The organism is Neobacillus citreus (assembly GCF_018343545.2).
Lineage (GTDB): Bacteria > Bacillota > Bacilli > Bacillales > Cytobacillaceae > Neobacillus > Neobacillus citreus.
In genome coordinates this window covers 1-57,671 of record NZ_JAGYPE020000014.1, presented here as the reverse complement: position 1 = coordinate 57,671, position 57,671 = coordinate 1, and the positions used below count along the sequence as shown (strand labels likewise).

Sequence of the window (57,671 nt, the reverse complement as noted above, 5' to 3'; positions counted from 1 at the left end):
TTTTGGGCTAAACAATCTTCTGGCAATGGAGATAACATGTTCTTTGTTCTCGTTATCTTCAAGTGTACGTGTAAAAATAACTGGTTCAGCTGTTTCGGGCAGGATTCTATCAAAAAACTTCGGTTGAAACGCCTCCATTGGATGAAACCGATTGTAGCGGACATCGATTGCATCGACTGTAGCGACATGATTCAAGGAAATTGTAATGTTAGCTATGTCCGATCTTGAATAGGCAGCATTTTGCAACACCTTTTTGATATTAGCTGTCCCGCCACTTGAGTTTAATTCCTCTTCGGTCGTCATTTGGAGGAACCGATTCACCGCTTGGTTATTCAAAATTTTTAATATTTCAATCTCAAAATCACCCACATAATACTCAATATGGGTATTTACCTGCCTGATGATTTGCCAGCTGTATGAACGTGCTTCACTCTCAAGTACTTCCACTGATTTCTGGTAGGAAAAAAAGCCGATAAAACTAATCGGCACAATCACAAAAAGTGCAGAAAAAACAAACAGCTTACGAACCAGTGACTGATCTTTCAAGAGCAGTGCGTGCGCTAGCCGCTCCAACATATTTCTTCTAAAATGTTCCATAACTCACCTTATTTCTATGTTACATGAAAAAAGAAAGACTATGCAAAATGAATTCATTTTAAGCATAGTCTCTCCAGTTATTTTTTCCTTACATTTAAAATTATTTTCTAGCTGCGTCGATGGCATCAAGAACATCTTTATAGTCAGCACGATACTTATCGATTACAGGCTTAACTTTATTTTGCCAAGGCTTAACATCTTTAACCTCAACAATCTTCACACCAGACTCTTCAATTTTCTTCTGGGAATCTTTCTCCATTTTATCCCATTCTGCACGTTCTGTTTTCACTGATTCAGTAGCAGCTTCCTGGATAATCTTTTTATCTGCATCACTTAATTTATCCCAAACAGTTTTGCTGGCTAGTAGAATCTCAGGTACACGCTGGTGACCGTCAAGAATTAAATTCTTAGCTACCTGATAATGGTTAGCAGAAACATAGCTTGGTGTATTGTTTTCAGCTCCATCGATAACGCCTGTTTGAAGTGAGCTGAATACTTCTCCGTAAGGCATTGGAGTGGCACTGCCGCCTAGTGCTGCAATTAGGTCAATATTAATCTGGTTTTGTTGTACACGGATTTTTTGGCCTTTCAAGTCATCAACGCTCTTGATAGGTTTAGTAGAATAGAAGCTTCGTGCACCAGAATCATAGTAGGCAAGACCTTCCATTTTTGAAGCTTCTAAGCTCTTTAACATTTCCTTACCCTTGTCACTGTTTAAGAATTTCCATTCATGTTCGGAACTGTCAAAGATATATGGAAGACTGAATACACCTAGAGGTTTACTGAATTCAGCCAATGGTCCGGCACTTACACGTGTGAATTCAACCGCTCCCAATTGAACTTGTTCAATGACAGATTTCTCATCGCCAAGCGAGCCGTTCGGGAATACGCTAATTTTAATGCGGCCATCTGATTTTTTGTTCACAAGCTCAGCAAATTTCTTATCTCCTAATACAGTTGGATAGTTATCAGGATGTGTATCAGCCAAACGGAAAGAGTATGTTTTTCCTTCTGATTTTGCGCCTTTATCTCCATCAGTTTTTGCTTTATCTGCCGTTCCACCACATGCAGCAAGAATTAAACTTGCCCCAAGGACTGTACTTAGCGTTGCTGATAAACGTTTTGTAGACTTCTTCATTATAAATCCCCCTTCTAAATTTTAAAATTAATTAGATATATAGATAACTTTTGAAACCGATTTTAATGGCCTAACACATGTGGCAGCCATAGTGAGATGCTTGGAACATAGGTTAAAAGCATCAATGCTGCCAGCAGCACCAATCCAAACGGTGCCATTGCCTTGGCGGCTCTCATGATTGGGACTTCGCCTATGGCGGAGCCAATGAAAAGAACCGTTCCAACCGGAGGTGTTAGAAGTCCAATTCCCAAGTTCAACATTAGAATGATACCGAAATGAACCGGATCCATACCCATTGCCGTAACAACAGGAAGCAAGATTGGTGTCATAATCAGGATAAGCGGTGCCATGTCCATGCCGCATCCGAGGATGAGCAGCAATACGTTGATAATTAATAGGATAATAATCGGATTATCAGAGATACTTAACAATCCATCTGTTACCATATTAGGAATTTGTAAGAATGCTAGTACATAACCTAAAGCATTGGATGCTGCAATCAGGAACAATACCATGGAAACCGTCCTGAAGGTACGAATCAAGATATGCCACATCCGGCTGAACGGAATTTCCTTGAAGACAAAGAATGTTACAATGACCGCATATAAAACAGCGATAGCACCTGATTCTGAAGCTGTAAACCAGCCCGAGAATATTCCACCCAAGATGATCACAATCGGCATGATTGAAATAATTCCATCTTTAATGACTTTTGGTCTATCTTTTTTGTCAATGACAGTTGTTTGAGTGAAGCCTTGGCGAATAGCCAAAATGCGGCTTACAATCATAAGCGTTACACAAAGCAGGATTCCTGGTACTACACCCGCCATAAATAAGGTTGCAATGGACACACCGCCGGAAGCAAGAGAGTACAAAATTAAGTTATGGCTTGGCGGAACAACTACACCCTGAATCGCGGCAGCAGAGGTTAAGCCAGTTGCAAATTCTTTACTGTATCCTTTTTTCTTCATCATCGGAATCATTACTGAACCAATTGACGATACGTCAGCAGCAGCAGAACCCGAGATATTTCCGAACAATAGACAGGCAAGGACGTTTACCATTGCCAAACCGCCGCGGACCCGGCCAACTATTAGCATCGCGAAGTTAATTAAGCGAGCGGCTAAGCCACCTTCATTCATTAACTGGCCAGCCAGAATAAAGAACGGGATTGTTAATAATGCAAATGAGTTTACACCCTGAATCATCCGTTGTCCAATTACCTCGAGCGGCATGTTCAAGTAAATCATAGTGAGAACAGTTGAACCTGCCAATGTCAGCGCCACCGGAAAACGCAGCAGCAGCATGATAACAAAGCTTGAAAGCAGAATGATTATGGCAATTGTTGTTTGATCCATTGTTAGTGGCCACCACCCTCTACGTTATGTCTTCTAGTGTCAACACCAATTAATTGCAGGAAAGCGTAAATGATCATCATGAAACCGGTAATCGGCATGACCGCATATTCCCAAGCATTAGATAATTTTGTTGCTGGCAGAGTCGATTCACTCATTAAAACGGTAAAATCCCAGCCATATTTCAGCAAATAATAACCGAATGCCATCGTTGCAAACGATACCACTTTATCGATGACCTTAATCACCGCTGGAGGCAGTTTTGCGGTAAAGGATTCAATGGCTAAATGCAGTTTTTCACGAACGCCTATGGCAATTCCCATAAACGAAAACCAGCATAACAATAACAGAGTAACTTCCTCTGACCAAAACAATACGAAATTAAACAATTTTCGAGTAAAAACCTGCAGTGTTACGATGATAATCATGACGACCAGTGAGCCTATCGCCACTTTTTCAAAAAGACTATCAATGAACAGACAAAATCGTTTTAGCGCGTTCACTATCTAATCCCCCTCTTTTTTTGACTTTTTTAATTCTTCTTGATTTTGTAAGTGCTTTCTAAAATTATTGTAAATGTTTTCATTCCTATCGTTAACCCTGCTGATTTTAGATTTTTTTATACTTTTTTTAGGTCAGCTCAAAAATTCGACAAAAAATGGACTAATTTTTTAAAAAAGAAGAACAGGGGATTAGCCATATGAAGCATTTCAACAAGAATGAAGAAGGACACAATTGAAGGAATCTTCGAGGGAAATGTCCCTCATAAGACCGATGAAGGACAAATACAAAGGAATCCAAGAGAAAATGTCTCTCATAAAGGCTGCACACTTAGCAAGGTTGGAAAAAGTGTATGGCTAAAATGCAGGTTGATTTACCTCCCTGTTGATTGGAGCGGAGGGCACTCGACTCCTGCGGGAAATAGAGGTCACTGGAGACCCCACAGGCGCTACAGCGCCGAGGAGGCTCCAGGACCTCCCCGCGGAAAGCGAGTGCCCGGAGCGGAAATCAACAGGCCCATTAACAGGGACAATCAATTTAAATTTGGTAATTTAAGTTTTTAAATCTCCTTTGTACTACGCTTCTGCTTCATTCATTTCGCAAGCGTGAATTTCACAATTTATGATGGCTTCATCGAACGTTGTTGCGGTACCAGTGATTCTTGCAGAACCGTAAAATTTGCGTCCCAATTCGATCGCACTTAATTTTAAGTTCTCATTCTCCGGGTCCTTTTCCAATTCTGCCAATGCCTCATAATACTTGGATTTATTCTCCGAAATGGTTGATGATTTAAATAAAAAGATGGGTCCGAAAACGATAAAAGCGGCTAAGATAGGTGTAGCATAATAGAGTAAATGAACCATTTGAATCCCTCCGATATACTTTTTCCACATATTTGTCGTAATTTTGAGAAAAAAAAGGTAAAATTTGTTGAAACCTGCTGAATTTACCTGTAAAATTTTCCTAACAGGTCATTTGGATGGTGAAGTTAATGGAAGTAACAAAACATCTTTTCTTAAATCTATCCATTTTAATCATCTTTCTCTTTTTCAGTTTTATTTTTGTCGACAAAAGTAAAAAGATTACCCTTTCTAAGTCCTCGTATATCGTATTTTTTATTGTGATGCTGTGGATTTGCATCCAATTTTCCTATAATCCTATTTCTTCCGCTAGATTCGATTTAAGAATCATCCCACTCGTCATTGGCGGATTATATATAGGTATTGGTCCGATTTTGGTAGCGGCTGCCATTATTATGAGAAGCTTTTTTGGAATTAATTCTGGCTTATTCTTAACGACCCTGCTTTTTATTCCCTATGCCATTGTTGTTTGGCGGATTTTCCCATGGTTTTGGAAGCAAGGTCCTGGAAGACGCATTTTCATATCTATTTGCTTCGGAATGACTTTGAGTGCTTTGACAGTGATGGGCATGGTATTATCGGATACCCATGCTTATTGGCTCGATGTTTGGATCGCATATTTAATAATCCCCGCACTTGGAATTGGAATTATCTCCTATGCTATTGAATTCATTCAAAAAAATATTGAAATGAGACAGCAATTAGTAAAGGCGGAAAAGTTAAAAGCGGTGGAACAAATGGGTGCGGCCATTTCACATGAAATCAGGAATCCTTTGACGGCGGCAAGCGGATTTGTACAGCTTTTGGAGGATGACCATCTCCCGAGGCAAAAGAGAAAAGAATACTTATCCATCGTCAAGGAAGAACTAAATTCTGCAGAAAGAGTCATCCAAGATTATTTGACTTTTGCCAAGCCTTCCATCGAAACGTACGAGGAGCTTAATCTTAAAAGTGAACTCAAGCAAATCATCAATATTGTCCAGCCTTTAGCCAAACAAAATTCTGTCGAGATTATTACCGACTTTTCAGTTATTGGAATGATTAAAGGAGATCGGCAAAAATTTCGCCAATGCTTTGTGAATGTTTTAAAAAATGCCATTGAAGCAATGCCCAATGGAGGATATTTGAGTGTATCAACTGAATTTAATCAAACCTATGTAACGATCTGTGTCAATGATACAGGCATGGGCATGACAGACAAACAAATCGAACGGCTTGGAGAGCCGTTTTACTCGACAAAAGGGAAAAATGGCACAGGCCTTGGTATGATGGTTGTCTACAGTATTGTCCGGGCCATGGGTGGAACCATTTCGGTAGAAAGCAAAGAAGGCGTAGGGACAACCTTTTTATTCAAATTTCCCACTCTTACATCCATTTTTAAAAATCAAATATGATGAAAACCGACGGTACATTCGTGCCGTCGGTTTTTTTGTGTTTTCTTACTTACCGATAAACATCTGCGACCAATGCTTGCCTGTTTCTTCAAACCCTACACCAATATGAGTAAAGTTAGGGCTGAGAATGTTTTTGCGGTGGCCTTCACTGTTCATCCAGGCATTCACTACCTCTTGTGGGGTCCGCTGTCCTTGCGCAATATTTTCTCCTGCTGATTTATAAGTGACACCAAAGTCCCTCATCATGTCAAATGGTGAGCCATACGTTGGGCTTGTATGAGAGAAATAGTGGTTTTGCTGCATATCAAGGGCCTTCTTTTGAGCGACACTGCTTAACTGTGTATCCGCCTTTAAAGCTGGAAGCCCATTTTTGCTACGCTGGGCATTCGTTAAATCAATCACCTGCTGCGCATATTGACCGACTGTGCCAGTAGCCGGTGCAGTACTTTTGGCTGGTGCCTTAGGCTGCGGCGCCGGTGTCGTCTGCTTCGGTGCCGGTGCTGGTGCCGGTGCCGGTGCCGGTGCTGGTGCCGGTTGAGTCTGCTTTGGTGCTGGTGCTGGTGCTGGTGCCGGTGCCGGTTGAGTCTGCTTCGGTGCTGGTGCTGGCGTCGGCACGTTTATGTTTGGCATCTGAGACTGCAGGAATGGCTGTGCCTGCTCAATCACGCCCGATTGGAACCAATTGCCTTGACTAGGGTCAAGACGGACAAATTGATATTTGGCATCCTTGATTAAAACAGCTCTCGTGTGTGGATATTGATCGCTGTCCAAATTCGTGAAATAAGCCGAAACCATATCATCATTGGTTCGTCTTATTTTTCGATTATCATTAAACAGATTTGCATCGAAATCCGGGTCGTTGTTGTCATTATTTGTATAATCTTCCGTCAGTGGACCATTATGGTCAATCCCATCATCCCTGCCATTACGAACATCGAAAATGCCATTATTTCGGTTGTTCGTATCCAGAGCCACCCTGTTGCGATCGTTAATGTCATTTCTGTCATTGTTACAAGCGGCCAATCCCATTGTAAGCATGGCAGTTAAAGCTAAGCTAGCTGATTTTTTTATCAATTGTAATACCCCCTTTTGAAAAATTTTTCGCTTGCTTACTTATTTTCTAAATTTCTTAAGGAAAGTATTAATGGAAATTAACGTCTTAAAACACAAAAAAAGCCCGCGATTTCGCAAGCTTTTTGAGTAATGAAATGCTTTATTTATCCAGCATAGGAATTCTGTTTTTATATTTATTGATTAACTCACGATTATGTTCAGCCGCACCATCAGCATTGCCGCTTTTAAAGATAGGCGGAGTAAACTGATGTTCCACCATCATATTTACCGCCTCGACCATAATTCCATTGGCAATCGCTGTGCCCACAACAGTGGAACCCGACCCAAACGAGACTTCCAAATTTGGCAGCTCCATCATGGCATCCCCTAAAGGAATGTGGTTATCGATGACAAGGTCCGCAGCTTGAAATAGATACTGTCCGTCTTTATGTCGGGACGAAACAGTTTTTGGATAAGCAAGTGAAGTAATGGCAATGACAAAAGCCTTTTCTTTCTTGGCCCATTTTGCAACATCGATTGGGACCGGATTTCTTCCCGATGTAGAAACAACCATAACGACATCATTTGGCGCTATACTGATGTCCCCCATAAATGAATCGGCAAAATCATTTTGCTGTTCCAGTTGAGACGAACGTACCGCTCCTTTATGAAGCATAAGGTCTTCGATCAGGATAGGATTGATCGGAACCAATCCGCCAGCACGGTAAAAAAGCTCCTCCCCAATCATGTGAGAGTGGCCGCAGCCAAATACATGCACAATTCCATCATTTTCAATACACTTAGCAATCTCGTTTGCTGCCGCTTTTATGCTTTTTTCTTCCACCTCTTCAACGGTGGTCAATAGCTCTTTTAGTTTTTCAAAGTATTGATTGAACATAGCAAATTCTCCATCATTTTTATCTCTTCATCTGAATCATGAATTTGTACCGGTCTGCCCGATAAACTGATTTTACTAACTCAACAGGAGTCCCATCCTTTAAGTAAGTGTTTCGCTGTATGAGCATGACAGGTGCGCCTTTGCTGATTTTAAGCAATTTTGCTTCATTTTGATTCGCAATCGAAGACTCGATCATCTGGGAGGCGCTGTCGATTTTTAAATGTAACTGTCCTTCAATATAAGCATATAACGATTGATTGACAATTTGTTCTGTAAGTCCCTTAATAAGATTGGCTGAAATGTAGTTCGTTTCATACGCCATGGGAACACCATCTGCCAAACGAATCCTTTTGATTTCATATACTGGAGCAAACTCCGAAATGGAAAGCTGACTGGCAACTTGTTTCGATGCTGGAATAATTTCAAAATGAATTAACTGACTCCCCGGAATCATTCCTCGTGTCTTCATATCCTCGGTAAAACTGGTTAATCCTTGCAGGGGCTGCTCGATTTTCCGCTCCGCAACAAAGGTTCCCTTTCCTTGCAAGCGATATAAATAGCCTTCATTGACGAGCTGCGTAAAGGCCTGCCTCACCGTCATTCGGCTGATTTTATACTTTTCAGCGTATTCCCGTTCTGGAGGAAGGGCATCTCCCGGCAGTAGTTCCCCTTTTTCAATTAACTCTTTAATATGCTCTTCCAATTGATAATAAATAGGAATGGGGGAGTTCTTATTAATCATTTTGCCATTAACACCTTTCTCTCTTTACTCGGGACGTTTGGATGTCCTAATGCCTGCCTTTAACAAGGCAGCTTTAAACCCGCAACAGCCGCTTTATCTGCAATTATTGTAACATAAGGATGTTTTTTCAGAGCAGAGGCTGGAAAACTTTCTGTTAATTCCCCATTTAACAGCTTAAACATGGCATCATTCTTGGATTCTCCAGAAACTAAAAGTAAAATTTCCTTGCTTCTTAATATGGAAGCAATCCCCATAGTAATAGCTTTGGTTGGTACTTCCTCTATATTGTTAAAAAATCTGGCGTTAGCTTGAATGGTTGACGGCGCTAACTGAACAACATGCGTGTTGGAACGAAAGGAGGTTCCTGGTTCATTAAAGCCGATATGACCGTTTTGGCCAATTCCCAGCAGTTGCAAATCAATCCCGCCATGTTTTTCGATTAAATCGTCATAATAAAGACATTCAGCCTGCATATCTTTAACAATCCCTCGCGGAATAAAGGTTTTACTATCATGGATATTGATATGGTTGAACAATTGCTCATTCATGAAATAACGATAGCTGTTTTTATTGTCGCCGGAAAGCCCTATATATTCATCCAGATTAAACGTTGTAACGTGTTGGTAGGAAGTTCCGTTCTTCCGATGATCGGCAATTAAATTTTTGTACGTTCCAACAGGAGTACCGCCTGTAGCTAGACCAAGCTTTATTTTAGGATTATTTATAACTTTTTCGATGATATATTCTGCCGCTTTCAGACTCATTTCGTTATAATCTTTGACTTCAATAATTTTCATTTTGTTTCTGCCTCCTTTTTAAAAGCAACTGCTCCCCGGCAAAGAGTCATGAAGACTTCCATATTGTTATCAAGAATGACGATGTCCGCATCTTTTCCTGCCGCAATGCTGCCTTTCTTGTCATATATATTTAGCTGTTTTGCCGGATTCACGGAAGCCATTTGAACAGCCTCTTCAAGAGTACAGCCTGTAAATGATAGGACATTTTTTACTGCATGTCCCAATTTCAAAATACTGCCGGCCAGAGTGCCATCCGCAAGTGTAGCTTTGCCATCTTTCACGGTTACCTCTTGGCCGCCAAGGTCATAATGGCCATTTTTCAAGCATTTAGCCCGCATCGAGTCAGTAATTAAGATAATTCCTTCACTCTGTTTTTGTTTAAAGGCAAGTTTGACCATTTCCGGATGAACATGCACCCCATCAACAATCATCTCTGCCTTTAACTCTTCATGCAAAAAGGCAGCACCCACTATGCCGGGTTCACGATGATGAAGGCCTCTCATTTGATTGAATAAATGTGTTACATGATTGGCACCGGCTTTTACTGCTTCCCCTACCTCTTCAAAGGTGGCATCCGAATGTCCGATGGAAGCAATAATACCGTTTTCCCTTAAATAACGGACCATCTCTAAACCGCCTGGCCGCTCGGGAGCTAAGGTGACAAGTTTAATCATTCCATTGGATCGTTCTTGCCACTCTTTTAATAATGAGAGATTTGGATCTATGATGTATTGGGTAGGCTGTGCTCCTGCGCGGCTGGCATTGACAAACGGCCCTTCCAAATGGATCCCAAGAATTTCTGCCTGTCCTTTATCCGGTTGATTGGAAATATATTCACCAGCATTGATAACGGCTTTTTCAATTTGTTCTGGTTCCTGGGTCATGGTGGTGGCTAAAAAGCTTGTTGTTCCTTCACTAGGCAAAGACGACGCCATGTTGTCCAAGGCTTCTTTTGTTGCATCCATCGTATCGGCACCGTTCACTCCATGGATATGGACATCAATGAATCCCGGTACCGCCATATAATTAGAAGGAACCTCAATTATTTCAAAGTTTTCTTCATTGGAAAGATCCTCTAATCTCCCAACTTCGATGATGTGGTTATTTTCAATTTTTATATATCCTTTTTCAATAATGCGATCTTCTGTATAGATTTTTATATCTTTAATTAAGATAAGATTATCTATTGGGTTCATTTTCATTACTTCCTTTCAGATTCTCACTTAATATTAGCATTACTTTTTTCTAGTTGTCTATACCAATTTTTAATCAGAAAATACATCAGAACGTTTCCAACCTTTATAAACATTGATTTATCAATTATTTGAATAATTTTAAAAAATAACATTTTTAAATTGGTATAGACATCTATAATCAACCGGTGGTATATTTGTACACGAAAAGCGCTTTCAGCTAAGATTATCTTTTGATAAAAGGAGAGAAAACATCATGTTAGGCTTTTTACAACGAATTGGTAAAGCACTCATGCTCCCTATCGCCGTATTGCCGGCTGCGGGATTGCTGCTCCGTTTTGGGCAGCCGGATTTATTGGATATACCGTTTATTGCCAATGCGGGGAATGCTATTTTTGCTAACCTTGCTTTGATATTTGCGATTGGGGTCGCAATGGGATTTGCTAAAGATAATAACGGCGCCGCAGCATTGGCTGGTGCCATTGGGTATTTAGTTTTAACAGAAGGAACAAAAGCAATCGATAAAAACATCAATATGGGTGTCCTTGGAGGGATTCTCACAGGGATTATCGCGGGACTGCTTTACAATCGCTACCGTGATGTGAAGCTTCCTGAGTGGTTAGGATTCTTTAGCGGCAGACGTTTTGTTCCGATTATTACATCCGTAGCGATGGTCATTTTAGCGGGAATTGCTGGGTTTGTTTGGCCGCCGATCCAAGATGCGATTAATGGCGTTGGCAACTGGATTATTGGCTTAGGCGCTGTTGGTTCCGGTATTTTCGGATTCTTAAACCGCTTGCTTATTCCTTTAGGTTTGCACCATGTATTAAATAGCTTATTCTGGTTCCAGTTTGGCGAGTTTCAAGGCAAGGCCGGGGATATTGCCCGCTTCTTCGCAGGCGATCCAACAGCTGGAGGATACATGACCGGATTCTTCCCAATTATGATGTTTGGACTTCCGGCAGCAGCATTTGCCATTATTGCTGCGGCTAAACCGGAAAAGCGAAAAGCAACTTCAGGGATGTTTATCGGCCTGGCGTTAACGTCATTCTTAACTGGTATTACCGAACCAATAGAATTTTCTTTCATGTTTATCGCACCACTGCTATACGGAATTCACGCTGTCTTAACAGGGTTGTCCATGTGGATTACTTCCCTTTTAGGAATTAGGGATGGATTTACTTTTTCAGCAGGTGCGATCGACTATTTGTTAAATTTCAATATCGCTGAAAAACCTATCTTGTTATTAGTTGTCGGCCTTGTTTATGCTGTTATTTATTTCGCCATTTTCTATTTCTTAATTAAGGCACTTGATATTAAAACACCAGGACGTGAGGACGAAGCTGTGGAAGAAATTTCAGAAGCCCCAGCTGTCACAACTGCTCGCGGCGACAAATATGAAACAATGGCCTACCATTTCATCAATGATATCGGCGGCCGAGAAAACATTACAACGATTGATAACTGTACAACCCGCCTCCGCTTAAATGTGAAGGATATGGATAAAGTTAACGATTCTGCCTTGAAAGTGCATGGAGCTAAAGGGATCATGAAATTGAATAAAACGAACCTTCAGGTTGTTGTCGGCACTGAGGTTGAATTTGTGGCTGATGCCATGAAGAAAATGGATATGAATGTGGTAAATATCGATAAAAACGTTGGAGATAACACACCTGTAGTTTCAAACGGTCTCCAGCCGCTGACTGATAAAGACTTTGTGATGCCTATTGAAGGGGAAATCATCCCGCTATCCGAGGTTCCTGATCAGGTATTCTCGCAAAAAATGATGGGTGACGGCTTTGGCATTGTGCCTGCCAACGGGGTTGTTGTTTCACCTGTAGACGGGAAAATAATGAATGTGTTTCCAACGAAACATGCGATTGGCATCAAATCGAAGCAAGGTTATGAAATTTTAATCCATATCGGTTTGGATACCGTTAATTTAAAAGGTGAAGGATTTAACGTACTTGTTCACGAGGGCCAGCAAGTAGTAAATGGTCAAGAAATTCTGAAGTTTGATTTGGATTTTGTTAAGAAATCCGTACCATCTGTTGTAACACCAGTTATCTTCACAAATTTAACAAAATTAAATGTGAAGAAGCTTGGAAAAGCGGAACAAGGTAAGAACGGAATCTTATCAATTGAATAGAAATAAAAGGCTGTCGAAAAACTTTCGATGGCCTTTTATTTTTGGCTTTTCAATATATTGATTTCTCGATTCTTTTTAAAAAATTCGGATGATGGCGGCCCATCTTATCCCCTCATTCTTTTAAGCCCCTCATGAGGACATGAAGGACATAATCGAAGCAATCTTAGAGGGAAATGTCCTCGCATTACCATTTATTTGGATATACTTTCCGATTTGGTGTGGTTACTTTCCAAATGGGGAGAAATACTTGCCAGATATTCATGATTTTATTTACACTTTTTAGCCATATACTTACCGGAATACCTGATTTACTTTCCAAACTTATTTTTCAGGGGGAATTCACCCCAAAAAGCCAGGCGGCGAGCCTGGACAGGTAACATATGAGATCTAAAAAATACCTTTTTAAAATTTACTCGCTTGATTGGAGGATTTACTGGTCAAAAACTAGGATTTACTCGTCAACTTTTGACTTTTACTCGCCTGATTTCAAAATTTACTCGCCCAAATCAAGATTTTACTCGCCAAACCCTAACTCCTTTAGGTTAGACAAAATAAAAAATTGCCGAGAAAAATCTCGACAATCTGAGTCGCCAGGCCCAAACCTGTCGATTTCTATCAGCGATATGTCTTGCTATATAAAGTATATTTTTTAACTTTATCCATGCTAACTTCATATCCCATTCCAGGTGTAGTTGGAACGGTGATCGTTCCATTTTCAGCAATGACCTCCGGCTCAATGATATCTTCTGCCCAGTAAAGGGACGAACCGGCTGTATCCCCAGGAAGGGTAAATCCAGGCATGGCGGTCATGGCGATATTGTGGGCCCTGCCGACACCTGCCTCGAGCATACCGCCGCACCAAAGCTGGACATTGCGCTCCAGGCAGTAGTCATGGATTTTCTTAGCCTCCGTTAAACCGCCGACACGGCCGACCTTTACATTAATAATTTTACAGCTTCCCAATTTCAAAGCCTTCTTTGTATCCTCAAGCGAATGAATGCTTTCATCAAGGCAAATTGGCGTTTTTAAGTTAGCCTGCAATTCAGCATGGTCAATAATATCATTGTACGCCAAAGGCTGCTCAATCATCATAAGATTATAGTCATCCAGAGCTTTTAGTAAATTCATATCCGCTAATGTGTAAGCGGAATTCGCGTCCGCCATGAGCGGGATCTCCGGGAAAACTTTACGAACCTTATCAATTAATTCAACATCCCAGCCCGGCTTAATTTTTAACTTAAAGCGTTTATAGCCTTCCGCACGGCGCTGTTCAATGACATCCAATGTTGCCTCAATGGAATCCTTGATGCCGATACTCACGCCCACATCGATTGTTTTTTTCGTTCCTCCGAGCACACTTGCCAGCGATGCATTTTGCTCTCTAGCGTATAAATCCCAAACAGCCATATCCAGGCATGCCTTCGCCATATAGTTGCCGCGAATATGAGCAAATTTCTCAGCAAGTTCATCTGGATGGTGAATTTCACTATTTAATAAAATCGGAATCAGAAAATCCTCCAGCATGTGCCAGTTGGTTTTGACTGTTTCTTCATTATAATAAGGAGTCGGCATAGCCACATTCTCAGCCCAGCCAACAAGCCCATCCTCATTCATGATCTCAACAAGGATAAAATCTTTATCATACTCTGCCCCGAAACTTGTTACAAATGGGTAAAGCAGATCCATCTTTAAATAACGCAAGATTACTTGTTTTATTTTCACCTAGTGCCCCTCCTCCATTGATATGTATATCCTTCATTATTTCATAATTTTTCAAAAAACCAAACCGCCGGATTCCGGCGGTTTGGCAGGCAAATTTATTCGTGGCTGAAATCACACTCTTGAAGTGGAACCATTTTCGATTTCTTCGTGATTTTATAACTTAAATAACCCAGGATAAATAATGGCAATCCAATGTAGGAAACAGCAATTCCATACCAGTCAATCTTGTCGCCAATAAAGGCTCCATAGTTGGTGCCGAGCATCGCGACTAAACATAATGCTGTAGCCAAAATTGGACCTAATGGGAACCATTTGGCGACATAAGGCAAGTCTTTCATAGCTCTGCCTTGGGCTTTATAAGCTTTTCTAAACCGGTAGTGAGTTATGGAAATAGCTAACCATGAAAGATATCCTGCCAAACCTGCAGCATTTAATAACCAATTATAAACCGTTCCGTCGCCAAACAGGGACGTAAGGAAGCATAACATTCCGACTAACGTAGTTAAATAAATGGCGTTAACCGGTACGCCGCCTTTGCTCACTTTTTTCAAAAATTTTGGTGCTTTGCCTTCCTCAGCAAGCGTCCAAAGGACACGAGAGCCTACATATAAAGAGGAATTCCCTGCCGATAAAACTGAAGTTAGAATAACAGCATTCATAGCCGCAGCGGCAAATGCAAATCCTGCGTGTTTAAACACAAGTGTAAACGGACTGACTGCAATATTTTCCAAATCGCCGCCTAATAAATTTGGATCTTTGTAACTGATTAATGCACCAATAACAAAAATCGCGAGAACATAGAACAAAAGAATCCGCCAAAAGATTTGTTTGATGGAACGCGGCATATCCCTTTCAGGATTTTCACTTTCACCCGCAGCAACACCGACCATTTCCGTTCCTTGGAAGGCAAATCCGACTACCATGAAAACACTGAAGATGGCAAACAGGCCGCCTTTAAATGGTGCTTCCCCTTTTGTGAAGTTTTCAAATCCGCCAGTATGACCGCTCATGATTCCAAAAATCATTAATAAACCAATGGCGATGAAAACAATAATCGTGACAACCTTGATTAGTGAAAACCAGAATTCTGCTTCTCCATATCCTTTAACAGATAAAATATTTAAGGCAAAAATAATAGCTAGAAAACTTGCACTCCATACGATTCCCGGTGTATTAGGAAACCAGTATTTCATGATTAATGCAGACGCAGATAATTCCAAGGCCAGAATGATTGCGTTATTGTACCAATAGTTCCAGCCGACCGCAAAGCCAAGAGCAGGGTCCACAAACCTTGCTGAATAGGTCGAAAACGATCCGGAAATCGGAATAAGGGCTGCCATTTCAGCCAAGCTGGTCATTAGAAAATAAACCATAATTCCCGCGATCATATAGGCTGCAAGCGCACCGCCAGGACCGGCATCATGTATGGTTGCACCACTTGCCAGGAACAGACCAGTACCAATCGTACCGCCGATGGCGATCATCGTTAAATGTCTGGTTTTGAGCTTACGTTCTAAATGTTCTTTTCCTTGGGGGGAAGCTTGAACAACAGCATCTACTTTACGAGCAGTATTTTGCATAAAACACCTCTTTTTTTAGTATTCTTCTAAAGCAAGCATTATGGTTCTTGTTAAGATTTTCGCGCCATAATGCAGTGCATCTAATTGAAAAGTCATCTTTGGATGATGCAGGCCGGGAGCAAGGCCACAGCCCAATCCAATCATTGTAGCAGGAAGCCCTGGATTTTTCACTGTGTAAAAATGGAAGTCCTCACCCCCTTGAGAAACACAGACAGGCACCACCTGATGTTCCCCAAGAATATCTTTGATAGCGTTTTCAGCAAATTTCATAGCTTGTTCATTCTTAACAGCTGCAGGAACATACTCTTCCATCTTCCACTGAACAAAAGCACCTGTTTCCTCCATTACTTGCTCCATGATTTCATGAGTCCGTTGTGTTAGGATATCCATAACCTCATTGGACTGGGCTCTGGCATCAATGGTAAAGCCCGCCGTTTCCGGAATAACATTAGATGATTCGTTATCAGTGGACAGCTGGGTCATTTTGATGGAATAAGGCAGCTTTGTTTCAATCTTAATCCCCTTAAGCTTCTGTACAATCAGCGCCGCCGCTTCAATGACATTGATCCCGTCTTGCGGACGTGCCGCATGGGCTTGTCTGCCTTTAATCGTCCCTTTCACTGTCCCCGCAGAACCGTGGATAATCACAGGTGATGCATGCGAATAAGGAACCTCAAATTGCGGGCGCAGGTGAACGCCAAACAACAATTTAACCTGTTCTAGTGCACCGTCCTCCATCATCTGAAGGGCACCTTCGCCTTTTTCTTCAGCAGGCTGAAAAATAAATCTTAGCGTATGCTTCGGTTTCATGCCACTCGCAGCTAGAGCCAAGGCCGAATAAAGAGCCATCGTACTGTGGGCATCATGTCCGCATGAATGATTGGCCTTTACCACACCATCCACTTCCTGCAGAAGCGCGTCCAGGTCTGCTCTTAAAGCGATTATCTCGTCCGATTGTCCGGGAATCTCGGCGACAATTCCGTAATGGGTGGGAAACGTCTTGACGAGAAGGCCTGCATTTTTCAGGCGGTTCACTAAATATTGTGATGTTTTTTTCTCTTCCCAGCTCGGCTCCGCCACTATATGTAAATCGTGATAGGTTTGAACTAGTAATTCTTTGTTCTGCTCAATATAATCAATTGGATTCATGATCAACATCTCATTTCTGTTTCTGCTCGTGAATTATTCACTAAAAACATTAAAATTTGAATACATTTCTTCTAATTTTTGCTGATGGGCCCGAATCCGCTCCTGGTCTTTTTCATGAATGCCTTCAATAATTAAATCAACTAAGCTAATGACCGATGCAATCGAATTGCTTCCCGTCTGGACATTTTCTTCAGTGGTCAAGACAATATCGGAAATTCTCCCAACTGGGGAAAGCATCCGGTCTGTCACCGTAATTAAGCATATTCCATTTTCCGCCACATACTCAGCCAGCTTTATGGTTTGAGTGGAATACCTTGAGAAGGAAAATACGACAACAACAGAATCTTTGGTCAGATTAGATAATTTCTCGATAAAATCCCCTGTTGGGGAGCATAAGTTTACATGGTCTCTAATTGAACCAAGCATATAGGAAAACCAATAGGCCGCAGCATGGGAAAGCATATGTCCGGCGATTAACACTTGATCTGCCTTTATAAGCGCATCAACCGCTTTCCAAATCTCCTGGACATTTCTTCTATTAATCAATTGTTTTAAAATCTGAATCTCGTTTAAGATGACTCTCTTAAAAGGGTCGCTAGAGCCAATCGGCATAATGGTCTGCTCGCCAATGGCAGCTTGATTTTCGCGGAGCAGCTCTTCTTGAATGACAGCCTGCATCTCACTAAAGCTTTCAAAGCCCAATGCATACGAAAGGCGAATCACTGTGGTTTCACTCACTGCTGCTTGACGGCCGATTTGAAAGGCCGTTTTAAAGGCAGCTTGGTTAAGATGTTCAATCAGGTAGTTAGCCACTTTTTTTTGACCTGTCGACAAATCAGGGAATTTTTCTTTAAGCCTTTGTTGAAATGATTGTGAGTCCATTCCATCACCTCACTGGGGAATGAAGGTAATCCTTCATTTATATTATTTGTTGCAGGAAATACTTTATTTAAGATTACACTATCACAAATTCGTCAAAATTCAAAGAAAAATTTCAATTGTTTAGATAATTCAAAAACCCACAACATCTCATTGCACGAAAAAAGGCAGGTGTCTGGCACCTGCCTTTTGTTATGCAAATACTTCATTCTCCTCTTTTTGGAAGAAACTTTTCATCGCGTGGAATACGTCTGCTTTCTGCTTGAGGATATAGTGGCGGAAATGCTCATCTTTGATGTTTTTGTAGGCGGACATTAGAGTAGAGTGACGGTTGTATTGATTAACTTCTCCATAGCCAAACATATTGGATACTTTCATTAATTCCTCCACCAGCTTTACGCAGCGCGCATTATCTGATGTGAGATTATCTCCGTCTGAAAAGTGGAATGGATAAATATTATATTTCCGTGGATTGTATTTCGTTTCAATAATCTCAAGAGCTTTCCTGTATGCAGAGGAGCAGATTGTACCGCCGCTTTCCCCTTTTGAGAAAAAGTCTTCCTCAGATACTACCTTCGCCTCGGTATGGTGGGCAATAAATTCAATTTCAACCGTTTCATATTTTGTCCGTAAGAAACGGGTCATCCAGAAGAAGAAACTTCGTGCCATATACTTTTCCCATATTCCCATCGAACCGCTTGTATCCATCATCGCTAGCACCACAGCCTTAGAATCCGGCTTCACCACTTCATTCCAAGTTTTAAATTTCAGATCTTCCTTGTAAATAGGATGGAATGCCGGTTTCCCGCTCATCGCATTTCTCTTAAAAGCAGTCATCATCGTCCGCTTTTTATCGATATTGCCCATCAGCCCTGTTTTTCGGATATCGTTGAATTCAATGTTTTCAACGAGATTTTCCTGGTCTTCTTTTTTCTTTAAATTTGGCAGCTCCAATTGCTTGAAAAGGGCTTCTTCAAGCTCCATTAGAGAAACCTCCGCCTCGAAATAGTCCTCTCCCGCTTGGTCCCCGGCGCCCTGCCCTTTGCCTGGACCTTTTTGGCCGCTGTTTGATCCGTCACGCGCTACAACATCCCCTACTTGACTCTCACCGTCACCTTGGCCCACGTGTTTGTTTTTATCATAATTATATCGAATTTTATATTCGTCCAAAGAACGTATCGGAATTTTTACCACATCTCGACCGTTAGACATGATAATACTCTCTTCTGTAATTAGATCTGGTAAATTATTGCGAATAGCCTCTTGGACTTTTTCTTGATGGCGCTGCTGGTCATCGTGGCCTTTACGGTGGAGGGACCAATCTTCTTTCGAAATCACAAATTGATGGTTATTGACTGACATTGAAAACCCCTCCTTAATGAAATCTTTCAAATAATCACACATTTTTATCAAAAAACATACAATAACGCGAATGGAAAAATGAAGTGAAGTATGGATTACTTTATCCTATGCAGAAAAGGAGAATAATTTACAAATTATTTTGACAATTGGTTCATTCGCCTATGAAAATGGACGAGCCCCTAGGCGCTGTAGCTGGACAATTTTCAAAATTAAGTGAAAAAAACAGACTGGCAGAATAACATCCACCAGTCTTTTACCCCTACCTATTTAACAAACTGCCGACATACCGTAATAGTTCATTTGCGGATGTTGAATTGTAGCCATGCTCATCAATTAAGCGGGCAACAACCTCGTTAATTTTCTTCAACTGCTGCTCATCCGGCGTTTTGGTTGAAGTCGTAATCTTCACGACATCCTTCAGGTCGGCAAACAGCTTCTTCTGGATCGCTTCACGGAGACGGTCATGGGAATTATAATCGAACCGTTTCCCCTTCCTTGCAAAAGCAGAAATACGAATTAAGATTTCCTCACGGAAGGCCTTCTTTGCATTCTCCGAAATGCCAATTTGTTCTTCAATCGAACGCATCAGCTTTTCATCCGGATTGATTTCTTCCCCGGTTAATGGATCGCGCAGCTTGGCTTTGTTGCAATAAGCCTCGACGTTGTCGAGATAATTATCCATCAGCGTTTTCGCAGACTCTTCATAAGAATAAACGAATGCTTTTTGAACTTCCTTCTTCGCAATATTATCATACTCTTTACGTGCTAAAGAGATATAATTCATATAGCGCTCGCGCAGTTCTGCGGTAATCGACGGATGCTGATCCAGACCATCCTTCAATGACCTTAACACATCCAAGGCATTTATTGACGGCACTTCTTTTCTTATAATGGTGGAGGAAATTCGGTTGATGACGTAACGTGGGTCAATTCCGCTCATTCCTTCATCCGGATATTCCTTCTTAAGTTCATCCACATCGGCGGAATTAAAGCCTTCGACACTTTGGCCGTCGTAAAGGCGCATTTTCTTAATGAGATCAATATCGCCTTTTTTCGGTTCCTTTAGTCGGGTAAGAATCGTAAACATGGATGCTACCTTTAACGTATGCGGTGCAATATGAACATCGGAAACATCACTTTCGCGGATCATTTTTTCATAAATACGCTCTTCCTGGGAAGCCTTTAAGTTATACGGAATTGGCATGACGATAATCCGTGAATGCAAGGCCTCGTTTTTCTTGTTGGAGATGAAGGAGCGGTATTCGGTTTCGTTGGTATGGGCGACAATAAGCTCATCGGCACTGATGAGCGCAAATCTTCCCGCTTTGAAATTCCCCTCCTGGGTTAACGATAATAAATGCCAGAGGAATTTCTCATCACATTTCAGCATTTCCTGGAATTCCATCATCCCGCGGTTAGCCTTATTTAATTCCCCGTCAAAACGGTAAGCACGCGGGTCAGACTCTGAACCAAATTCAGCGATTGTTGAAAAATCGATGCTTCCTGTTAAGTCGGCAATATCCTGAGACTTTGGATCAGATGGACTGAAGGTTCCAATCCCGGTTCGCTTATCTTCGGAGAAAAAGATTCTTTCTACCTGAACATCTTCAATCCGGCCGCCGTACTCCTGCTCCAAACGCATCATATTGAGCGGCGATAGATTTCCTTCAATCCTGATTCCATATTCATCAAAGAAATCCTGACGTAGATGATGAGGAATCAAATGGAGCGGATCCTCATGCATCGGGCAGCCTTTAATGGCAAATACCGAACCGCGATCGCTATGGGAGTATTTTTCTAATCCTCTTTTTAACATCGTTACAAGAGTAGATTTTCCTCCACTTACCGGTCCCATTAACAGTAAGATCCGTTTCCTGACATCGAGCCTTTTGGCAGCTGGATGGAAGTATTCCTCCACCAATCGCTCTAAGGCTTCTTCCAAACCGAATAACTCATTGCTAAAGAAATTATATTTCTTCGCCCCGTTTACTTCTTCAATTCCGGCATCCTTAATCATATTATAAACTCGAGAATGCGCAGACTGTGCAACCCATGGCTTTTCCTTTAACATTTCCAAATAATCAGCAAACGTTCCTTCCCAGCGCAGTTTCTCTTCTTCTTCTCGGTACCTCTCGATTTTTTTTAAAATGTCCATAAGGCCCTCCCCCTGTAGTTGATCAGAGACGATTAATATACTCTATGCACCTTAACAATCGAACATGCGTAACCAAGACGTATTACTCTTTTCTTTTTCTTTTTTTTCATAAACTTGCCCTTTTCATTTTTAGAAGTTAGGCTATAATAATTATATGTGTATAAAATGAAAACTTGATTAAAGAAGGGGGATATACATAATGGGTACTTTTCTAATCATTTTAGTCATGATCGCATTTTTGTCGGCAATCTTTACTTCGGGATTCAACGACAAACCAGGTTCGAATAAATAAAAAAAGACTGCTCCGGCAGTCTTTTTTTATTTAAGGTTTGGATAAATTTGCTGGCGCAGTGCTTCATAAATGAGGATGGCTGCGGTATTAGACAGATTTAATGAACGAACCTTGTCATTCATCGGAATCCTTAAGGTTGCATCCTTATTTTTTTCAATGACCTCTTTTGGAAGACCGGTTGTTTCGCGGCCAAAAATAAAATAATAATCTTTAGTGGTGTCGCTGTAGTCAAAGGCTGTATGCGGCTTCATTCCGAATTCCGTTACATAATAAAATTCGCCGCCGGCATTTTTTTCATAAAATTCATCTAAAGAATTGTAGTAAACCATGTTAACAAATTCCCAATAGTCTAGCCCCGCTCTTTTCAGCATTTTGTCTTCTAAAGAAAAACCTAATGGCCCGATTAAGTGTAAGTTAGTATTGGTGGCAGCACAGCTACGTGCAATATTCCCGGTGTTGGATGGGTTTTCTGGCTGGTATAAGACAACGTGCACTGACATGAATTTCACCTCTTAAAAAAACTCTAAAAGGTATTATACCACTTTTTCAAGAATTAGACCTTAGCCGTCAATGATGGCATAAAACTTATACTTAATATTTGGCGTATAGGCGGAGGAATCTTCATATGCCCAGTACCGCATCCGGCTGTTGTACGTGTGAGCATTCACAAGCGGCATCCCGTCCGCATCCTTCCCGGTGACGATGGTATTGTGATTAAACCGGCCGTCCCCTTCAAAATCATAGCAAATGATATCCCCGTATGTTAATTGGTCGGGGCTTGATACCTCTTTTGCTCTTAACCCAAGCTTGGATTGCGCGAAATACATTTTGAGCGAGTGGGCCACTGCCCAGCTGTAGCTCCAATTATGGCTTCGCAGCCACCAGCCTGTGCCGCGGTTTGGATAGCCCCGCATTGGCGCTTCCCCGGCATGTAGGCATTGCGAGATAAAGTTGGTACAGTCGTTTTCAAATTTTTTATAGGAGGGATTGTAGCTGTTCCACCAGCGCTCCGCGTATTGGACAGCCTGGAGTCGGTTGTATTGGTAGCTGATTCGTTCTTCATTGGGTTCAGGGGGCTCGGCTTCGGATGGGGGCGGGTTTTCGTGTTGGTACTCCTGGTATAATGGCGGGTGGATTTCTTCATCCATAATTAAGGCCCCGTGATAAAACTTTGCCATTCTTTCTTCGGTCTCTTCCTCTAGATATAGACTTCCATTTTGTTTGATTAAATATTGATAATGGGCAAGGTATTTCACCTGCTGGAAATCGTCTTCATCGGCGGTGGTAAGAATTTTTCCGGACGCTTTCACCTTGACGATTTCCGCTGACCTTTTCGAAATAGTTTCCCGTTTCTGCTCGGCTTTTGAAAAAAAGTCTTTGGCATTTCGTTGGTTCGGATTGGCAACGAATTGCTGAACCCTAAACTCAAAAAGCTGCTGAAGGGCATCACGCATTTGGCTGTTCATCTCCTTTCACTTTCATACATATGAAAGGAAGCGGGATTTAACATCAAAAAGAGCGAAACCGGTATTTGGTCCCGCTCTTTTTAATGTTACTGTTTTGGTACATATTGTTGTTTTTGCTCCTCTGCGACTAGCCGCATACTTTTTTCGATAGTTGGGGCTCATAGAAAGGCTATATGCGACCGAACCGCTGATTTGTTCATGCGTTCGGTCGCATACAGCGAGGCAATAAGTTATTCCTTCTTACTTGGAGCAGTTTTTATATTCGGGAAGCAACAATCTTTTAGAAAAGAGCCTTTATTTTAAAATATTCAACCCTTTTTCAATCTCACACCGCACTTCGATATCTGCTTCCTGATCCAACGCTTTTACTAATGCTGCCTCTGCAGCGTCCCCGCCAATTTTACCAAGCGCCCAGGCCGCAGTCCCTCTTGCAACGGAACTCGCCTCGTTTTTTAGAACCTCAATTAGGTTGGCAACTGCGGTCTCATCCTTAAAATGGGCCAGCGCAATCATGGCATTCCGTTGAATCGGCTTCTTCCCTCTCCAGGATCCTGCCAGATAGCCAAAGCGATTTTTAAATTCGCGATTGCTTAATTTTAAAATTGGCTTCAACAAAGGTTTAACCGCCTCTGGGTCCGGCTCCATTTCAACATGAAAATGAAAGTTCTTACCTTTGTTATGCGGGCACGCGGTCTGACAGGAATCGCAACCGTAAATACGATTGCCGATTTTGTCGCGGAACTCATCAGGAATAAATCCCTTCGTCTGCGTTAAAAAAGAAACACAACGCTGCGCGTTAATCTGTCCGCCTTGAATCAATGCTCCCGTCGGACATGCTTCCAAACACTTCGTGCAGGAACCGCATTGATCTTCGACAAGAGAATCCGGTTCAAATGGAATACTCGTAATCATTTCGCCTAAATAAACATACGAGCCGAACTCTGGGGTAATAATGGCACAGTTTTTTCCGCTCCAGCCAATTCCCGCCCGCTCGGCGACAGCACGGTCGGAGAGCTCGCCTGTATCGACCATCAATTTCAGCTGCGCTTCCGGTAGCTTCATTAAAATAAACTCCTCAAGCTTCTGAAGTCGGTCTTTAATAATATGATGATAATCTTGACCCCACGAAGCGCGGGCATAAATCCCTCGCCGTTCTCCCTTTTTACTCTCCACACGGTTTGTCATTTTTGAAGGGTATGCTAACGCGATTGAAATAATCGACTGAGCACCATCCATAATTAATGCAGGAGTGGTCCGTTTTTCAATATCCGGCTCTTCAAAGCCTGATTGATAGCCCAGTTCCTGCTGGCGGATTAATCGGTTTTTCAATTCCGTGAATGGGTCAGCAGTAGTAAATCCAATTTTATCGATACCGATTTCTTTGCTGTAAGCTATGACTTCTTGCTTAAATTTTCGAACGTCCATTGGTTTAACCTCCCTTCACACGTTTTGATCTATAAAAAAGTTGTTTAATTATTATCAGCCATCTATCTATGATAAACTATTTTAAGGAAATTTTGGAGGTGGAAACGTTGGAAATTCAGGTTTCAACAGAGTTAACAGAACTGATACCCAATTTTAAAGTCGGGGTAATCGAATATAGCAATATAACAGTAGGCGAATCACCACAGATGTTAAAGGGGCGGCTTCAGCTTTTTCAGGAATCGATTTTCTTTGAGTTGGAAGAAAAAAATGTCACTGACCTTCCCGGAATCCAGGAATGGCGGAATGTTTTTAAGAAGACTGGGAAGGATCCGAACCGTTATCGCCATTCGGCAGAAGCTTTGTTCAGGAGAGTAAAAAAGCAAAATTACTTTGCGTCCGGTCAGAGTGCGGTTGATTTATATAATTTTTTCTCACTGCAATATCAAGTGCCGATTGGTCTTTATGATAGGGATTTATTGGAGGAACCAGTTGAAATTCGTATTGGAAGAGCGGGCGAGGAATATATAGGATTAAACGGCAGAAGCAATTCTCTCGAGCGGCTTATTTTAACATCTGATGCAAACGGACCGTTTGGAAGTCCTTTTGTCGATTCTGAGAGAAGCGCAGTCACCACTGCAACTAAAAATGCTTTGCAAATCATTTACCTAAGACCATCAACAGATATGGAAAACGCCAAAAAGCTGACGGAGTCCTTAATGAACATGTTTGTCCAAATCCATGGCGGAGAAGCTTTCTATCGGATTCTTGGGAATTCTTGAGAAAAAAATAAAACGCAGCGCAACGTTCTTTGCGAAACGGTACACTGCGTTGGCTACTATGTATGGAGCGGGTGATGAGAATCGAACTCACAACAACAGCTTGGAAGGCTGTGGTTTTACCACTAAACTACACCCGCATATCAAAAGTGTGAAATATTTATTAACAAATCCGACCTTTATAATATTACATATTTCACAAACTATCGTCAAGAGAAAAACACGAATTTTGTCGAATTTTTTCAAAGGTGATGAAAAGACTCTGCTTAGCCAGTGCTAGGCGATTCAAATCTTGCATTCGCATGGGCTTTGAGATGATGAAGAGTAATGATGTTTCAAGAGATAGAAGGGCAATTTTAAAAGAGAAGATGATGAATTTAAAAAAATGAGGGTGAAATATTGAATATTTCAGTTTTAGGTTGTGGACGTTGGGGGACCTTTTTGGCTTGGTATGCTAATAAAGTTGGACACAATGTTATGTTATGGGGGAGAGAAAGCTCCAGAAATTTTATAGGATTAAAAGAAACTCGAAGAAATGATTATCTTTCTTTACCAGAAGATGTAGAACTAACTAATTCATTAGAAAAAGCAATATCATTTGCAGAAATCATAATTATTTCCATTAGTGCACAAGAATTACGTTCATTTGCAAATCAATTAAGTACATTAAATACAATACAAGGTAAAACATTTATTTTATGTATGAAGGGGTTAGAAGCTAATAGTGGAAAAAGACTTTCCCAAGTATTTGGAGAAGAGGTTGGAAGAAATGTAAATACTGCAGTATGGGTTGGACCTGGGCACGTACAAGATTTCGTGAGTAATATACCAAACTGTATGGTGATCGGTTCTGACAATATTGAAGTAACCAAAAAAATTGTCCAAGAGTTAAATAGTGATTTAATTAGGTTCTACTATGGGCAAGACCTTATTGGGAATGAGATTGGCGCTGCAGCAAAAAATGTGATGGGTATAGCAGCAGGAATGTTAGATGGGTTAAATTATAGCAGTTTAAAAGGTTCACTTATGGCAAGGGGAACAAGGGAAATCTCTCGGCTTGTTAGAGCAATGGGAGGAAATGATGTAACTGTATATGGATTAAGTCATCTCGGAGATTTTGAAGCAACGTTATTTTCTGAACATAGTCATAATAGAAAATTCGGTCAGTCATTAGTAGAAGGAAAAGAGTTTGGAAAATTAGCAGAAGGTGTTGCAACTGTAAAGGCATTGATGGAATTATCCAAGCAGTATGACGCTCAACTCCCAATTTGTAATGCGTTATTTGAGATCATATTTGAGAATAAAAATGCAGAAGAAACATTAAAAGATTTATTTTTAAGACCTGTAAAATTTGAGTTTTAGAGGATGGGAAATGGCTCAGTATAGTTAAACTGAGCCATTTCTTTTAGTACAAAACACGGTACAAATTGTTTACATATTCGGCTGTATTTTCAGGTTTTTTTGCGATAGGGAATGGAACCCGTTACTAAATGGTGGACTTTTTAAATATGTTTATGAATCCAATTCACAACATCCTTATAAACTTCGTCCCTATTGAGCTCATTCAGGAGTTCATGGCGGGCATCTTCGTATAATTTATAGCTTACATCAGCCATCCCTGCCTGTTTATATGTTTGATAAGTTTTGATGACACCTTTTGAATTCGCGCCTACCGGGTCATTACTTCCGGAAATAAGGAAAATTGGCAGCCACGACGGAACAGACCTAATGTTTTCGGGTTTATTGATAGTTTCCAAGCCGAGAAGCAGATCATGGAAAAAGCCGCTTGAAAAAACACCGCCGCAATACGGATCAGCCAAATATAGATCAACCTCCTGTTCATCCCTGCTTAACCAATCAAACTCAGTCCTGGCTGGACGAAACGCTTTATTGTAGCTTCCGAAGGTTAAATTATTCATCAAAGGGCTAGGCGCCCTATCGCCTTTCGTCCTTTTCTCCCTAGAAGCAACCATTTTGCCGATTTTCCCAAGAAGACCTGGGTCACCGCCTGTGCCGGAAAGAATCACACCAGCAAGTCTATCCCCAAATATTTGAATATAGCGTCTTGATAGAAAAGAGCCCATACTATGCCCGAATAAAAAAATCGGCACATCAGGATTTTCTTTTTCGATAATGGTTGTCAGGGTTTGCATATCTTGAACAACCTTTTCGAACCCCTGCTCTTTGGCAAAATATCCGATACTGTTTGTCTTATTACCGGTTCTGCCATGGCCGCGGTGATCGTTTCCGTAGACAAATATATTGTTGGAAACCAATTCCCTTGCAAACCTGTTGTAACGCATAATATGCTCGGCCATACCATGTGCCAGCTGCACAATGGCACGAGGCTTATCCTCGCTCCCCTTCACCCACTTGCTTGCAAAGATTTCCACGCCATCAGTTGATTGAAAAGAAAAACCTGTCTGCACAGCCACCACAACCACTTCCATTCTTACAATAATGATAAAAAAAGAGACCCACCCAATTACAGCATAGCAATTGTGTGAATCTCCAGTTCTCCGACACTTTGATTAACTTAACAAGAATATATAAGAGGATTTAAAGTTTGTCAACGCTTTCTTTAATTTAACATGCAATCGTCAATTCAGTTATATGAACCAGCTCCACGTTATATAAAGAGTCTATTTCTTTAATTTCGCAATAACCGGAAGTATACCTGTAGATAATCTCATAATCTTTTCCCTTGTATCTAACATGCGTATTTTGATTCAATAGACTCACCTCAATAATATTTATTAATTTAGTTATATAACTTTTTTAGAGAAGAAACTATAAGCCATTTTTACAAATTTTTTAATGCAGCTATTACTTTTGTAGTATTTTTGGTGAAAAATAATTGAACATCTCGTTGTTCATGCAAAAAAACGACTCTACTTTTCAGTAAAGACGTTCCTATCCTTCTATTAATCTATTTCAATTCTGCAGCAATGGATCTTCCCGCAACACGGCCAGTGAACAGACACCCACCCAAAAAAGTCCCTTCAAGGGCACGATAGCCGTGGACACCACCACCGCCGAATCCGGATACCTCACATATAGGCCGGGAACAGGATTGCCCAATTCATTCAATACCCTTCCTGATAAATCCGTCTGCAAGCCTCCAAGTGTTTTCCGGCTGACGATATTCAAACGGACGGCAATAAGCGGGCCGTAACAAAAATACTATAATTAAATGATTCTAATTTATATAAGAGCCTATATTGTTTTGGAGACCCGTTAGCCACATCAAGCTTATTTTAGGTTTGTTCGAAATAGGATTGCTCTAGATTTAGCTACAATTTCTTGTTTATCATTATAAATTGAACACTCAGTGTGAATTAAAGTTTTCCCCTGTTTTTCGATTTTGGCATTTGCCATCAAGTATGTACCAGTGGCGGGTTTCATAAAGGAAACATTTAAATCAACGGTGACAGCTTGTTGTATCCCGTCTTCAGTTGCTGGTATCAAGTTTGATACGGCTACATCAGCCAAAGAAGAAATGATACCACCATGTATAACCCCTGCACTATTAATGAATAGATCCTGAACCGGCAATATGATTTGCAAATTATTATCAATCTTTTCGTATTTCAAACCTAAAAATTCGTCAAATGGTTGTCTTATAAACATCTGGTACACCTCTTGAATTAAACTGAATGTTGGTTTCACTGTGTTTGAAAAATAACCGGAAAAATTCCGCTTAAATTGGGAAATACCCGTATTCCCCTAAAAATAAAGGAAGTTTTTCCGGTTATTTTATACTAATCTTTGGATTTTGTCTTTTTTGGAGTAGTTAACCGGAATTTCTCCGCTTATATCTCCTTCTTAAGCCTCCACTATATACATTAGCCGGAAATTCTCCGCCTATAAATCTCATACCTACACGAAAACCAAAAATGAATAATAACGGGTCATTTTTAAAAAAATACACACTTGATAACACACTTTTAACTCTAGAAATTTTATCTTCTAGCTATCATCTCGATTTCAATTTGTGCACCAAGAGGCAGGGCTGACACACCTATAGTTGTACGAGCTGGATACGGCTCAGAAAATTGTTTAGAATAAACTTCATTCATTGCTGTGAAATTATTCATATCCGTTAAGAAGACATTCACTTTTTCAACATGATCTGGAGTTAAACCTGCTGCTTCCAATACATTGAATAGATTTCTAAAACACTGATTTGTCTGTTCAATAATATCTCCTTCTACAAGCTTTCCAGTCTGTGAGTCTACTGGGGTTTGCCCAGATAAAAATATTAAATCTCCTGCTTCAATTGCATGTGAGTACGGACCAACAGCAACCGCTCCAGATGCACTAAAAGCCTTTCTTGACATACAAAACTCCTCCTTTAGATAAAAAGAAAAAAATAAGTATATGAAGAAATTGTAAGTTATATGGAAGATATAAGCAATAAAACCGTCCTTCCAAGCAATGTCTGCAAATGCCCATTTGGCATTATAAAAAAGTGTTAAAAACAACCTCAACCTTTTTAAACAATAGTTTCCATAATAAACAAACGTTTGTAAACTATTTAGTTATATACTATACTTTTAAAAAGTAATCTTATAGATTACAAAAATAGTAAATCTTTGCTTTATATTGTAGTTTTGATTTTTTTGCCTTAAAAAGATAAAAAAATATTGCAGGAGGTAGAATATGAGGAAGTATCTGTACCCTCTCTTAGTTATAATAGCCGCGAGTAGTTATGGTGTAGTTTCAACAATTATAAAACTGGCAATGAACAGTGGTTTCTCAGCCTCGGAAGCTGTTACAAGTCAATTCTTTATCGGTTTTTGCATTGCTGTGAGTATTTATTTCCTGACAAGCAGAACAAAAATAAGCTTTAAAGGTATTAAAATGCTAATCTTTGCAGGCATTTTAACCGGTTTTACAAATATTGTATATGGACATTCTCTGAACTATTTACCAGCTTCTTTGGCTGTTGTTCTCCTATTTCAATTTACATGGATCGGTATGCTGATTTCCTGTATAACAAAGCGTCAACTACCTACTCGAATTGAATTTATTTCAATACTATTATTGGTTTTGGGGACCATACCGGCAGCCGGTTTAATTGATGTTGATTTAACGAAAATACCTTTACAAGGGTGGATATGGGGGTTAGCGGCAGCCTTTTGTTATTCACTATTTTTATATGTAAACGGCCGGGCAACCGCAAGGATGAATACCTCTGGCCGTTTGGTGTTTGTTTCTTTCTTTGCTTTTATGATGTCTGCTGCATTTCAATCTCCAGAGATTATTTGGAATGGTACTTTGTTTAACGAAGGACTTTGGATTTATGGTTTGGCATTAGGGTTATTTGGCATGATTATTCCGGTGTTTTTATTTACTATTGCCGTTCCTAAAGTTGGATTAGGCATGACATCCATTTTGAGTGCTATTGAATTGCCAATTGCGGTAATGGTGTCCGTTATATTACTAAGCGAAACTGTCAGCACGATACAGGTAGCGGGGATCGTAATAATCCTTCTTGGTATAAGTTTACCAACCATGTTAACTGGAAAATTATTGTTAATGAAAAATAAAATTGCAAAACAAAAAGCAAAAAATAAATCCTACATGACTGGTGAATTAAAAAAACACATTAGTTAAGGTAAATCGATAATTTTATTTCAGCACCGCCTCGTTAAAAAGTTAAGATATGCTCCAAACCATTTTTATTATCAAGGGAAAAGTTGGACATATTATCCCTAGGAGGTGATAAGGTGGCTGACAATAAGAAAACTTCCAAACACCTAGAAAGAGACAGTAAATTAGATCGATACGAAAACGACGATCGACATAATGATAATGCTAGGACAGCAACAGCTTTTGAACCAGTAATCCCAAGAATTGATACAGAAAATCTTTAACAGTAAGTTTCAAACATTTGAAATGGCATACCGTATAGCAAACTAATACTACACCTATCAACGCTTGGCTCTAAACCCAAGCGTTATTCACTCCCCAGTTAATCCAATATTGATCCATGTTTCTGCCAAAACATGGACAACCACGACCATAAACTTCGCTAAAACAATCTTTCCCTCTCTTAATAACAATTTCAAAAAAATGGATGAAAGCCTTTCCCGCTTTTTTATTTTCAACATACCTTATTACTACCGAAAAGTAAGGGAGGTATTAGGATGGCTGATGGTGCAGGATACGGCGGAGGTTTTGCGCTGATTGTGGTATTGTTTATCCTTTTAATTATCGTCGGTGCTTCTTTTGTCGGCGGATACGGAGGCTATGGCGGCTTTTATTACTAAGTCCGTTTATTAACTTCAATGAAAGGTGGGATATTATAATGTTCTACGGTGGATATGGCTATGGCGGCTATGGATACGGCGGCGGCAGCTTTGTTTTAATCGTTGTATTGTTCATTCTTTTAATCATTGTTGGCGCATCTTGCTTTTATTAATTAGATTAGAACCCCCAAAAATTTAGGGTTTTCTAAAAATACAAAAGGTCAACTCTTCGGACGAATCGAAGGAGTTGACCTTTTGTTTGCTATTTTATTTTGTCAAATAGACATTTGCACCTTTTACATAGAAAACAAAAAGGAGCCGTATCCATCTAAGGAACGACCCCTCATCAAAAATTATAAATCATTAATCACAATATAAGTAGCCTTTATCGGACCATGTACGTCGACAACCAGATTCAACTCAATATCGGCCGAGTTACTTGGGCCAGAAATAAAATTGATGCAGGACGCCACATGTCCGGTTTCTTGATAAATCTCCCGCATTTTCACTGCAGCCTGCGTCATCCTTGGAACAAGGCTGCTCTTCGGAATCAGCATAATCGATGTTGCCGGCAAAAAGCTAACCGTTCTTCCCTTATCTTTATCGCTAAACAAAACAACTGTACCAGGTTCAGCAAGAATTCTGGTGCGCAAATTTTCAAGGCATGGTCTCCATTCCTTGTGCTGACGGCAATCATTTCGATTTGGGGAATCCCAACTGCAAAGCTGACACTTACTGGGCATTATGAAAGTGCAAATACATTTCTGAAGCCATTAACGCTATTGGATCCAAGCTGACATTTATGCCTGAAGTGCCGTTTTTAAATAATAAAATCATCAATACTGCAGGGGCCCCAGTTGCTGCTGATTACAAGCTGGAAATTCTCGGGGCAGCAGGAACGGCCATTTTAATAGCAGCTATTCTTACTAAATTTATTGTTGGAATCTCATGGTAAAACTGGATTCTAACATTCGGTGAAACTTTAAATGAATTAAAGTATCCAATTCTGACAATTGCTTCTGTTGTCGGATTTGCCTATATTACTAATGCATCCGGAATGACCACAACTCTAGGAATGACTTTGGCCAAAACTGGATCGGTTTTATTCCCTTTCTTCTCACCATTCCTTGGCTGGCTGGGAGTGTTTATAACAGGTTCGGATACATCAGCCAACTTGCTGTTTGGGAATCTGCACAAGATTACAGCTACTTCTATTGGAATGGACCCTGTGCTTGCACTTGCCGCGAATTCGTCCGGGGGAGTAACCGGTAAAATGATATCGCCGCAATCAATAGCAGTTGCCTGTGCAGCTGTTGGACTAGCCGGAAAAGAATCAGATTTGTTCCGTTTTACAATCAAACATAGTATTTTCCTAGTCGTTATTATTGGAATCATCGTTTGGCTGCAAATTCAGTTCTATCCTTTATGATTCCTTAAATATTGAAAATGCTCGAAAGGCTCTACCCTTATAGAAAGCAGCCTTTCAAGCATTTTCAAAAGAAAAAGACTTTCATATTTGCTTTATTTTAATTGGAGTACTATTAATATTTATATAAGGTTATATTGGAGGAAAATGTATGTATTCAAATATTTTAAGACATCCTGGACCAACTCCTATTCCGAAGAAAGTACAGCTTGCGATGAGCCAAGATATGATGAGCCACCGCAGTGAAGAATTTGTACAGCTATATCGGGAAACAACAAAACGTGTGAAGCCTGTTTTTGGAACAAAGCAGGATATTTTACTCATCCCATCGGGTGGTGCCGCGGCATTAGAAGCTGCAGCTGTAAATACTGTCTCTACTGGTGAAGAAGTGGTTGTTATTACCGTCGGCGCTTTTGGAAATTATTTCGTCTCTATTTGTGAAAAATTTGGCTTTCATGTACATAAGCTGGAAAAACCTTGGGGTGAAGCTTGTACACCGGAAGAACTTGCTGAGTTTCTAAAGCCTCTATCCAATATTAAAGCTGTCTTCGCTACTTATAACGAAACTTCTACGGGGATTTTAAACCCAATTGACAAATTAGCAAAGATTGTACGTTCCCGAACTGACGCGCTATTTATTGTTGATGGCGTCAGCTGTATTGGCGGAGCACCTGCGGAAATGGATCAATGGGGTGTTGATATTTTAGTAACAGGGTCACAAAAAGCAATGATGCTGCCTCCTGGGCTCGCTTTTTTAAGTATTAGTGACCGTGCATGGAAAGTAATTGAAGAGAATCATACACCTTCATATTACTTAAATTTATTGAGCTATCGTGAATGGGCAGAGAAAGGGATGACACCTAATACGCCTGCTGTTTCATTAATTTACGGTCTTTCTGCTGTATGTGATTTGATTGAGGAGGAAGGCGGATTTGTGCAAACAGTGGCACGGCATGAACTTATGAAAAACATGGTTCGCGAATCTATGAAGGCTCTATCTATTGGCTTGTTGACGTCCGATGAGTATGCTTCGCCGACGATTACAGCTATTCTTACTCCAGAAGGATTGGATCTCGGGACATTTTTAGGCCATCTGAAGAAGAAATACCATCTTGATTTTGCTGGAGGGCTTGGTCACCTGCAAGGTAAGCTGTTCCGATTTGGGCATATGGGTTACTGTTTCCCAAGCGATATTCTTCAGGCGGTTTCTCTATTGGAAGCAGGATTGCAGGATTTCAACTACACCTTTGAACCAGGCGCTGGAGTTATTGCTGCACAAAAAGTGTTCTTGGCCGCCAATTTGAAATAAAAGTTGAATAAAATTAAATTTAGCCTTGTCAGAAAAAACAGTCAAGCATATCTTAATGTATGCCATAGCTTTACAAGCATATGAATTACCTACCCATTAAGAAGGAAGTCTCCGCCCAAGACTTCCTTCTTTTATATTTTTCCTAAGGAAATTTTTTCACTTTGTCTTCTAAAAATAAAATATCTTGCTCTAATTATAGTCCTTTTTGACATTTGACCATTAAAAATTTAAATGGTGGTTTATTTCCCATATTTTTATGCGGCTCAACAACTTCCGAAATTTCTATCAGTCCATATTTTCCAAACTCTTGTTTGACCGAGTCAGCATCATAAAAAAACATTTTTACCCCATCTTTTGTCTCGAAATAGTCTTTACCTAGTTGTTGACCCTTTCCATACATGGGGGCTTCTTTGGAAATCGTCGTAAAAATCATATATGCGTTTGGCTTTAACTGATTATAGCAATCATTAATAAACTTCTCTCTCTCACTTTGATTCAATAAGTGAATAAGGGCATAACAAAATATACCATCATAAAGTTTGTTATCAAAAGGCATATCAGTTACTGATCCATGAAAAATACTAAAATGAAGCCCATTTTGCCTTGCCAAATCAATCGCTGTTTTTGAAATTTCAATACCTGTTACATTTATTCCGTTATCAATAAAAACCTTTGCATTCCTGCCATATCCAATACCAGGAATCAATATATCCTTCACTTCCTTTTCAAGGAAGAAGTCCTTTGTCACGATGGCGGAGTCTGCAGGTTCAAATCCCCACATCATTTGATTTTCTATAAAACTTGATTCCCAAAATTCTGTCATACCTCAGGTCTCCTTTACAAACATTGACCATTCATATATTCTCGAAATTATATCAAATTTCAACATTAATTTAAAATATAGCCAATTCAATATGGCCAATGCCTAATTTTATTGATTTGGAACTCCTGAGGGATTTCAAAAAATGCCAAAGGGCAACTCTCCGGACCATTCCGTGAAGTTGACCTTTTGTTTGCTATTTTACTTTTGGCAAGCGGACTTTAATTAACTCTGCAAAATATTCGGCTCCAATTGTAAGGATCTTATCATTGAAGTCATAGCTTGAGTTATGAAGTGGAATATTGCCGACACCTTCAGAATCGTCACCATTTCCTATGAATACAAAGCAGCCAGAAATCTTCTGTATAAACGCCCCAAAGTCTTCGGAAGCCATCCACGGTTGACAATTTCCATCCACATTATTTTCGCCGACTACGTTTCGGGCTGCTTTTACGGCAATATCAACACACTCTGCCCAGTTAACCGTTGGTGCGAATTCATGGGTATATTCAAATTGACATTCTGCCCCATTTATTTTGCAAATTCCTTCACTTATAGTTCTCATCCGTTCTTCTAGCAGCTTTTGTACCTCTGGAGTATAGCTTCTAGTATCTCCTTTAATGACTACATTTGTTGGGATCGCATTGCGAATCCCATCTGTTATAAATTCAGTACACGAAATGACAGCAGGAACATTCGGGTTCATATTACGGGATATAATGGTTTGCAAAGCAAGCACAATTTCAGACGCAATGACGATTGGATCTTTACCCATATGCGGACTCGAAGCATGTGAGCCTTGTCCCTTAATACGGATGACAAAGTTATCCTCACTTGCCATAATTCCGCCCACACGTGTTGAAATGGAACCCACAGGCATGCCTGGCATATTGTGCATGCCATAAATCTCATCTACTGGAAAACGTTCAAAAAGTCCATCATCCATCATGGCAAAAGCGCCTTTGCCAATTTCCTCCGCAGGTTGAAAAATAAACCGAACTGTCCCGTTAAAATTTTTGCGCTCCGTTAATAACTTGGCTGCCCCCAAAACTGTAGCCATATGCCCATCATGGCCACACGCATGCATTTTACCCGGGTTCTGGGATTTGTATGGAGGTTCAACCGCCTCCGTTAGGTTTAAAGCATCCATATCTGCTCGAATCCCAATAGTACCTTTACCATCGCCCACTGTAAGATTGGCAACAATTCCAGTGCCACCAATATTTCTGTGAACCTCTAATCCCATACCTGTTAAGACTTCAGCTAGAAATTCAGAAGTATTTCTTTCTTCAAAGGCGCTTTCTGGATGCGCATGAAGATAGTGCCTCCATTCCGTAAGCTGCTTTTCAAAATTCCCACCCGCCATATTCAAATCACCCTCTCAGAAACTATTATTTTAAAATGATTATTCAGATGGATAGGCCCCATCCCATACTACTTTTCTATAATGATCTGGATCCGTGTCACCTTCTGTGCTGATAATAAGAATTTTCGAATTTTTATTCAGGTTCAATGTTTCTTTCATTTCATTGAGCGCTACGTGATCAGCCATTAGACTAACTAACCCCATACCAACTGCACCAGATTCACCTGAAACAATTTGAGGGTCACTGCCCAATGGGTTGGCAAGAATTCGCATTCCTCGTGCGGCCACATGATCCGGACATGAGACAAAGATTTCAGCATAATCTTTTAAAACACCCCAAGAAGTGGTACTAGGCTCCCCACACGCTAAACCTGCCATAATCGTATTTAAAGCTCCCGTTACGGAATGTGGCTTTCCATCGCCAACATTGATAGATTGGTATAGACAATCCGCTTTATCTGGTTCGACGATAACGGTAATAGGGCGTTCTTCTCCAAACTTCTCTACTAAATATCCGAGCATACTGCCAGCAAATGACCCGACTCCAGCTTGTAAAAACACATGCGTCGGGCGGTCTTGACCAGCTTCAGCAATCTGTTCCACAGCTTCATCCAGGAGCGTTCCATAGCCCTGCATAATCCAGGTTGGAATCTTTTCATATCCATCCCAGGCCGTATCCTGTACCAAGACCCAGCCATTTTCTTCAGCATTCTGGCTCGCCAGCCTAACTGTATCATCATAGTTAAGATCCGTAATATAGGCTTCTGCTCCTTCTTTTTGGATATTGTTTAATCTAATTTCCGAAGACCCTTTTGGCATTAATACGACTGATTTTTGTCCTAGCTGGTTAGCAGCCCAAGCAATGCCTCTGCCATGATTCCCATCCGTTGCTGTTACAAACGTAATACTCCCGAGTTTCTCTTTCACTTCATTACTTCTTAGTTTTTCAAAAGAAAGCTCGGAAATATCAACGTTTAATTTCTCTGCCAAGTATTTGCCGACAGCATAGGAACCCCCCAATACTTTAAAAGCATTAAGTCCAAATCGATAGGATTCATCCTTCACCCATATATGGCTTACATCTAATTGTTTGGACAACTTATCTAAGCTGTGAAGTGGAGTTACTTTATACTCTGGGAAACTCTTATGAAAATTTCTTACCTTTTCCACTACTTTGGGGTTCATAAATGCTGCAGATGCCTTCTCAGTATCTGTTTTTCTCGCATTTTCATTTAGAATATATTTAATCTCTCCAGGTGCGTTTTTTGTTGTAATTACTTCTTTAACCATTTATAAGTTCCTCCTTTACTGCAAGATTACTAACTACGTCGAGCAAAACATTAGTTCCAGCAACCAAATCGGTATCTTTTGTATACTCCTTAGGATTATGACTAATACCGGCGATACTTGGGACGAAAATCATGGCTGCAGGGCAAATCCGAGCCATCATTTGCGCATCATGTCCAGCTCCGGATGTCATTCGTTTTGATTGGAGTCCGTGTCCGCTAGCAGCTTGCTCAACCAGTTTAACGATACTCTCATCAAATGTTACTTGTTGAAAACGTACCAATTGTTCAGATGTAATGGATACTTCTTCCGATGCCGCCAGTTCTTTGAGATAGTTGGCAAGTGCTTGCTCTTCCTCTCCCAGTCTCTGCTCGTTAGGATCACGCAAATCCACAGTGAAGGTGGCCAATGATGGAATGACATTAACAGCATTTGGCTTAAATTCAATGGTTCCAACCGTTGCAACAGTTTGCCCATTAGAAGCGTTCGCCCGATTGCGTAAATAAGTTATCACCCGTGCTGCGGCAAGTCCTGCATCACGCCGCATATCAGTTGGTGTAGTACCGGCGTGATTGGCAACACCTTCAATCGTAATGCGCTGCCAAGAAATGCCTTGAAGATTCTCAACCGCACCAATTGGAATACCCATTTTATCCAAAATTGGACCTTGTTCGATATGAAGCTCAATGTAAGCGTGTGGCGTTAAAAAGCCAGGCTCCTTCGTACCAGCATAGCCAATACGTTCAAGTTCCTCCCCCAAAATGGTGCCATCCGTACCTACCTGTGCAAGCGCCTCATCTGCTGAGAGCCCGCCAGCATACACAAGAGATCCCATCATGTCCGGCTGATAGCGCACTCCTTCCTCATTGGTAAATGCTGCAACTGCAATTGGACGAGATGGAATTAAACCTGTCTCCTGTAAAGTGTTTATTACTTCAAGCCCAGAAAGAACTCCATAGCATCCATCGTACATCCCTGCATTAATGACTGTGTCGATGTGCGAACCTAGCATAATGGGTGCTTCATTTCTATTTTCGGTACCACACCAGATACCAAAGATATTGCCGATTCTGTCGATTTCAACTTCCAATCCAGCTTCCTTCATCCAAGTGACTAATTGGTCACGGCCAGCCTTATCTGTATCTGAAGAAGCTAATCTTGTTCTTTTGTTATCATCGTCCAGACCAGTTCGGCCAAGTTCTTGTAAGCGGTTAAGTAAACGTTCATTATTGATTGATAGATTTAACTTTGAAATCATGTTCATTTCCCCTTTTCAACATGTAAAGTAGTTCAGAAGCAACTTAAAACATAATGGCACTCAGCTGATTATTGGTAAATCACATTATTAAAATGTAATTATAATGTTATAATAATTAAGAATTTGTACGGAATAATACTAAAATCGAATAGAAAAATATAAATATATTGAGGTGTTAGCTATGCAAATGAAAAACTTCATGATTGACGAAAGTTTAAAAGAGCTAACCAAACACCATACAGTCGTTATGCCAATTGCATGTTATAAAACTACCATTAATCAAAATATCCATGGCTATATCCCTCTACATTGGCATGACGAAATTCAATTTGTGTTAATCGTAAAAGGGGAAGCAATTTTTCAAGTTAATGAAGATTGGATCGTGGTTCGAGAAGGTGATGGACTGTTTATCAATAGTGGATGCCTGCACATGGCACACGAAAAGGATCGCTCGGGTTGTGTCTATATTTGTTTAAATCTTTCACCCTATTTTGTTTTATCACAAGAACTCTATCCTACTTATGTAAAACCTTATATTCAAGCGACTAATTTACCCTACTTATATATAGATGCAAATGAGATTTGGGGAAAAAACATTTTAGATGCCATTTTAGAAATCTATCAATGTATTGAGCAAAAGTCCCAATACTATGAAATAGATATATCAATAAGACTACCATTCATTTGGAAAAACTTAATCGATAATGGTTTTAAACTAGAATTTGTTCAGACAGAAATAGTAAAGAGCCAAAGAATGAAGCAAATGTTAAGCTGGATCCAACAGCATTATACAGAAAAAATTATGTTAGAGGATATTGCAAGGGCAGGTCAGCTGAGCCGTTCTGAATGCTGTCGATATTTCAAGCGATTTCTAAAATGTACACCATTAAATTATGTGATCGATTATCGTATTCAAAAAAGCTTATATCTCCTGCAGCAAGACGATTCTAATATTACGGAAGTTGCCTATCAAGTTGGTTTTAATAGTACGAGTTATTTTATTAATAAATTCAGAGATTCCATGAACATGACTCCATTAGCATACAAGAAAAATAAAATGGCCCAGTTACGTTTGAACTGAGCCATTTTCTTTATTTTAAACTAAAGGTGACGTTACTTTAAGTACACTTCTACACAATTTTTAACTTTATTCAGCCGGTGTTTTCATTAATTGATTTGAACAGTTGGTTGATCTAATTTCACTAACAAATGTAGAGCCTAATAGCAGTACACCACCAAGCATCTGAACAATAGTCATTTGTTCTTGCAGGATAATGGCAGAAATCAATATAGCTACAAATGGATCGACATAACTGAGCATAGCTATACTCTGTCCTTTTAATCCTTCCATACCAGAGAAAAATAACCAAAACCCAATTCCTGTATTGATAATCCCTAAAATTAAAATAAAAGGAATGGATGAGCTTGATACTTCAAAGATACCAAAGCCGGAAGTCAAGAAAACATATGGCATTAGAAGTAAAGTGGTTGTTCCAAGCTGAATGATGGTTAGCTCTAACTTTCCCATATCTTTAATAAATTTATTTAGCAGCAATAACGCAGCATAAAATGCAGCTGCGATTAATCCAAAGGAAAGTCCAAGAAGGTCGTCTGCGCTCGATGCTCTCAGGCCTTCTCCTACAATCATTAACATCCCTATGATCGATACACCAATACACACGATTTTCTTGATGGATAATTGTTCCCGAAGTACAAAGGGAGAAAGAATCATCACAAATACAGGTGCAAAGTAATAACCTAGCGTTGCATTGGCAATTGTCGTATGGTCATATGATTGATAAAGAAAAATCCAATTTCCTCCCAATGCAATACCTGAAAGAATCAAAAATAAAGCATTAGATTTAACTACATTCCATGATATTTTTTTCTTCATCACGAAGAATATTAACAGTAAAAATATGCAGCCTATGAAACTACTTAGTAAAGCCCTTTCGCTCGAAAATAGATCAATGTTTCGAGCAACTAAACCAATTGTACCGAAAATAATCATTGATAATATAAACTGAATTTTAGATTTCATCATCTACTCCTACGAATCCGCGATGAGACTTGCAGCTGTCTGGTGCTTTTTCCATAACATCACTCATAAAAACATCGTTCAACACCTTTCCCTTTCCTAACTTGAATAATGAATAGGAAAAATATATCATAATCACAAACATTACAAAAACGAATGTTTATCATGATATATATGACAAAATCAGATGGGACGAGGAAAGAGAGATGAATATCCAAAAATATATGGCATTTATTAAAGCAGTAGAATTGGGTAGTTTTACAAAAGCTGCCGAAATATTGGACTATTCACAATCTGGGATTAGCCGTATGATTAACGATTTAGAAAAGGAATGGGGAATCTTCCTTTTTGAAAGAGGACGTGCCGGTATCAATTTAACCTCGGATGGTTTAAAGTTACTGCCCCAATTAAAGCGAATTTGCAATGAGTATGAGATCTTAATGAGGCAGATCGAAGAACTAAATAATATGGAATCTGGGATGATTCGAATTGGGACATTTTCCAGCGTAGCATCTCATTGGCTCCCTAATATTATTAAAATTTTTAAGAAGGATTACCCAATGATAGATTTTGAATTTCTGCTTGGTGATTATACAGAAATTGAGAGCTGGATCCTAAATGGGCGTGTTGACTTTGGATTTTTGCGGCTTCCGACAAAAGCAGAACTTCAAACAATCTTTTTGGAACAAGATCGTTTACTGGTAGTGCTTCCAGAAAATCATCCTCTAGCTAATTGCGAAAAGTTTCCCATCAACGGCTTACTGAACAGTCCGTTTATGCTGTTGGAAAAGGGGGCAAAAGCAGAAATCTCTGAAATTTTTGAGAGGCACCAAATTTCTCCGCGGGTTAATTTTACAACATGGGATGACTATGCCATTATGTCTATGGTGGAAAATGGGCTAGGTATCAGTATATTACCAGAATTGATATTACAGCGTATTCCTCACAAGATTATAGCAAAAGAGCTGGAGGTTCCTGCTTTTAGAAATATTGGTGTTGCTATGAGAGAACAAAAATCACTTTCCCTTGCGTCCAAGAAATTTTTAGAATATTTATCATATAGGAACAGAAATTGATGAGTAGATGAAAATATTCAGACGGGCAACAATGCATGTTTGTTTCTGAAAATCCTTTTTGCACTAAAGTCACCATAAATAAGAAAAGTGCCTTGTTCCAATATTGAAACAAAGCACTACGTTTGTTCTATAAGAAAAGCTGCCAGACAGACAGCTCAAATCTTGAACCCTGGCAGTTGGATTTCTTTGTTGTATTCAGCTGTTTGGTGGATCAGGTGGATAATATGAATTCATGCCATGTTCGGGAGGGTATTCCTTTATTTTTCCAGCTTTTTCACCTTCATCTGGCGGAGTCATCCCAGACTTTTTATCAAAATAAACAGCTATTCCTCCCAATACAATGACAGGCAAAAATATATATAACCAAATCATAATAACACCTCCATACAGGTATTATATTATATATTTAACATTTTTTTACAAAAAATATCACTTAAACTAAACTGCTTCATTAGTGAAAAAGTGATTCAACTTATTTACAGAACTCAAACTAAACACCAAGTAATTTCATCTTCATAATCCTGACTTGTGTTCTAGAATGTTTTTCCGAAAAATAAAGGTGCTTATTTCACGCACTCAAAAACCTTTTCCATGATCATGACATCCACAAAGCGACCATCTAATTTCCCCTGATTCTTAAATACACCAACTTCTCGATAACCTTTTTTTCTGTAAAGCCCTTGCCCAAGATTATTAAAGGGAAATGTGAATAAAACAATTTTGTTAAAGTCATTTTTAATCGCAGCCTGTTCAATTTCATTAAGCAATACGGAACCAACCCCTTTTCCCCTGTAATCCCGTCTAATATAAATGGATAAATCGGCAACTCCAGCATAAGCACACCGGTTGGAATAAGGATTTAATGATGCCCAGCCAACAACCTCATCATCTTGTTCCACTACGATTACCGCAAACCGCCCAGTATGATTGTTAAACCACTCCCTCATATATTCAATATCTTTCTGGTCTTCTTCTAAGGTTGCAATCCTGTCCTCAATACCTTGATTATAAATATTTAATATCGATTCAACGTCACTTACTGCTGCCAGCCTTGTCTTTAACCCTGTTTTCATGATAATCCCCCTAGAAATGAATGACTAAAACCATTATATAAAAAATTTTCCATTTTCAAAAGAAAATTAGTTGCAAATTGCAAATGATTAGTATATAAATAAATTAGAGGTGAAAATTATGGAAAATGTTAGAGAACTGTTCCAGGTCATGACAAGGCGTTTTGGTCTATTAAATAAAAACTGTTGTCAGGTAGGCGGAGCTGAGATATCCCTCGTCCAAAGCCATATCCTTTATGAATTACTTCGCCGGGAAAAGCCTTCGATGCAACAGGTTGCTGATACGTTAGGGATGGATATAACCACCTTTAGCCGGCAAATACAAACGCTAGTAAAAATGGAACTGGTTGTGAAATCACCTCTACCTGAAGATAGACGTGTTTCTCAACTAACCCTAACCACACAGGGAAAGTATGTTGCTGCAAAGATCGATGCAGACATGAACCAATATCTTAGCGAAGTATTTTCAAATATGAGCGAGTTTGAACAAGAAATGGTCATCAAATCAGTTAAACTGTTAAATGAAGCAATGTCACAATCTACTGTTTGTTGTAAACCGTTAATTTGAGCAAGATCCACTTGCTCTTTTATTAAAAATTAATACTTGCAATTTGCAAGTAAAAAGGAGATAGCAATATGTATTTCAATGAAATGGAATTAAAAGTTTATTATGAAATGAAAAAAGAAGAAATGGAGAAAGCTGTGCTGGCTAGCCGGTATTCGAAAAATAGTCCAGCGTCAAAACTCTATAGAAATTTCTTAAATATGTTTAAGAAAAACCAAAAGGCTGTGCCAAAATCAGATTGCTGTGAAATTAAAATCCAAGAAGTATGCTGCGGAAATTAAAAAGAATGCTGTTTATAAATAAGGAGGTTGCTTATGTGGTCCGAAGTGTTTCATAGTTTTCTATCCATTGCATTAGAATTAACATTATTGTTTATTGGAATCTCTTTTCTCATCAACCTATTACAGGGGTTCATTCCCTATAAAAAGATGGAACAGTTGATGGAAAAAAGCCACCCATTGGTAAGTGCTTTTGTCGCACTAGGGTTCGCCTTTATCACGCCGTTTTGTTCCTGTTCAACCATACCGGTAGTAGTTAATCTACTATATAAAAAAGTGCGATTTGGTATTGTCATGATATTCTTATTTTCCTCCCCAGTTCTTGACCCGACCATCATCACATTGATGACAGCTGTACTCGGAGTAAAAGTTGCCTTTGCTTACACAATCATAACATCCATCCTCTCCGTCATTATTGGTTTCACTTTAGAAAAGTTTGGTTTTGAAGAACAGATAAAAAATGTGGTAGTAAAAGGATACCAGGAACCGGATAAGAAATTTCAGCTAAAAGCGGCTATAGTTGAAACGCTTCACCTTATGAAAAGCGTGTATCCTTATTTGCTAATTGGTGCATTTATAGGGGCGTTCATTCATGGAGCCGTTCCAACAGGTTGGATCTCTACATTTATGGGAGGTGATAAGTGGTGGCTCGTACCGATCGCTGCGATTATTGGCATTCCACTCTATATAAGACTTTCAACTATGATCCCAATCTCCCAAATCATGATTGCCAAAGGGATGGCTTTGGGGCCAGTGATGGCTCTCATGATCAGTTCAGCAGGTGCAAGTCTACCAGAGCTAACTTTATTAAATAGCATCTTCAAAAAGAAACTCGTATTTGCCTTCGTTGGTTCAGTCTTTACGATGTCTACTATATCAGGATTTCTATTTTACATTATTTAAGGGGGATATTTAAACATGAGTATTTTTAAAAGTCTTTTTCAAAAGAAAGAAAGTTCCTGCTGCAATGTTAAGATTGAGGAAGTAAAAGAAGACACTAATGTTCAATCACAAGATGTACAAAAAAGCAGTTGCTGCAAATAAGCTAAGTTAAAAATTGGCTTGCAGACTGAATACGGCATTCACACACATTTTAAAGCCAGGAGGGTGAATCCCTCCTGGCTTTTATTAAATCTTACTCCCCTGTTTCGGAAAAACGCTTAATTCTTTCCCCGATTTCATCACGTACTCTTTGGAAAAATGCCCATTTTTCTTCATCTGTTCCTTGAGCTTTTGCCGGATCATCAAATCCCCAATGTACTCGTTTGACGCTTGGTGGTGTTACAGGGCATTTATCAGCAGCATCACCACACAGGGTTACGACTAAATCCGCACTGTTTAGATAATTAGGTTCGATTATGTCAGAAGTATGCTTGGAAATGTCGATCCCAGCTTCCTTCATGGCTTTTACAGCATTTGGGTTTAATCCGTGAGCTTCTATACCAGCACTACGTACTTCCCACTCTTCACCTAAATAATTTTTTGCCCATCCTTCTGCCATTTGGCTGCGGCAAGAGTTTCCTGTACATAAGAAGTAAAGTTTCTTTTTATTTTCCATGTTGAAAGCCACCTTAATTATTATTGTTAGGCTGCGTGTTCTTTAAAATATTTTCGTTTAAACCATAATGCCACATTGACTAACGCAATCATGACCGGTACTTCCACAAGTGGTCCGATTACTGCGGCAAAGGCTGCGCCAGAATGGATCCCGAAAACACCAACCGCCACAGCTATTGCTAATTCAAAGTTATTGCTTCCGGCTGTAAATGCAAGCGTTGTTGTAACGGGATAGCTCGCGCCAATTTTTCTTCCCATGAAAAAGGAAACAAAGAACATGATAACAAAGTAGATCAATAATGGGATTGCTATCCGAACCACATCCAGCGGCAGACTTACAATAACGTCCCCTTTTAAAGAGAACATGAGTATAATCGTAAATAGCAATGCAATTAATGTGATGGGACTGATCTTTGGAATAAAGACTTTTTCATACCATTGTCTTCCTTTAGCTTTAACTAATGTGAAGCGAGTAATCATACCAGCTATAAATGGAATTCCGAGATAAATGAAGACTGATTTAGCTACCTCTGCAATCGTAATGTCAACAACCGCCCCTTGTATTCCAAACCATTCAGGAATGACGGTCACAAACACATAGGCATAAACAGAGAAGAATAGCATTTGGAAAATAGAATTGAATGCCACTAATCCAGCTGCATATTCTGTGTCCCCTTTTGCAAGATCATTCCATACAATAACCATGGCAATACACCTGGCTAAACCAATCATGATGAGTCCTACCATATACTCTGGCTTATCCGGCAGAAAGATAATGGCCAGCAAAAACATAAGAATGGGTCCAATAATCCAGTTTTGCACAAGCGATAAAGATAGTACCTTCACATCTTTAAAAACCCGGCCAATTTCCTCATACCTAACTTTTGCTAACGGAGGATACATCATTAAGATTAATCCGATCGCTAGTGGAATAGATGTAGTTCCTACCTGCAAACTATTCAAACTGTCTGCAAATCCTGGAAAAATGAATCCTAATCCAATTCCTAATGCCATCGCAATAAAAATCCAAATCGTTAGGTATCGATCCAAAAAGGAAAGACGTTTTTTCCCCGTGTTACTCATGATCTACACTTCCTTATTCAATTAAAAGTTAACAACCACAACGAAGTGTGGGATTACTTTTATTAATGATTTCGATTTTATCTTTCAAGTCTGGTACATGTTGCAAAATAGGTTCTATAAGTCCATAAAGCTCATTTTCTGGGTTCAAGGAATAATAAATCCATTGACCTCTTCTTTCTTCTTTGACAAGTCCTGCATCCTTTAATTTGCGTAGATGCTGACTGATGGATGGTTGACTCATATCAAATACTTCTTGCAATTCACAAACACAACACTCTCGTTGTTTTAAAATCCCAACAATGGTTAACCGTGTTTTATCGCCTAATAATTTTAAAAAGTTGGCAGTTTGTTCAATTGCAACAGTTGATTGTAACATTAAACACACCTCCTAAATTTCATATAGGTAAATAACTATTTGCTTATTTGTATTTTAAATTGATATATAATTATTCGCTTATATATTAGATTAATTTACATGTTAATTCAAGTGGTTAATTGTAAAGTTAATGTTAATATCTGATGTTAATACAAGGGTGTTTTTTGGAAAAAAGCAGATTTTAGTCATTGGCTAAAAGGCGCATAACTACTTACGAGGGGATGAACCGTGGCATCAGGTTACTGGGTATTTTTAAAAAATAAACTCTCCCTAATTTAATTATAACATCTAAAAAATCGTTATCATAGACTGTTTATTCTTATTTATGACTGCTAAAATCAATAGAACATTACTGGTTGGGAGAGATGTAGAATGAGTTCTTTGGTTCTCGAATTTCAGGAAGTGGACAAAACGCAGCATTTGCTCGTTGGCGGAAAAGGATTAAATTTAGGGGAATTATCAAAAATTGAAGGATTGCAAGTACCCGAAGGATTTTGTGTGACAACAGTTGCATATCAAAAAGCCATTGATCAAAACGAAAAGTTTCAAGCATTGTTGGATCAACTAACACGGCTAAAAGTAGAAGATCTAAAACAAATTGGCGAAATCAGCAGGAAGATTCGACAAATCCTTATGCAAGTTGAAATTCCTTCCGATGTTGCGTGCGCTGTTACTCACTATCTCTCCCAGTTTGGCGAGGAACATGCTTATGCAGTAAGGTCTAGTGCGACTGCTGAAGATTTACCACATGCCTCTTTTGCTGGTCAACAGGACACCTACTTAAATATCATCGGAAAAGAAGCCATCTTGCAACATATCAGCAAATGTTGGGCTTCCCTTTTTACAGATCGTGCGGTCATCTACCGGATGCAAAATGGATTTGACCACAAACAAGTTAATATATCCGTTATCGTTCAACGGATGGTTTTTCCACAGGCTTCAGGGATATTATTTACCGCTGATCCGATTTCTTCTAACCGAAAGCTGCTATCCATCGATGCCAGTTTTGGACTTGGAGAAGCATTGGTGTCTGGCTTGGTATCTGCGGATTGTTATAAAGTGCAGGAAGAGGAAATCGTCGATAAGATGATTGCAACGAAAAAACTGGCTATCTACGGACGAAAAGAAGGCGGAACAAAGACACAGCCAATCGGTCCTGAGCAGCAAAAGACGCAAACACTTACTGACCAACAAATTTTACAATTAGCACACATCGGAAGACAGATTGAAGCTTATTTTGGCTGCCCGCAGGATATCGAATGGTGTTTAATGGATGATACGTTTTATATCGTCCAGAGCCGCCCAATCACGACTTTATTCCCTATCCCTGAAGTGAATGATCAAGAAAATCATGTCTATGTATCGGTTGGCCATCAACAAATGATGACCGACCCCATCAAACCATTGGGTTTGTCTTTCTTCTTGTTAACGACTCCCGCCCCCATGCGTAAAGCCGGTGGAAGGCTGTTTGTTGATGTCACACAACAACTGGCTTCCCCTGTCAGTAGAAACATGTTATTAAATGCCATGGGACAACACGATCCGCTCATGAAAGACGCACTTATGAACATCATCGAGCGAGGAGATTTTATAGTATCGTTACCGGATGATAAAAAAGAACCGAGTCCCAGCAGAGGCAATACAGATATGCTGGCACAAATCGAAAACAATCCATCAATTGTTTCTGATTTGATTAAGCGTAGCCAAACATCCATTGAAGAGTTAAAACAAAACATACAAACGAAATCAGGATTGGATTTATTTGATTTTATTCTAGAGGATATTCAGGAATTAAAGAAGATTTTATTTGACCCACAAAGTTCAGCTGTATTTATGGCTGCTATGAATGCTTCATTATGGGTCAATGAAAAAATGAACGAGTGGTTAGGTGAAAAAAACGCAGCAGACACACTTTCTCAATCTGTACCAAACAATATTACTTCAGAAATGGGTCTGGCACTTTTGGATGTCGCAGATGTGATTCGTCCTTATCCAGTAATCATTGATTATTTACAACATGTGAAAAATGATCACTTTTTGGATGAACTGGTTAAGTTTGATGGTGGACAGGAAGCTAGAGACGCCTTCTTCGCTTTTCTCAACAAATATGGAATGCGATGTGCCGGAGAAATCGATATGACTAGAACTCGTTGGGGTGAAAAGCCAACTACACTTGTCCCCATGATTCTAGGTAACATCAAAAACTTTGAGCCCAATGCTGGCAAGCACAAATTCGAGCAAGGGCGACAGCAAGCTTTGAAAAAAGAACAAGAGTTATTAGACCGATTGAAGCAATTACCAGATGGTGAACAAAAGGCCAAAGAAACAAAACGAATGATTGACCTAATCCGGAATTTCATCGGTTATAGGGAATATCCGAAATACGGCATGATCAATCGCTACTTCGTTTATAAGCAGGCTTTACTGAAAGAAGCCGAACAACTCGTGAAAGCGGGTGTTATTCAGGAAAAAGAAGATATATACTATCTCACATTTGAAGAACTCCTTGATGCCGTAAACACAAATAAGCTGGATTACCAGATCATCACCAAACGAAAAGACGAGTACAAATTATATGAAAAACTAACTCCCCCACGTGTGATCACATCTGATGGGGAAATCGCTACAGGTAAGTACAAACGAGAAAATCTCCCAACCGAAGCGATTTTAGGTCTGCCTGTTTCTTCTGGAGTGATAGAGGGGCGCGCTCGTGTCATCTTAAACATGGAAGATGCCGATCTAGAAGATGGAGATATATTAGTCACCACCTTTACAGACCCTAGTTGGACACCATTGTTTGTATCGATAAAAGGCCTCGTCACCGAGGTTGGCGGCCTGATGACCCATGGCGCAGTGATTGCACGTGAATATGGCTTACCAGCAGTTGTTGGTGTAGAAAATGCCACCAAACTAATAAAAGATGGACAACGAATTCGTGTACATGGAACAGAAGGGTATATAGAAATATTGTAATGGCTTAAAATAAAAAACCAAAGGAGTAAACTACTCCTTTGGTAAATCCTTATGTTCATATTTTAAAAGCTTACTGATAATGGAGGGGTTTTCTGGTTTGTCGGGATGGCTATCGACGATTATACCGAAGGTTAGAGTATCAGTCCCTAAGGGCTTCTCGTTGGCAGGAATGACATTTACTTTAACTATAAATGGATATTCCGTATTTTCGCCTGTTACTTGAGGCTCTGTTACCTCAACAACATTGTAGTTTTTCTCCCAGTCAAATGCCATACCAGAAATGTTTTGATCTTTATAATACTCTCTTGTAGCTAGAATGATTTCCTTGTTAATTAAATTCAGTAGAAAATGTTTTAAATGTTGTTCTTGAGTTACATCATTCGTTACGTTATATAAATCATCTTGTAAACTTTTTTTATTGTATTCTTCTCCTTGGACAACACTTGGTATAGTTAAAAAGAAAAACATGAAAGCTAACATTAAGATATTTTTCAAACAAATCACCTCTTTTTTCCTGCCTTTTTTGACATCTTTATATTTTGTATAAAATAGGAATATATACATTTGAGAGAATCTTCTAATTGAACATTTGGATTGTTTTATTGCAAAATAACAGGAACATAGGAGGATGAAATATGAAGATCCACAGAATGGATCATGTAGGTATAATCGTAAATGATCTCTCTGCTGCTATAGAGTTTTTTTGCGATTTTGGCCTTGAAGTGCAAGGGGAATGGGAAGGAAAGTGGATAGATCAGGTAGTTGGGCTTAATGACGTTAAAGTAGCATGTGTAGGATTGCGGACGCCAGACGGTCAGGCATGGATAGAGCTAATCAAATTTTATTCGTCATCAGACGAAAGAGAAATTCAGCAACCTTTTACAAATAATTTGGGAACCCATATTGCCTTTGCTGTTGAAGATATTGAAGCTATTGTTGCCAAATTGAAAAAGAACGGTACAGAAATCCTTAGTGAAATACAACAATATGAAGATAGTTATAAGTTATGCTTCGTTCGTGGACCGGAGGGAATTATTCTAGAGTTGGCCGAGAAAATCAAATAAATTAAGAGTAATTCATAAGTATTCGGCCGATAAGTAATGAGCTTAGACATGCCGCCAGTGAAACATGTAATCACGTCGATAAAGTTGTTCCGCAAGCGGGCGCTTTTATGAAGCAACTAAAGCCTAATTCCTCCCTTGGGTTCCGAGAAATTAGGCTTTTTTTATTTTGATCCTAATTGTGTTTAAGCACCAGTTAATTGAAGAAGAATTTTTTAAGAGTAACCTACTCCTTTTTAGTTGGCATTTGTCAGGCACCTTCAATACAGGTTGCAGAGGAACTCCCGACAGCAACATTTAATTCAGTAAGTAGATTAGGAAGAATCTCGAAATCAATCGTGATTTCTAATGTCTTATTAGTTAATGGTACATTGTATTTTGCAAAAATAGGTAATGTAATTTCCCAAACTTTGATTATTGCCTTTGGAGACATATTTGATTGTACGACCATATTAAAACCTCCATTTCTGTTATTTATTTCACTTCAACCATTAGCGTTTCAATAATGGGGCATTCGTATAAAGTTTTATTGTCTGGGCAACATTCCTTTAAATTTAGCAGCATTTTAATATTGATTGTCTATTTTACTCTTTAATCTTATGTAATAAATGTGGGATTTCAGTTCAATTGCAAGATATAATCTTTATAATGAAGATCATCACGGGTTGGTGAAAAAATGCAAAGAAACAGGTTTTTATATTTATCAATATTCAGCAGTGTTTTAGTCATTCTATATATGTTTTTTCAATGGAAAATAATTGATATTATTACGGTATTTCTAATGTTCCCTGTTCTTTTATTGGTGTTTGGATTCTTTATTTTTATAACAGTACTGGCAATAATAACATTGTTTAAAAATAAGGATTGGAAGCCTATAGTCATCCAAGTTATCACAATTCTATTGCTATTGATCGTTCCTTTCAATCAAATCATATTGGATATTGATTTTAAAACAAACAAATCCGAAAGAGAGCAAATAGTTAAAATGGTTGAGAACGGAGAACTCAAGCCAAATATTTCACACGATTCTTCGCTCATCCAATTACCTAAGAAATACGAACATCTTTCCAGTGGTGGCGGTGAGATAATGGTGGAGAAATCGGGCGATGGTTTTAACATTCTCTTTTTTACCTATCGTGGGATACTGGATAACTTTTCAGGATTCGTATATACGCCTAACGACCAAAAGTCTTTTAAAAATGCGTTCGATGGCGATTTCAAAGAAATAGATAAAAGGGAGAAAAACTGGTACTTTGTCGGTTCTTACTAGTAAAAATGTAGCGAAATGGCATTTATTATCTTATTCTTGAGTAAACTTTCATCAAAAGATACTATATAGTGTGGGATCTAATTAGGAAGGAAGACAACATGGATAAGCGTATTTATTTTTTAATGATCATATCCTTTGTTATAGGGATGGTTGAGCTGATCATTAGCGGCATTTTAGATTTAATTGCAGAGGATTTACATGTAAGCATCGGGCAAGCCGGTTTGCTGATCACTGTTTTTGCTGTCATTTTTGCAGTTGCATCGCCAATTTTACTTGTTATGACAGCTAAAATAGAAAGAAAACGGCTAACATTAGTTTGCTTATACATATTTTTAATTGGTTGCATCGTAACAGTATTTGCCCCTACTTTTTCTATATTGTTTATAGGAAGAATTATTTTAGGGATAAGCGGAGCACTATTAATCATCTTGTGTTTAGTTATGGCTCCTAGCTTAGCAGGAGAACAGTATAAAGGCAGGGCGATTGGGATTGTCTCTGTGGGAGTAAGTGCTTCATTAGTTTTAGGGGTACCGATCGGGCTTATAATGGGAACTAGTTTTGGCTGGAGAGCACCATTCGTCCTTATAACTGTATTGACAGCATTATCCATTATTGGCGTTCATGTATTAATGGGACGTGTAGAACCAAAACCTCAAATTCCGTTAAGGCAACAGCTTGCAGCATTTAAAAATCACAAAATCACATTAGGGCTGACAACGACATTCCTGTATATGACTGGTCATTCTATTATGTATGCCTATTTTAAGCCTTATTTAGAATCATCCACTGATTTTAATGCTAATTGGGTTAGTGTCATTTATTTAATTTTTGGTTTTGCTGCTGTATGCGGTGGAGGAATTGGCGGACTACTGGCGGATTTATTGGGCTCACGAAAAACAATGGTAATTGCTCTAGCAGTTTTTAGTGTTTTATTCTTTGTATTTCCCTATACAACAGATTTCTATCCAATATTTTTCCTGATCTTGATCTTATGGGGGATGCTCAGTTGGGCGATTTCACCGGCAATGCAATCTTATTTGATCGAAACAGCGCCTGAATCATCGGAAATTCAGCAAAGCTTGAATAATTCATCTCTTCATTTAGGTGTCGCTGCCGGTTCAGTTATTGGAGCTGGAATAGTTGATACACTTTCAGTCAATGTAATTCCATTTGCAGGCGGATTATTCATTATCTTATCATTCATTACTGTAGTCATTTCTGTTCGCAGTAAGAAAAAGATTTCTTATAAACCAAAGAACGCAATTTGAGTTATTTCAACTAAACGTGCCAGGTTCCTTCCAAATAATTAGTTGGTACCTGGCACTTTTCTATTCTCAGTTTACTAATGCATGAATAAACGGGTTGTTATAAACGCCAAGGATTTCGCTTTTAAAAAGAAATTTTTTTGTATCTATTTTTTAGAAGAATGAAAAACTATGTTTATTGGACAACGAAAAGCGTCCCTACCGTAGCAGAAACGCTCATAACATTAACTTAAAAAATCACTCATTCTTCAAATGACAACTTTTGCACACCGTTTACAGCGCTTCCTCTTTCAGTGGCAGGTGAATTGTGTAATGATCCCCCACCTACAAAAAATGGATCTTCATCTTTTGTCCCCCCACGGATGAAGAGATCAGGCAAGCCCTCAGAGGACAAATCAACAAAAGCACCAGGTGCAACAAACTTTCCTGAATTGCCAGCTGGTTTAAGATCTTCAATAGTCACTGCTCCCGCACCACTCGGTTTGTTAGCAACATAACAATAATGGGCTGAAGATACTGCTGCAAATGAAAAGGAAAGGACTAATGTCGAAACTGAGATGCGAATTAAATTACGCGGTTTTTTCACTATGTAGATCACCTCTCTTTTTTTTTACAACAATAAATGATATTACATTAACTCCTACTTTAGACTTAATATTTAATTTATTTACCAGTACACAAGTCTTATAGATAACAAGAGCTTTTTATGAGTTAAAAATGTGAATGAATCCAATAAAATTGCAAATACCATTAAAGTTATGTGTGTACACCTTAGATTTTTCGACGTTCTTTTGTTATATAATAAAACTCCAATCGTAGCGGAAATACCATTAGGGACGGCTGCTCCTAATCCATGAATCCCTTCGCTTGGATAAATGACAGTAATAATATTTAATGTTACCAGAAAAAAAAAACTTCCAAACAAAATTAAAACGCCAGAGGTTACCATTACACCGATTCTCGTAAAAATAAACTTAATCCGTTCCATTGAAATTCCTCCTTTTGATTTATTAATTACAATTTAACTATCAAACCTGAAATCTTTATGAAAGTTATTATTTTTTAGGCTAGTAATTTTTTTTTAAAAAAGGCCAATGCTTTGACAAAACATTGGCCTTTCTAATATCGTTTACTTGTTTTTAAATCATTTTAAACTTTGATTGTTGTGTTTTCATTACTCAACATTTCTATAAATACCCTCAAAGAAGTAGATATATATTTATCTTTACGATAGACGAAAATGGTTTTGACTTTCCCGAATCTTTTTGGAATGGGATGTTGGATAAGTTGATTGTCTTTCATATGTTTGTCAACCACACTTCGAGGGAGTAAACTTATCCCCAGTCCCGCAGAGACACAGCCAATAATTCCATCAAGTGTTCCAAATTCCATTATTTTTTCTGGAATCACCCCTTCATGCTGTAACCATTCTTCAAACCTTGCCCGATACGAACAGCCATTACGAAACACCAATATTGTTCGATTTTGTATTTCTTTTATAGAAGAAATAGGATGATGTAACGTGTCAGTTATCAGTACCAACTCTTCCTCTATAACTGTTTTAAATGTGAGTTCTGGATGCTCAATAGGTCCAGCAACAAAAGCTCCATCTAATTCATATTGTAGAACACCCTGGACATTTTGCTCAGTTGGCCCTGTTTTTAACGTAAGGTCAACAGCAGGATATTCACGATGGAATTTTGAAAGTATTGTTGGTAAACGAACTGCAGCAGTCGTTTCCATTGAACCTATTAATAAAGGACCTTTAGGTGTTTGATCATCACTCATTGCGTTTTGAATTTCATCTAAAAGTTGAAATAATTCATATGTATACGAAAGTAATGCATTACCTTTGTCCGTTAAAGTAGTCCCCCGGTTATGTCGATAAAATAGCTTTGTTTGAAGATCTGATTCCAATTGTTGAATTCTTGCAGTGAGATTGGATTGTGCGTAGTTCATTTCCCTCGCTGCCTTTGAAATGCTTCCTAACTCTGCAACAGCTTGAAAAAATCTCAATGCTTGCAAATCCATAGTTATCGCCTCTTCCTGTTTTGATATATAGAAAAGTGATATCGGTACATCATTTTTTAGTATTATAGCATATGGCAAAAAACAGATAAGATATAAATATAATAAAATTATTATAATTGAAGGTGAAAATTTGAATAAAAGCCCTTTTTTATTTTTGATTGGGGGAATTTTTTCATTAATGATTGCGATGGGAATCGGGAGGTTTGCTTATACTCCAATCTTACCGCTCATGCAGAAGGCTCTTGCCTTTACTGATGCTATTTCGGGCTACCTCGCTTCCAGCAATTATGCAGGGTACTTTGCCGGGGCCATTTTAGCAGGAGTTCTCCCATTGAAAAAGCATAGAACATTTTATTTAAGAATTAGTCTTGCGGTAAGTATTATTACCACCTGCTTGATGGGGCTGACTCACTCCTACACAGGGATGCTCATCATTCGCTTTATTTCAGGAGTGTCTAGTGCATTCATTTTTGTATTTGCTTCCAGTATTGTTCTAGATAAACTGGCTTTTGTAGGAAAAACAAATTGGGCTGGCTATTTTTATTCAGGGGTAGGCTTTGGAATCTTTTTTTCGACGCTCTTTATACCGAGTTTTAACGATTTATTTATGTGGGAAGGTGTATGGATAGGATTAGCCATTATAAGCTGTATCCTTACGATCTTCGTATGCTTTTGGCTTAAAGATTCCCCAAGCTCGAAGGTACAAAAGGATAAACAAATGGTTACTATACAGGCTCCACCCCTAAAATGGCTTCCTTGGTTAATTATTGCCTATGGCCTAGAAGGATTAGGCTATATTGTAACAGGGACATTTATTGTGTCAATTGCTGAAAAGACCTCAATCTTTAGCATTGACCCTGCAATTGTCTGGATGGTTGTTGGCTTAGGTGCAATTCCATCATGCATCGTATGGTCCACCCTCGCAAAAAAATGGGGATTTGTAAGATCATTAGTCATTGCGATGATTCTCCAATCAATCGGAATTGCACTGCCTGTCTTCTGGTTGACCCAATCCAGTTTAATGATAAGTGCTTTCTTATTTGGAGCAACTTTTATGGGTATTACCACACTTGCCACAACATTGGCACGCCAAATGAGTCCATCAAATAGCAGTCGAATGATTGGTTCTCTAACCGCTATCTATGCTGCTGGTCAAATGATAGGTCCAACAATCGCCGGAATATTATTATCTTATACTCAAAGTTTTAATACAGCGTTGATTGGAGCTGCTAGCGTAGTATTCATTGGATCTATGTTACTTGTAAGTGGTATTCGATTCGACCGAATGCCAAACTTAAAAACATCGTTCATAACTCCCGAACGAGAAAGCGGCCCTCCATTCAGGGAGTTATAAAAGATTCATAACTCCTGAACGGGTATGTGGCACTCCATTCAGGGAGTTATAAAAGGTTCATAACTCCCGAACTAGTATGTGGCCCTCCATTCAGGGAGTTATAAAAGGTTCATAACTCCCGAACGGGTATGTAGCCCTCCATTCAGGGAGTTATAAAAGGTTCATAACTCCCGAACGGGTAAGTATCCCTCCATTCAGGGAGTTATAAAAGGTTCATAACTCCCGAACGGGTATGTGGCGCTCTGTTCAGGGAGTTATAAAAGGTTCATAACTCCAGAACGGGTATGTGGCGCTCTGTTCAGGGAGTTATAAAAGGTTCATAACTCCCGAACGGGTATGTGGCGCTCTGTTCAGGGAGTTATAAAAGGTTCATAACTCCCGAACGGGAAAGCGGCCCTCCATTCAGGGAGTTATAAAAGGTTCATAACTCCCGAACGGGTATGTGGCCTTCATTCAGGGAGTTATAAAAGG

At 39.4% G+C, this 57,671-nt stretch carries 57 protein-coding genes, 1 tRNA gene and 3 pseudogenes (1 of these 61 running past the window's edge); 20 read left to right on the top strand and 41 right to left on the bottom strand.

Features of this window, described 5'->3' with window-relative positions:
- From KHB02_RS10395 to KHB02_RS10375, 5 genes are all read right to left on the bottom strand, one after another.
- Window positions 1-597, bottom strand: the 5' portion of a protein-coding gene (locus KHB02_RS10395) for a sensor histidine kinase (RefSeq protein ID WP_213141159.1). Its footprint begins 1,239 nt before the window's first position; 597 of the gene's 1,836 nt are visible here — the first part of the coding sequence; it begins with the start codon at window positions 595-597; its stop codon lies beyond the left edge, outside the window.
- Window positions 598-697: 100 nt separating this feature from the next.
- Complete coding sequence (locus tag KHB02_RS10390) at window positions 698-1,735, bottom strand: TRAP transporter substrate-binding protein (RefSeq protein WP_213141160.1); 1,038 nt, start codon at window positions 1,733-1,735, stop codon at window positions 698-700.
- Window positions 1,736-1,797: 62 nt separating this feature from the next.
- The gene (locus KHB02_RS10385; RefSeq protein ID WP_213141161.1) at window positions 1,798-3,093 is read right to left on the bottom strand and encodes a TRAP transporter large permease; all 1,296 of its coding nucleotides are present in this window, start codon (window positions 3,091-3,093) and stop codon (window positions 1,798-1,800) included.
- A 2-nt stretch (window positions 3,094-3,095) separates the two neighbouring features.
- Entirely contained in the window at window positions 3,096-3,593 is a 498-nt protein-coding gene (locus KHB02_RS10380) for a TRAP transporter small permease (RefSeq protein ID WP_213141162.1), read from the bottom strand.
- A 573-nt stretch (window positions 3,594-4,166) separates the two neighbouring features.
- Window positions 4,167-4,454, bottom strand: coding sequence for a hypothetical protein (locus tag KHB02_RS10375; protein ID WP_213141163.1), 288 nt, complete (start codon window positions 4,452-4,454; stop codon window positions 4,167-4,169).
- Between the two features lie 128 nt (window positions 4,455-4,582).
- Here KHB02_RS10375 and KHB02_RS10370 point away from each other — a divergent pair, with 128 nt between their 5' ends.
- Window positions 4,583-5,845: a sensor histidine kinase gene (locus tag KHB02_RS10370; RefSeq protein WP_213141164.1), complete on the top strand. Its 1,263-nt coding sequence runs from the start codon at window positions 4,583-4,585 to the stop codon at window positions 5,843-5,845.
- 45 nt (window positions 5,846-5,890) lie between these two features.
- On the opposite strand, the gene KHB02_RS10365 is transcribed toward KHB02_RS10370, so the two are convergent.
- The 5 genes from KHB02_RS10365 to nagA form a co-directional block, all read right to left on the bottom strand.
- Window positions 5,891-6,640 (bottom strand): CAP domain-containing protein, encoded by a 750-nt coding sequence (locus KHB02_RS10365; RefSeq protein WP_213141338.1) that lies wholly within the window; start codon window positions 6,638-6,640, stop codon window positions 5,891-5,893.
- Between the two features lie 418 nt (window positions 6,641-7,058).
- Window positions 7,059-7,796 (bottom strand): SIS domain-containing protein, encoded by a 738-nt coding sequence (locus KHB02_RS10360; protein WP_213141165.1) that lies wholly within the window; start codon window positions 7,794-7,796, stop codon window positions 7,059-7,061.
- A 19-nt stretch (window positions 7,797-7,815) separates the two neighbouring features.
- Window positions 7,816-8,538 (bottom strand): GntR family transcriptional regulator, encoded by a 723-nt coding sequence (locus tag KHB02_RS10355; protein WP_213141166.1) that lies wholly within the window; start codon window positions 8,536-8,538, stop codon window positions 7,816-7,818.
- 59 nt (window positions 8,539-8,597) lie between these two features.
- Window positions 8,598-9,335 (bottom strand): glucosamine-6-phosphate deaminase, encoded by a 738-nt coding sequence (gene nagB, locus KHB02_RS10350; protein WP_213141167.1) that lies wholly within the window; start codon window positions 9,333-9,335, stop codon window positions 8,598-8,600.
- Window positions 9,332-10,531, bottom strand: coding sequence for an N-acetylglucosamine-6-phosphate deacetylase (nagA, locus tag KHB02_RS10345; protein ID WP_213141168.1), 1,200 nt, complete (start codon window positions 10,529-10,531; stop codon window positions 9,332-9,334). The genes nagB and nagA overlap by 4 nt, the downstream gene beginning before the upstream one ends.
- 253 nt (window positions 10,532-10,784) lie before the next feature.
- On the opposite strand from nagA, the gene nagE reads away from it, so the two are divergent.
- A complete protein-coding gene (gene nagE / locus KHB02_RS10340; RefSeq protein WP_213141169.1) occupies window positions 10,785-12,677 on the top strand; it encodes an N-acetylglucosamine-specific PTS transporter subunit IIBC in 1,893 nt (630 codons plus the stop codon).
- A gap of 615 nt (window positions 12,678-13,292) precedes the next feature.
- Here the strand turns inward: nagE and menC are convergent.
- The 9 genes from menC to queG form a co-directional block, all read right to left on the bottom strand.
- Window positions 13,293-14,399 (bottom strand): o-succinylbenzoate synthase, encoded by a 1,107-nt coding sequence (gene menC / locus KHB02_RS10335; RefSeq protein ID WP_213141170.1) that lies wholly within the window; start codon window positions 14,397-14,399, stop codon window positions 13,293-13,295.
- Between the two features lie 95 nt (window positions 14,400-14,494).
- Complete coding sequence (locus KHB02_RS10330; RefSeq protein WP_213141171.1) at window positions 14,495-15,979, bottom strand: amino acid permease; 1,485 nt, start codon at window positions 15,977-15,979, stop codon at window positions 14,495-14,497.
- A 15-nt stretch (window positions 15,980-15,994) separates the two neighbouring features.
- Window positions 15,995-17,128: an amidohydrolase gene (locus KHB02_RS10325; protein WP_213141172.1), complete on the bottom strand. Its 1,134-nt coding sequence runs from the start codon at window positions 17,126-17,128 to the stop codon at window positions 15,995-15,997.
- A 33-nt stretch (window positions 17,129-17,161) separates the two neighbouring features.
- The gene (locus KHB02_RS10320; protein WP_213141173.1) at window positions 17,162-18,010 is read right to left on the bottom strand and encodes a MurR/RpiR family transcriptional regulator; all 849 of its coding nucleotides are present in this window, start codon (window positions 18,008-18,010) and stop codon (window positions 17,162-17,164) included.
- Between the two features lie 189 nt (window positions 18,011-18,199).
- On the bottom strand, window positions 18,200-19,369 hold the full coding sequence (gene yhbH, locus KHB02_RS10315; RefSeq protein WP_213141174.1) for a sporulation protein YhbH: 1,170 nt from the start codon (window positions 19,367-19,369) through the stop codon (window positions 18,200-18,202).
- Between the two features lie 259 nt (window positions 19,370-19,628).
- Window positions 19,629-21,524 (bottom strand): PrkA family serine protein kinase, encoded by a 1,896-nt coding sequence (locus tag KHB02_RS10310; RefSeq protein ID WP_213141175.1) that lies wholly within the window; start codon window positions 21,522-21,524, stop codon window positions 19,629-19,631.
- Window positions 21,525-21,842: 318 nt separating this feature from the next.
- Window positions 21,843-22,316, bottom strand: a complete 474-nt coding sequence (trmL, locus tag KHB02_RS10305) for a tRNA (uridine(34)/cytosine(34)/5-carboxymethylaminomethyluridine(34)-2'-O)-methyltransferase TrmL (RefSeq protein ID WP_213141176.1) — start codon at window positions 22,314-22,316, stop codon at window positions 21,843-21,845.
- Between the two features lie 60 nt (window positions 22,317-22,376).
- Window positions 22,377-23,270 (bottom strand): amidase domain-containing protein, encoded by an 894-nt coding sequence (locus KHB02_RS10300; RefSeq protein ID WP_213141177.1) that lies wholly within the window; start codon window positions 23,268-23,270, stop codon window positions 22,377-22,379.
- 306 nt (window positions 23,271-23,576) lie between these two features.
- Window positions 23,577-24,707, bottom strand: a complete 1,131-nt coding sequence (queG, locus tag KHB02_RS10295; protein WP_213141178.1) for a tRNA epoxyqueuosine(34) reductase QueG — start codon at window positions 24,705-24,707, stop codon at window positions 23,577-23,579.
- A gap of 107 nt (window positions 24,708-24,814) precedes the next feature.
- On the opposite strand from queG, the gene KHB02_RS10290 reads away from it, so the two are divergent.
- Window positions 24,815-25,486 carry a B3/B4 domain-containing protein gene (locus KHB02_RS10290; RefSeq protein WP_213141179.1) on the top strand — a complete coding sequence of 224 codons (672 nt, stop codon included), beginning with the start codon at window positions 24,815-24,817 and terminating at the stop codon, window positions 25,484-25,486.
- Between the two features lie 63 nt (window positions 25,487-25,549).
- On the opposite strand, the gene KHB02_RS10285 is transcribed toward KHB02_RS10290, so the two are convergent.
- Window positions 25,550-25,623, bottom strand: a tRNA-Gly gene (locus tag KHB02_RS10285).
- Window positions 25,624-25,882: 259 nt separating this feature from the next.
- Here KHB02_RS10285 and KHB02_RS10280 point away from each other — a divergent pair.
- Window positions 25,883-26,845 (top strand): NAD(P)H-dependent glycerol-3-phosphate dehydrogenase, encoded by a 963-nt coding sequence (locus KHB02_RS10280; protein ID WP_213141180.1) that lies wholly within the window; start codon window positions 25,883-25,885, stop codon window positions 26,843-26,845.
- Window positions 26,846-26,985: 140 nt separating this feature from the next.
- On the opposite strand, the gene KHB02_RS10275 is transcribed toward KHB02_RS10280, so the two are convergent.
- The 4 genes and pseudogenes from KHB02_RS10275 to KHB02_RS10260 form a co-directional block, all read right to left on the bottom strand.
- On the bottom strand, window positions 26,986-27,918 hold the full coding sequence (locus KHB02_RS10275) for an alpha/beta hydrolase (protein WP_241113800.1): 933 nt from the start codon (window positions 27,916-27,918) through the stop codon (window positions 26,986-26,988).
- Window positions 27,919-28,412: 494 nt separating this feature from the next.
- Window positions 28,413-28,654: pseudogene (locus KHB02_RS10270) on the bottom strand (FAD-binding protein); the annotation flags it as partial.
- An 81-nt stretch (window positions 28,655-28,735) separates the two neighbouring features.
- Entirely contained in the window at window positions 28,736-29,113 is a 378-nt protein-coding gene (locus KHB02_RS10265) for a PaaI family thioesterase (protein WP_213141182.1), read from the bottom strand.
- 332 nt (window positions 29,114-29,445) lie between these two features.
- The gene (locus tag KHB02_RS10260) at window positions 29,446-29,823 is read right to left on the bottom strand and encodes a RidA family protein (protein WP_213141183.1); all 378 of its coding nucleotides are present in this window, start codon (window positions 29,821-29,823) and stop codon (window positions 29,446-29,448) included.
- Between the two features lie 322 nt (window positions 29,824-30,145).
- Here KHB02_RS10260 and KHB02_RS10255 point away from each other — a divergent pair, with 322 nt between their 5' ends.
- Both KHB02_RS10255 and KHB02_RS10250 read left to right on the top strand, forming a co-directional pair.
- Window positions 30,146-31,102, top strand: a complete 957-nt coding sequence (locus KHB02_RS10255; RefSeq protein ID WP_213141184.1) for an EamA family transporter — start codon at window positions 30,146-30,148, stop codon at window positions 31,100-31,102.
- A gap of 113 nt (window positions 31,103-31,215) precedes the next feature.
- Window positions 31,216-31,362, top strand: a complete 147-nt coding sequence (locus tag KHB02_RS10250) for a hypothetical protein (protein WP_213141185.1) — start codon at window positions 31,216-31,218, stop codon at window positions 31,360-31,362.
- 87 nt (window positions 31,363-31,449) lie between these two features.
- On the opposite strand, the gene KHB02_RS10245 is transcribed toward KHB02_RS10250, so the two are convergent.
- Entirely contained in the window at window positions 31,450-31,599 is a 150-nt protein-coding gene (locus KHB02_RS10245; protein WP_241113799.1) for a hypothetical protein, read from the bottom strand.
- A gap of 36 nt (window positions 31,600-31,635) precedes the next feature.
- Between KHB02_RS10245 and KHB02_RS10240 the strand changes: the two genes are divergently transcribed.
- Both KHB02_RS10240 and KHB02_RS10235 read left to right on the top strand, forming a co-directional pair.
- Window positions 31,636-31,758, top strand: coding sequence for a YjcZ family sporulation protein (locus KHB02_RS10240; RefSeq protein WP_213141186.1), 123 nt, complete (start codon window positions 31,636-31,638; stop codon window positions 31,756-31,758).
- A 38-nt stretch (window positions 31,759-31,796) separates the two neighbouring features.
- On the top strand, window positions 31,797-31,910 hold the full coding sequence (locus KHB02_RS10235) for a YjcZ family sporulation protein (RefSeq protein WP_213141187.1): 114 nt from the start codon (window positions 31,797-31,799) through the stop codon (window positions 31,908-31,910).
- Window positions 31,911-32,090: 180 nt separating this feature from the next.
- On the opposite strand, the pseudogene KHB02_RS10230 reads toward KHB02_RS10235, so the two are convergent.
- Window positions 32,091-32,375: pseudogene (locus KHB02_RS10230) on the bottom strand (LutC/YkgG family protein); the annotation flags it as partial.
- Between the two features lie 6 nt (window positions 32,376-32,381).
- Here KHB02_RS10230 and KHB02_RS10225 point away from each other — a divergent pair.
- Window positions 32,382-33,174, top strand: a pseudogene (locus KHB02_RS10225) (L-lactate permease); the annotation flags it as partial.
- Between the two features lie 140 nt (window positions 33,175-33,314).
- Window positions 33,315-34,472 carry a pyridoxal-phosphate-dependent aminotransferase family protein gene (locus KHB02_RS10220; RefSeq protein WP_213141188.1) on the top strand — a complete coding sequence of 386 codons (1,158 nt, stop codon included), beginning with the start codon at window positions 33,315-33,317 and terminating at the stop codon, window positions 34,470-34,472.
- Window positions 34,473-34,665: 193 nt separating this feature from the next.
- Here KHB02_RS10220 and KHB02_RS10215 read toward each other — a convergent pair whose 3' ends face one another.
- The 4 genes from KHB02_RS10215 to KHB02_RS10200 form a co-directional block, all read right to left on the bottom strand.
- Window positions 34,666-35,295, bottom strand: a complete 630-nt coding sequence (locus KHB02_RS10215) for a class I SAM-dependent methyltransferase (protein WP_213141189.1) — start codon at window positions 35,293-35,295, stop codon at window positions 34,666-34,668.
- 193 nt (window positions 35,296-35,488) lie between these two features.
- On the bottom strand, window positions 35,489-36,658 hold the full coding sequence (locus KHB02_RS10210) for a M20 aminoacylase family protein (RefSeq protein ID WP_213141190.1): 1,170 nt from the start codon (window positions 36,656-36,658) through the stop codon (window positions 35,489-35,491).
- A gap of 39 nt (window positions 36,659-36,697) precedes the next feature.
- Window positions 36,698-37,948 (bottom strand): diaminopropionate ammonia-lyase, encoded by a 1,251-nt coding sequence (gene dpaL, locus KHB02_RS10205; RefSeq protein ID WP_213141191.1) that lies wholly within the window; start codon window positions 37,946-37,948, stop codon window positions 36,698-36,700.
- Window positions 37,941-39,203 carry a Zn-dependent hydrolase gene (locus KHB02_RS10200; RefSeq protein WP_213141192.1) on the bottom strand — a complete coding sequence of 421 codons (1,263 nt, stop codon included), beginning with the start codon at window positions 39,201-39,203 and terminating at the stop codon, window positions 37,941-37,943. The genes dpaL and KHB02_RS10200 overlap by 8 nt, the downstream gene beginning before the upstream one ends.
- A gap of 181 nt (window positions 39,204-39,384) precedes the next feature.
- Between KHB02_RS10200 and KHB02_RS10195 the strand changes: the two genes are divergently transcribed.
- Window positions 39,385-40,284: an AraC family transcriptional regulator gene (locus KHB02_RS10195; protein WP_213141193.1), complete on the top strand. Its 900-nt coding sequence runs from the start codon at window positions 39,385-39,387 to the stop codon at window positions 40,282-40,284.
- Window positions 40,285-40,350: 66 nt separating this feature from the next.
- Here the strand turns inward: KHB02_RS10195 and KHB02_RS10190 are convergent, their stop codons facing one another.
- Window positions 40,351-41,244 carry a DMT family transporter gene (locus KHB02_RS10190; RefSeq protein WP_213141339.1) on the bottom strand — a complete coding sequence of 298 codons (894 nt, stop codon included), beginning with the start codon at window positions 41,242-41,244 and terminating at the stop codon, window positions 40,351-40,353.
- A gap of 203 nt (window positions 41,245-41,447) precedes the next feature.
- Here KHB02_RS10190 and KHB02_RS10185 point away from each other — a divergent pair, with 203 nt between their 5' ends.
- On the top strand, window positions 41,448-42,317 hold the full coding sequence (locus KHB02_RS10185; protein WP_213141194.1) for a LysR family transcriptional regulator: 870 nt from the start codon (window positions 41,448-41,450) through the stop codon (window positions 42,315-42,317).
- 195 nt (window positions 42,318-42,512) lie between these two features.
- Here the strand turns inward: KHB02_RS10185 and KHB02_RS10180 are convergent, their stop codons facing one another.
- Entirely contained in the window at window positions 42,513-42,689 is a 177-nt protein-coding gene (locus KHB02_RS10180; RefSeq protein ID WP_213141195.1) for a hypothetical protein, read from the bottom strand.
- A gap of 191 nt (window positions 42,690-42,880) precedes the next feature.
- On the bottom strand, window positions 42,881-43,390 hold the full coding sequence (locus KHB02_RS10175) for an arsinothricin resistance N-acetyltransferase ArsN1 family A (RefSeq protein WP_213141196.1): 510 nt from the start codon (window positions 43,388-43,390) through the stop codon (window positions 42,881-42,883).
- A 118-nt stretch (window positions 43,391-43,508) separates the two neighbouring features.
- Here KHB02_RS10175 and KHB02_RS10170 point away from each other — a divergent pair, with 118 nt between their 5' ends.
- From KHB02_RS10170 to KHB02_RS10160, 3 genes are all read left to right on the top strand, one after another.
- On the top strand, window positions 43,509-43,955 hold the full coding sequence (locus KHB02_RS10170) for a MarR family winged helix-turn-helix transcriptional regulator (RefSeq protein WP_213141197.1): 447 nt from the start codon (window positions 43,509-43,511) through the stop codon (window positions 43,953-43,955).
- Window positions 43,956-44,023: 68 nt separating this feature from the next.
- Entirely contained in the window at window positions 44,024-44,233 is a 210-nt protein-coding gene (locus tag KHB02_RS10165) for a hypothetical protein (RefSeq protein ID WP_213141198.1), read from the top strand.
- 33 nt (window positions 44,234-44,266) lie between these two features.
- Window positions 44,267-45,133 carry a permease gene (locus KHB02_RS10160; RefSeq protein ID WP_213141199.1) on the top strand — a complete coding sequence of 289 codons (867 nt, stop codon included), beginning with the start codon at window positions 44,267-44,269 and terminating at the stop codon, window positions 45,131-45,133.
- 232 nt (window positions 45,134-45,365) lie between these two features.
- On the opposite strand, the gene arsC is transcribed toward KHB02_RS10160, so the two are convergent.
- From arsC to KHB02_RS10145, 3 genes are read right to left on the bottom strand one after another with little or no spacing between them, the layout of a single operon-like run.
- Window positions 45,366-45,788 carry an arsenate reductase (thioredoxin) gene (gene arsC / locus KHB02_RS10155; RefSeq protein ID WP_213116823.1) on the bottom strand — a complete coding sequence of 141 codons (423 nt, stop codon included), beginning with the start codon at window positions 45,786-45,788 and terminating at the stop codon, window positions 45,366-45,368.
- Between the two features lie 26 nt (window positions 45,789-45,814).
- Entirely contained in the window at window positions 45,815-46,870 is a 1,056-nt protein-coding gene (gene arsB / locus KHB02_RS10150) for an ACR3 family arsenite efflux transporter (RefSeq protein ID WP_213141200.1), read from the bottom strand.
- A gap of 28 nt (window positions 46,871-46,898) precedes the next feature.
- A complete protein-coding gene (locus tag KHB02_RS10145; protein WP_213141201.1) occupies window positions 46,899-47,246 on the bottom strand; it encodes an ArsR/SmtB family transcription factor in 348 nt (115 codons plus the stop codon).
- A gap of 372 nt (window positions 47,247-47,618) precedes the next feature.
- Between KHB02_RS10145 and ppsA the strand changes: the two genes are divergently transcribed.
- Window positions 47,619-50,219 carry a phosphoenolpyruvate synthase gene (gene ppsA, locus KHB02_RS10140; RefSeq protein WP_213141202.1) on the top strand — a complete coding sequence of 867 codons (2,601 nt, stop codon included), beginning with the start codon at window positions 47,619-47,621 and terminating at the stop codon, window positions 50,217-50,219.
- Between the two features lie 30 nt (window positions 50,220-50,249).
- On the opposite strand, the gene KHB02_RS10135 is transcribed toward ppsA, so the two are convergent.
- Window positions 50,250-50,714, bottom strand: coding sequence for a hypothetical protein (locus tag KHB02_RS10135; protein WP_213141203.1), 465 nt, complete (start codon window positions 50,712-50,714; stop codon window positions 50,250-50,252).
- Between the two features lie 140 nt (window positions 50,715-50,854).
- Here KHB02_RS10135 and KHB02_RS10130 point away from each other — a divergent pair, with 140 nt between their 5' ends.
- On the top strand, window positions 50,855-51,283 hold the full coding sequence (locus tag KHB02_RS10130; protein ID WP_213141204.1) for a VOC family protein: 429 nt from the start codon (window positions 50,855-50,857) through the stop codon (window positions 51,281-51,283).
- Between the two features lie 247 nt (window positions 51,284-51,530).
- Here KHB02_RS10130 and KHB02_RS10125 read toward each other — a convergent pair whose 3' ends face one another.
- Window positions 51,531-51,731 (bottom strand): hypothetical protein, encoded by a 201-nt coding sequence (locus KHB02_RS10125; protein ID WP_213141205.1) that lies wholly within the window; start codon window positions 51,729-51,731, stop codon window positions 51,531-51,533.
- Between the two features lie 225 nt (window positions 51,732-51,956).
- On the opposite strand from KHB02_RS10125, the gene KHB02_RS10120 reads away from it, so the two are divergent.
- Together KHB02_RS10120 and KHB02_RS10115 are read left to right on the top strand one after the other, a co-directional pair.
- Entirely contained in the window at window positions 51,957-52,550 is a 594-nt protein-coding gene (locus tag KHB02_RS10120; protein ID WP_213141206.1) for a hypothetical protein, read from the top strand.
- 98 nt (window positions 52,551-52,648) lie between these two features.
- Window positions 52,649-53,818: an MFS transporter gene (locus KHB02_RS10115; protein ID WP_213141207.1), complete on the top strand. Its 1,170-nt coding sequence runs from the start codon at window positions 52,649-52,651 to the stop codon at window positions 53,816-53,818.
- Window positions 53,819-54,056: 238 nt separating this feature from the next.
- Here the strand turns inward: KHB02_RS10115 and KHB02_RS10110 are convergent, their stop codons facing one another.
- The 3 genes from KHB02_RS10110 to KHB02_RS10100 form a co-directional block, all read right to left on the bottom strand.
- Complete coding sequence (locus KHB02_RS10110) at window positions 54,057-54,401, bottom strand: hypothetical protein (protein ID WP_213141208.1); 345 nt, start codon at window positions 54,399-54,401, stop codon at window positions 54,057-54,059.
- Window positions 54,402-54,482: 81 nt separating this feature from the next.
- Window positions 54,483-54,803 carry a hypothetical protein gene (locus tag KHB02_RS10105; RefSeq protein ID WP_213141209.1) on the bottom strand — a complete coding sequence of 107 codons (321 nt, stop codon included), beginning with the start codon at window positions 54,801-54,803 and terminating at the stop codon, window positions 54,483-54,485.
- A gap of 161 nt (window positions 54,804-54,964) precedes the next feature.
- On the bottom strand, window positions 54,965-55,846 hold the full coding sequence (locus KHB02_RS10100) for a LysR family transcriptional regulator (RefSeq protein ID WP_213141210.1): 882 nt from the start codon (window positions 55,844-55,846) through the stop codon (window positions 54,965-54,967).
- A 130-nt stretch (window positions 55,847-55,976) separates the two neighbouring features.
- On the opposite strand from KHB02_RS10100, the gene KHB02_RS10095 reads away from it, so the two are divergent.
- On the top strand, window positions 55,977-57,200 hold the full coding sequence (locus tag KHB02_RS10095) for a YbfB/YjiJ family MFS transporter (RefSeq protein WP_213141211.1): 1,224 nt from the start codon (window positions 55,977-55,979) through the stop codon (window positions 57,198-57,200).
- The last annotated feature ends 471 nt before the right edge of the window (window positions 57,201-57,671 follow it).

Excerpts from the sequence above, each read along its gene's own strand:
- KHB02_RS10390 (WP_213141160.1), bottom strand. The coding sequence starts at position 1,735 with ATGAAGAAGTCTACAAAACGTTTATCAGCAACGCTAAGTACAGTCCTT.
- KHB02_RS10385 (WP_213141161.1), bottom strand. The coding sequence starts at position 3,093 with ATGGATCAAACAACAATTGCCATAATCATTCTGCTTTCAAGCTTTGTT.
- KHB02_RS10375 (WP_213141163.1), bottom strand. The coding sequence starts at position 4,454 with ATGGTTCATTTACTCTATTATGCTACACCTATCTTAGCCGCTTTTATC.
- KHB02_RS10370 (WP_213141164.1), top strand. The coding sequence starts at position 4,583 with ATGGAAGTAACAAAACATCTTTTCTTAAATCTATCCATTTTAATCATC.
- KHB02_RS10365 (WP_213141338.1), bottom strand. The coding sequence starts at position 6,640 with ATGGTTTCGGCTTATTTCACGAATTTGGACAGCGATCAATATCCACAC.
- KHB02_RS10360 (WP_213141165.1), bottom strand. The coding sequence starts at position 7,796 with ATGTTCAATCAATACTTTGAAAAACTAAAAGAGCTATTGACCACCGTT.
- KHB02_RS10355 (WP_213141166.1), bottom strand. The coding sequence starts at position 8,538 with ATGATTAATAAGAACTCCCCCATTCCTATTTATTATCAATTGGAAGAG.
- nagB (WP_213141167.1), bottom strand. The coding sequence starts at position 9,335 with ATGAAAATTATTGAAGTCAAAGATTATAACGAAATGAGTCTGAAAGCG.
- nagA (WP_213141168.1), bottom strand. The coding sequence starts at position 10,531 with ATGAACCCAATAGATAATCTTATCTTAATTAAAGATATAAAAATCTAT.
- nagE (WP_213141169.1), top strand. The coding sequence starts at position 10,785 with ATGTTAGGCTTTTTACAACGAATTGGTAAAGCACTCATGCTCCCTATC.
- KHB02_RS10330 (WP_213141171.1), bottom strand. The coding sequence starts at position 15,979 with ATGCAAAATACTGCTCGTAAAGTAGATGCTGTTGTTCAAGCTTCCCCC.
- KHB02_RS10325 (WP_213141172.1), bottom strand. The coding sequence starts at position 17,128 with ATGAATCCAATTGATTATATTGAGCAGAACAAAGAATTACTAGTTCAA.
- KHB02_RS10320 (WP_213141173.1), bottom strand. The coding sequence starts at position 18,010 with ATGGACTCACAATCATTTCAACAAAGGCTTAAAGAAAAATTCCCTGAT.
- yhbH (WP_213141174.1), bottom strand. The coding sequence starts at position 19,369 with ATGTCAGTCAATAACCATCAATTTGTGATTTCGAAAGAAGATTGGTCC.
- KHB02_RS10310 (WP_213141175.1), bottom strand. The coding sequence starts at position 21,524 with ATGGACATTTTAAAAAAAATCGAGAGGTACCGAGAAGAAGAAGAGAAA.
- trmL (WP_213141176.1), bottom strand. The coding sequence starts at position 22,316 with ATGTCAGTGCACGTTGTCTTATACCAGCCAGAAAACCCATCCAACACC.
- KHB02_RS10300 (WP_213141177.1), bottom strand. The coding sequence starts at position 23,270 with ATGCGTGATGCCCTTCAGCAGCTTTTTGAGTTTAGGGTTCAGCAATTC.
- queG (WP_213141178.1), bottom strand. The coding sequence starts at position 24,707 with ATGGACGTTCGAAAATTTAAGCAAGAAGTCATAGCTTACAGCAAAGAA.
- KHB02_RS10265 (WP_213141182.1), bottom strand. The coding sequence starts at position 29,113 with ATGTTTATAAGACAACCATTTGACGAATTTTTAGGTTTGAAATACGAA.
- KHB02_RS10260 (WP_213141183.1), bottom strand. The coding sequence starts at position 29,823 with ATGTCAAGAAAGGCTTTTAGTGCATCTGGAGCGGTTGCTGTTGGTCCG.
- KHB02_RS10255 (WP_213141184.1), top strand. The coding sequence starts at position 30,146 with ATGAGGAAGTATCTGTACCCTCTCTTAGTTATAATAGCCGCGAGTAGT.
- KHB02_RS10245 (WP_241113799.1), bottom strand. The coding sequence starts at position 31,599 with ATGTTGAAAATAAAAAAGCGGGAAAGGCTTTCATCCATTTTTTTGAAA.
- KHB02_RS10240 (WP_213141186.1), top strand. The coding sequence starts at position 31,636 with ATGGCTGATGGTGCAGGATACGGCGGAGGTTTTGCGCTGATTGTGGTA.
- KHB02_RS10235 (WP_213141187.1), top strand. The coding sequence starts at position 31,797 with ATGTTCTACGGTGGATATGGCTATGGCGGCTATGGATACGGCGGCGGC.
- KHB02_RS10220 (WP_213141188.1), top strand. The coding sequence starts at position 33,315 with ATGTATTCAAATATTTTAAGACATCCTGGACCAACTCCTATTCCGAAG.
- KHB02_RS10215 (WP_213141189.1), bottom strand. The coding sequence starts at position 35,295 with ATGACAGAATTTTGGGAATCAAGTTTTATAGAAAATCAAATGATGTGG.
- KHB02_RS10210 (WP_213141190.1), bottom strand. The coding sequence starts at position 36,658 with ATGGCGGGTGGGAATTTTGAAAAGCAGCTTACGGAATGGAGGCACTAT.
- dpaL (WP_213141191.1), bottom strand. The coding sequence starts at position 37,948 with ATGGTTAAAGAAGTAATTACAACAAAAAACGCACCTGGAGAGATTAAA.
- KHB02_RS10200 (WP_213141192.1), bottom strand. The coding sequence starts at position 39,203 with ATGATTTCAAAGTTAAATCTATCAATCAATAATGAACGTTTACTTAAC.
- KHB02_RS10195 (WP_213141193.1), top strand. The coding sequence starts at position 39,385 with ATGCAAATGAAAAACTTCATGATTGACGAAAGTTTAAAAGAGCTAACC.
- KHB02_RS10190 (WP_213141339.1), bottom strand. The coding sequence starts at position 41,244 with ATGAAATCTAAAATTCAGTTTATATTATCAATGATTATTTTCGGTACA.
- KHB02_RS10185 (WP_213141194.1), top strand. The coding sequence starts at position 41,448 with ATGAATATCCAAAAATATATGGCATTTATTAAAGCAGTAGAATTGGGT.
- KHB02_RS10180 (WP_213141195.1), bottom strand. The coding sequence starts at position 42,689 with ATGATTTGGTTATATATATTTTTGCCTGTCATTGTATTGGGAGGAATA.
- KHB02_RS10175 (WP_213141196.1), bottom strand. The coding sequence starts at position 43,390 with ATGAAAACAGGGTTAAAGACAAGGCTGGCAGCAGTAAGTGACGTTGAA.
- KHB02_RS10170 (WP_213141197.1), top strand. The coding sequence starts at position 43,509 with ATGGAAAATGTTAGAGAACTGTTCCAGGTCATGACAAGGCGTTTTGGT.
- KHB02_RS10165 (WP_213141198.1), top strand. The coding sequence starts at position 44,024 with ATGTATTTCAATGAAATGGAATTAAAAGTTTATTATGAAATGAAAAAA.
- KHB02_RS10160 (WP_213141199.1), top strand. The coding sequence starts at position 44,267 with ATGTGGTCCGAAGTGTTTCATAGTTTTCTATCCATTGCATTAGAATTA.
- arsC (WP_213116823.1), bottom strand. The coding sequence starts at position 45,788 with ATGGAAAATAAAAAGAAACTTTACTTCTTATGTACAGGAAACTCTTGC.
- arsB (WP_213141200.1), bottom strand. The coding sequence starts at position 46,870 with ATGAGTAACACGGGGAAAAAACGTCTTTCCTTTTTGGATCGATACCTA.
- KHB02_RS10145 (WP_213141201.1), bottom strand. The coding sequence starts at position 47,246 with ATGTTACAATCAACTGTTGCAATTGAACAAACTGCCAACTTTTTAAAA.
- ppsA (WP_213141202.1), top strand. The coding sequence starts at position 47,619 with ATGAGTTCTTTGGTTCTCGAATTTCAGGAAGTGGACAAAACGCAGCAT.
- KHB02_RS10130 (WP_213141204.1), top strand. The coding sequence starts at position 50,855 with ATGAAGATCCACAGAATGGATCATGTAGGTATAATCGTAAATGATCTC.
- KHB02_RS10125 (WP_213141205.1), bottom strand. The coding sequence starts at position 51,731 with ATGGTCGTACAATCAAATATGTCTCCAAAGGCAATAATCAAAGTTTGG.
- KHB02_RS10120 (WP_213141206.1), top strand. The coding sequence starts at position 51,957 with ATGCAAAGAAACAGGTTTTTATATTTATCAATATTCAGCAGTGTTTTA.
- KHB02_RS10115 (WP_213141207.1), top strand. The coding sequence starts at position 52,649 with ATGGATAAGCGTATTTATTTTTTAATGATCATATCCTTTGTTATAGGG.
- KHB02_RS10105 (WP_213141209.1), bottom strand. The coding sequence starts at position 54,803 with ATGGAACGGATTAAGTTTATTTTTACGAGAATCGGTGTAATGGTAACC.
- KHB02_RS10100 (WP_213141210.1), bottom strand. The coding sequence starts at position 55,846 with ATGGATTTGCAAGCATTGAGATTTTTTCAAGCTGTTGCAGAGTTAGGA.